Origin of the sequence: Kouleothrix sp. (genome assembly GCF_046328425.1) — a bacterium.
GTDB lineage: Bacteria > Chloroflexota > Chloroflexia > Chloroflexales > Roseiflexaceae > Kouleothrix.
Genome location: NZ_JAXLWP010000007.1, coordinates 1 through 57671 on the forward strand (window position 1 = coordinate 1; position 57671 = coordinate 57671).

General features: G+C 67.4%; 49 protein-coding genes and 1 other RNA gene (1 of these 50 running past the window's edge). 27 read left to right on the plus strand and 23 right to left on the minus strand.

The annotated features are described in order from the left end of the window. Positions 1-175 precede the first annotated feature (175 nt). Both U0177_RS07370 and U0177_RS07375 read right to left on the minus strand, forming a co-directional pair. The gene (locus U0177_RS07370) at positions 176-1105 is read right to left on the minus strand and encodes a glycosyltransferase family 2 protein (protein ID WP_409569959.1); all 930 of its coding nucleotides are present in this window, start codon (positions 1103-1105) and stop codon (positions 176-178) included. A 192-nt stretch (positions 1106-1297) separates the two neighbouring features. Continuing rightward, positions 1298-1918 carry a YdcF family protein gene (locus U0177_RS07375; RefSeq protein WP_409569960.1) on the minus strand — a complete coding sequence of 207 codons (621 nt, stop codon included), beginning with the start codon at positions 1916-1918 and terminating at the stop codon, positions 1298-1300. A 204-nt stretch (positions 1919-2122) separates the two neighbouring features. On the opposite strand from U0177_RS07375, the gene U0177_RS07380 reads away from it, so the two are divergent. Both U0177_RS07380 and U0177_RS07385 read left to right on the plus strand, forming a co-directional pair. Then, positions 2123-2305: a hypothetical protein gene (locus U0177_RS07380; protein ID WP_409569961.1), complete on the plus strand. Its 183-nt coding sequence runs from the start codon at positions 2123-2125 to the stop codon at positions 2303-2305. Continuing rightward, a complete protein-coding gene (locus U0177_RS07385; RefSeq protein ID WP_409569962.1) occupies positions 2302-2460 on the plus strand; it encodes a hypothetical protein in 159 nt (52 codons plus the stop codon). The genes U0177_RS07380 and U0177_RS07385 overlap by 4 nt, the downstream gene beginning before the upstream one ends. 275 nt (positions 2461-2735) lie before the next feature. On the opposite strand, the gene U0177_RS07390 is transcribed toward U0177_RS07385, so the two are convergent. Further along, positions 2736-3968 carry a hypothetical protein gene (locus U0177_RS07390; RefSeq protein WP_409569963.1) on the minus strand — a complete coding sequence of 411 codons (1233 nt, stop codon included), beginning with the start codon at positions 3966-3968 and terminating at the stop codon, positions 2736-2738. 371 nt (positions 3969-4339) lie between these two features. On the opposite strand from U0177_RS07390, the gene U0177_RS07395 reads away from it, so the two are divergent. The 3 genes from U0177_RS07395 to U0177_RS07405 all read left to right on the plus strand — a co-directional run bounded on the left by U0177_RS07395 (position 4340) and on the right by U0177_RS07405 (position 7273). Then, positions 4340-5221, plus strand: coding sequence for a peptidoglycan DD-metalloendopeptidase family protein (locus U0177_RS07395; RefSeq protein ID WP_409569964.1), 882 nt, complete (start codon positions 4340-4342; stop codon positions 5219-5221). A gap of 224 nt (positions 5222-5445) precedes the next feature. Further along, entirely contained in the window at positions 5446-5868 is a 423-nt protein-coding gene (locus tag U0177_RS07400) for a GlcG/HbpS family heme-binding protein (protein ID WP_409569965.1), read from the plus strand. 55 nt (positions 5869-5923) lie between these two features. Beyond that, positions 5924-7273 carry an HD domain-containing phosphohydrolase gene (locus tag U0177_RS07405; protein ID WP_409569966.1) on the plus strand — a complete coding sequence of 450 codons (1350 nt, stop codon included), beginning with the start codon at positions 5924-5926 and terminating at the stop codon, positions 7271-7273. Here the strand turns inward: U0177_RS07405 and U0177_RS07410 are convergent. The 8 genes from U0177_RS07410 to U0177_RS07445 all read right to left on the minus strand — a co-directional run bounded on the left by U0177_RS07410 (position 7270) and on the right by U0177_RS07445 (position 18545). Further along, complete coding sequence (locus tag U0177_RS07410) at positions 7270-8214, minus strand: ABC transporter ATP-binding protein (protein WP_409569967.1); 945 nt, start codon at positions 8212-8214, stop codon at positions 7270-7272. The genes U0177_RS07405 and U0177_RS07410 overlap by 4 nt on opposite strands. A 38-nt stretch (positions 8215-8252) precedes the next feature. Further along, positions 8253-9338 (minus strand): glycoside hydrolase family 172 protein, encoded by a 1086-nt coding sequence (locus tag U0177_RS07415; RefSeq protein ID WP_409569968.1) that lies wholly within the window; start codon positions 9336-9338, stop codon positions 8253-8255. Positions 9339-9406: 68 nt separating this feature from the next. Beyond that, complete coding sequence (locus U0177_RS07420; RefSeq protein ID WP_409569969.1) at positions 9407-10342, minus strand: ATP-binding cassette domain-containing protein; 936 nt, start codon at positions 10340-10342, stop codon at positions 9407-9409. A gap of 146 nt (positions 10343-10488) precedes the next feature. Continuing rightward, on the minus strand, positions 10489-12108 hold the full coding sequence (locus tag U0177_RS07425; protein ID WP_409569970.1) for an efflux RND transporter periplasmic adaptor subunit: 1620 nt from the start codon (positions 12106-12108) through the stop codon (positions 10489-10491). A gap of 102 nt (positions 12109-12210) precedes the next feature. Then, entirely contained in the window at positions 12211-13341 is a 1131-nt protein-coding gene (locus U0177_RS07430) for an ABC transporter permease (protein ID WP_409569971.1), read from the minus strand. A 59-nt stretch (positions 13342-13400) separates the two neighbouring features. Further along, positions 13401-16082: a PEP/pyruvate-binding domain-containing protein gene (locus U0177_RS07435; RefSeq protein WP_409569972.1), complete on the minus strand. Its 2682-nt coding sequence runs from the start codon at positions 16080-16082 to the stop codon at positions 13401-13403. Then, the gene (locus U0177_RS07440; RefSeq protein ID WP_409569973.1) at positions 16075-16710 is read right to left on the minus strand and encodes a TetR/AcrR family transcriptional regulator; all 636 of its coding nucleotides are present in this window, start codon (positions 16708-16710) and stop codon (positions 16075-16077) included. The genes U0177_RS07435 and U0177_RS07440 overlap by 8 nt, the downstream gene beginning before the upstream one ends. Before the next feature lie 353 nt (positions 16711-17063). Next, positions 17064-18545 carry an ATP-binding protein gene (locus U0177_RS07445; protein WP_409569974.1) on the minus strand — a complete coding sequence of 494 codons (1482 nt, stop codon included), beginning with the start codon at positions 18543-18545 and terminating at the stop codon, positions 17064-17066. A 144-nt stretch (positions 18546-18689) separates the two neighbouring features. Between U0177_RS07445 and U0177_RS07450 the strand changes: the two genes are divergently transcribed. The 5 genes from U0177_RS07450 (at position 18690) to U0177_RS07470 (ending at position 25124) form a co-directional block, all read left to right on the plus strand. Continuing rightward, positions 18690-19301, plus strand: coding sequence for a metal-binding protein (locus U0177_RS07450; RefSeq protein WP_409569975.1), 612 nt, complete (start codon positions 18690-18692; stop codon positions 19299-19301). A 177-nt stretch (positions 19302-19478) separates the two neighbouring features. Next, positions 19479-20720 carry a Glu/Leu/Phe/Val family dehydrogenase gene (locus U0177_RS07455; RefSeq protein WP_409569976.1) on the plus strand — a complete coding sequence of 414 codons (1242 nt, stop codon included), beginning with the start codon at positions 19479-19481 and terminating at the stop codon, positions 20718-20720. A gap of 150 nt (positions 20721-20870) precedes the next feature. Beyond that, positions 20871-21158 (plus strand): helix-turn-helix transcriptional regulator, encoded by a 288-nt coding sequence (locus U0177_RS07460; protein ID WP_409569977.1) that lies wholly within the window; start codon positions 20871-20873, stop codon positions 21156-21158. Positions 21159-21307: 149 nt separating this feature from the next. After that, the gene (locus U0177_RS07465) at positions 21308-22789 is read left to right on the plus strand and encodes a proton-conducting transporter membrane subunit (RefSeq protein ID WP_409569978.1); all 1482 of its coding nucleotides are present in this window, start codon (positions 21308-21310) and stop codon (positions 22787-22789) included. Beyond that, the gene (locus tag U0177_RS07470) at positions 22782-25124 is read left to right on the plus strand and encodes a DUF2309 domain-containing protein (protein ID WP_409569979.1); all 2343 of its coding nucleotides are present in this window, start codon (positions 22782-22784) and stop codon (positions 25122-25124) included. The genes U0177_RS07465 and U0177_RS07470 overlap by 8 nt, the downstream gene beginning before the upstream one ends. On the opposite strand, the gene U0177_RS07475 is transcribed toward U0177_RS07470, so the two are convergent. The 7 genes from U0177_RS07475 to U0177_RS07505 form a co-directional block, all read right to left on the minus strand. Continuing rightward, on the minus strand, positions 25114-27711 hold the full coding sequence (locus U0177_RS07475; protein ID WP_409569980.1) for a heavy metal translocating P-type ATPase: 2598 nt from the start codon (positions 27709-27711) through the stop codon (positions 25114-25116). The genes U0177_RS07470 and U0177_RS07475 overlap by 11 nt on opposite strands. Positions 27712-28218: 507 nt before the next feature. Continuing rightward, a complete protein-coding gene (locus U0177_RS07480) occupies positions 28219-28473 on the minus strand; it encodes a hypothetical protein (protein WP_409569981.1) in 255 nt (84 codons plus the stop codon). 58 nt (positions 28474-28531) lie between these two features. After that, the gene (locus U0177_RS07485) at positions 28532-29401 is read right to left on the minus strand and encodes an FHA domain-containing protein (protein ID WP_409569982.1); all 870 of its coding nucleotides are present in this window, start codon (positions 29399-29401) and stop codon (positions 28532-28534) included. 28 nt (positions 29402-29429) lie between these two features. Continuing rightward, positions 29430-30740 (minus strand): VWA domain-containing protein, encoded by a 1311-nt coding sequence (locus tag U0177_RS07490; protein ID WP_409569983.1) that lies wholly within the window; start codon positions 30738-30740, stop codon positions 29430-29432. 69 nt (positions 30741-30809) lie between these two features. Continuing rightward, positions 30810-31469, minus strand: coding sequence for a DedA family protein (locus U0177_RS07495; RefSeq protein ID WP_409569984.1), 660 nt, complete (start codon positions 31467-31469; stop codon positions 30810-30812). Next, positions 31466-32095: a hypothetical protein gene (locus U0177_RS07500; RefSeq protein WP_409569985.1), complete on the minus strand. Its 630-nt coding sequence runs from the start codon at positions 32093-32095 to the stop codon at positions 31466-31468. Before U0177_RS07500 ends, U0177_RS07495 begins: the two co-directional genes overlap by 4 nt. A gap of 197 nt (positions 32096-32292) precedes the next feature. Further along, a complete protein-coding gene (locus U0177_RS07505; RefSeq protein WP_409569986.1) occupies positions 32293-34671 on the minus strand; it encodes a PAS domain S-box protein in 2379 nt (792 codons plus the stop codon). Between the two features lie 142 nt (positions 34672-34813). Between U0177_RS07505 and ssrS the strand changes: the two genes are divergently transcribed. Together ssrS and holA are read left to right on the plus strand one after the other, a co-directional pair. Then, positions 34814-34980: non-coding RNA, 6S RNA (gene ssrS, locus U0177_RS07510), on the plus strand. Positions 34981-35171: 191 nt separating this feature from the next. After that, a complete protein-coding gene (gene holA / locus U0177_RS07515; protein ID WP_409569987.1) occupies positions 35172-36119 on the plus strand; it encodes a DNA polymerase III subunit delta in 948 nt (315 codons plus the stop codon). 217 nt (positions 36120-36336) lie between these two features. On the opposite strand, the gene rpsT is transcribed toward holA, so the two are convergent. Continuing rightward, on the minus strand, positions 36337-36663 hold the full coding sequence (gene rpsT, locus U0177_RS07520) for a 30S ribosomal protein S20 (RefSeq protein ID WP_409569988.1): 327 nt from the start codon (positions 36661-36663) through the stop codon (positions 36337-36339). A gap of 92 nt (positions 36664-36755) precedes the next feature. Here rpsT and murJ point away from each other — a divergent pair, with 92 nt between their 5' ends. The 7 genes from murJ to U0177_RS07555 all read left to right on the plus strand — a co-directional run bounded on the left by murJ (position 36756) and on the right by U0177_RS07555 (position 45064). Further along, positions 36756-38384 (plus strand): murein biosynthesis integral membrane protein MurJ, encoded by a 1629-nt coding sequence (gene murJ, locus U0177_RS07525; RefSeq protein ID WP_409569989.1) that lies wholly within the window; start codon positions 36756-36758, stop codon positions 38382-38384. A gap of 371 nt (positions 38385-38755) precedes the next feature. Further along, a complete protein-coding gene (locus U0177_RS07530) occupies positions 38756-39895 on the plus strand; it encodes an SBBP repeat-containing protein (protein ID WP_409569990.1) in 1140 nt (379 codons plus the stop codon). Beyond that, positions 39879-41222, plus strand: a complete 1344-nt coding sequence (locus U0177_RS07535) for a DNRLRE domain-containing protein (protein WP_409569991.1) — start codon at positions 39879-39881, stop codon at positions 41220-41222. The genes U0177_RS07530 and U0177_RS07535 overlap by 17 nt, the downstream gene beginning before the upstream one ends. A gap of 67 nt (positions 41223-41289) precedes the next feature. Further along, positions 41290-41769 (plus strand): hypothetical protein, encoded by a 480-nt coding sequence (locus U0177_RS07540; RefSeq protein WP_409569992.1) that lies wholly within the window; start codon positions 41290-41292, stop codon positions 41767-41769. Between the two features lie 929 nt (positions 41770-42698). Next, a complete protein-coding gene (locus U0177_RS07545) occupies positions 42699-43370 on the plus strand; it encodes a histidine phosphatase family protein (RefSeq protein ID WP_409569993.1) in 672 nt (223 codons plus the stop codon). A gap of 46 nt (positions 43371-43416) precedes the next feature. Next, positions 43417-44214 carry an RDD family protein gene (locus U0177_RS07550; RefSeq protein ID WP_409569994.1) on the plus strand — a complete coding sequence of 266 codons (798 nt, stop codon included), beginning with the start codon at positions 43417-43419 and terminating at the stop codon, positions 44212-44214. A gap of 1 nt (position 44215) precedes the next feature. Further along, entirely contained in the window at positions 44216-45064 is an 849-nt protein-coding gene (locus U0177_RS07555) for a polysaccharide deacetylase family protein (protein ID WP_409569995.1), read from the plus strand. Here the strand turns inward: U0177_RS07555 and miaA are convergent. Then, positions 45061-45987 (minus strand): tRNA (adenosine(37)-N6)-dimethylallyltransferase MiaA, encoded by a 927-nt coding sequence (gene miaA / locus U0177_RS07560; protein WP_409569996.1) that lies wholly within the window; start codon positions 45985-45987, stop codon positions 45061-45063. The genes U0177_RS07555 and miaA overlap by 4 nt on opposite strands. 157 nt (positions 45988-46144) lie before the next feature. Then, on the minus strand, positions 46145-46450 hold the full coding sequence (locus U0177_RS07565) for a Rieske (2Fe-2S) protein (protein ID WP_409569997.1): 306 nt from the start codon (positions 46448-46450) through the stop codon (positions 46145-46147). Between the two features lie 161 nt (positions 46451-46611). Here U0177_RS07565 and U0177_RS07570 point away from each other — a divergent pair, with 161 nt between their 5' ends. The 6 genes from U0177_RS07570 to U0177_RS07595 all read left to right on the plus strand — a co-directional run bounded on the left by U0177_RS07570 (position 46612) and on the right by U0177_RS07595 (position 52703). After that, positions 46612-47067, plus strand: coding sequence for a MarR family winged helix-turn-helix transcriptional regulator (locus U0177_RS07570; protein ID WP_409569998.1), 456 nt, complete (start codon positions 46612-46614; stop codon positions 47065-47067). Between the two features lie 154 nt (positions 47068-47221). Beyond that, complete coding sequence (locus U0177_RS07575) at positions 47222-49384, plus strand: peptidoglycan DD-metalloendopeptidase family protein (protein ID WP_409569999.1); 2163 nt, start codon at positions 47222-47224, stop codon at positions 49382-49384. A 242-nt stretch (positions 49385-49626) separates the two neighbouring features. Then, complete coding sequence (locus U0177_RS07580) at positions 49627-50235, plus strand: TetR/AcrR family transcriptional regulator (protein WP_409570000.1); 609 nt, start codon at positions 49627-49629, stop codon at positions 50233-50235. Continuing rightward, on the plus strand, positions 50232-51086 hold the full coding sequence (locus U0177_RS07585; RefSeq protein ID WP_409570001.1) for an ATP-binding cassette domain-containing protein: 855 nt from the start codon (positions 50232-50234) through the stop codon (positions 51084-51086). Before U0177_RS07580 ends, U0177_RS07585 begins: the two co-directional genes overlap by 4 nt. 32 nt (positions 51087-51118) lie before the next feature. Beyond that, positions 51119-51811: an ABC transporter permease gene (locus U0177_RS07590; RefSeq protein WP_409570002.1), complete on the plus strand. Its 693-nt coding sequence runs from the start codon at positions 51119-51121 to the stop codon at positions 51809-51811. Positions 51812-51962: 151 nt separating this feature from the next. After that, positions 51963-52703, plus strand: coding sequence for a hypothetical protein (locus U0177_RS07595; RefSeq protein ID WP_409570003.1), 741 nt, complete (start codon positions 51963-51965; stop codon positions 52701-52703). Positions 52704-52706: 3 nt separating this feature from the next. Here U0177_RS07595 and U0177_RS07600 read toward each other — a convergent pair whose 3' ends face one another. Continuing rightward, positions 52707-54293 (minus strand): DUF4129 domain-containing protein, encoded by a 1587-nt coding sequence (locus U0177_RS07600; RefSeq protein WP_409570004.1) that lies wholly within the window; start codon positions 54291-54293, stop codon positions 52707-52709. Between the two features lie 3 nt (positions 54294-54296). Next, positions 54297-55052: a polyprenol monophosphomannose synthase gene (locus U0177_RS07605; RefSeq protein ID WP_409570005.1), complete on the minus strand. Its 756-nt coding sequence runs from the start codon at positions 55050-55052 to the stop codon at positions 54297-54299. Between the two features lie 417 nt (positions 55053-55469). Between U0177_RS07605 and U0177_RS07610 the strand changes: the two genes are divergently transcribed. Then, positions 55470-57008, plus strand: a complete 1539-nt coding sequence (locus tag U0177_RS07610; RefSeq protein ID WP_409570006.1) for a hypothetical protein — start codon at positions 55470-55472, stop codon at positions 57006-57008. A 203-nt stretch (positions 57009-57211) separates the two neighbouring features. Beyond that, on the plus strand, positions 57212-57671 hold the 5' portion of the coding sequence (locus U0177_RS07615) for a trans-sulfuration enzyme family protein (protein ID WP_409570007.1). 788 nt of this gene lie beyond the right edge of the window; the window shows 460 of its 1248 coding nt (coding positions 1-460); the start codon lies at positions 57212-57214; its stop codon lies beyond the right edge, outside the window.

Genomic DNA, 57671 nt, shown 5'->3' on the forward strand with positions numbered 1-57671 from the left:
GCGCGTAAAATGGACACGATACAGAGAAATAGTACCGCTCTGCCGAAGGCTGAACGCGCCAACTGCGTAAGTCCTAAATAGTAAGATTTTGGGGGCCTGCGGCCCCCAAAATCTTCTCTTGGTGGGGCATAGTATGGTAGCTTTGCTGCCATATATGCCCCACCAGACTAGCAGCTTACAAAAACTGCAGCCCGATGATCAGAATGAGCCCGGCGTGCTGCCGCAGATCCGATAGGCCCGGAAAGCCATCGCGCGGCGGCAGCCTGAAGCCGTGCCAGAAACCGCGCATGCGCAGCTGCCAGCGCGTATTTGGCCGAGCGCCGCGCCAGGGGCCAGCCACAGCTTGGAGCAAGCGACCAAGCTCGCGCAGTAAGAACCAGCCGCCCGCCAGATAATCGCCACGCCGCAGCGCGCGCCCGTACACGCCGCCATTGCCGTACTCATAATCGTCCAGCAGGCGCTCGGCAGCCGAGTGTGGCCGAAACCCGTGGACATGCACGACCTCGATCTCCGGGCACGCCTTCCACTTTGCACCCGAGCGAACCACCCGCAGCGTGATATCGCCGTCGTCGGAGCTTTTGAGCAGCCCGCCAGGGCCGCACAGCTCGTCGTAGCCGCCGATCTGATCAAACAGGCGTCGCCGCATACTCAGGTTTGCATTCGACACAGCCAGCGGCAGCCGCCACGATGTGATGGTCGGGCAAGGGCGGAATTCCGGCACAAACCCCTGCTCCCGATCATACGCCGGCGCGGCCAGTGTCGCGGTGATGAACTGAAGCTTAGGATCGGCGCTAAACTCGCGCGCAATCAGCTCCAGCCAGTCCGGCCGCGCCTCGACATCGTCGTCGGTAAACACGATCACGTCGGCGCTGCTGGCGGCAACCCCCAGGTTACGCGCCGCAGACGCCCCTGGCCGCGGCGTCGAAATGTAGCGCACGCGCGCATCGCGCATCAGGCTAACAAGCGCGTCGCGCGTCGAGGAATCGCAGGTCTGATCAACAACAATGATCTCGAACTGCTGATGTGTGCCGCACAGAATGCTGCGCACTGCATCGACAATAAACGTTGGTCGATTGAGCGTAGGGATGATCACTGAGATGAACATGAAACCTCGGCTCCTTGCTACAGTGCCGTCATAAACGCGCGAAGTCAAGCGAATCTGCACTTATAGCATAAAAGGGGCCAGGCTCAATGTCAATTTAAGAATAGTGGTATGAAAAAATTGTCAAGCGCGTGCTACTACCGCAATGTATATCCATGCCTAGGTCGTACGCACTTTGCCGTGGGGATGCGGCGCCTAGCGCCTGGCAAACAGGTACACTAGGTACTTCAGCGCCTCGCTGAGCGTATCACGAACCTGCTGGGCCGTGTCGCCGCCCGCCGGCGCCGGCGAGGCATATGCTGCCAGCCCGAGATCGCGCGCCATCTTGAGCGCGCGCAGCATATGCGTGGTATCGCTCACCAGCACCACCGCGCCGAAGTCGTTGGCGCGCACGAGCGGCAAGCTATGCTGCAAGTTTTCGAGCGTGGTGGTGCTGGTGTCCTCGAGCAGCAGCGCCTCGGCGGCCATGCCACGCCCAAGCAAGTAGCGGCGCCCGGCGTCGGCCTCGGACACACTCGCGCCGCGCGTCGCGCCGCCGGTGAGAATGATCCGGCGCACCTGCCCGCGGCGATACAGATCGAGCGCGTGGTCGAGCCGCGCCTGGAGCGTAGGCGAAACCGCGCTGTTCTCGAGCGCGGCGCCGAGCACAATCGCCGCGCCCACGCGCGCGGCCGCCGGCTGGCGCAGGTCGTCGTGGCGGCCCTGCAGCGCCACCAGCACACACAGAAACAGCAGCAGCAGCACGCTGCCAAGCGCAACGATCAGCAGCTGGCGCGCGACGCGGCGCCACACCCGGCCAGAGATGAGAGTTTGCATAGAGCGCATTATCGGCGAGGGCGCGCGAACGCGCAAGTGCTATAATTTTACGCGGTGCCCTCTCGCGAGGGAGGCTTGGAGGGCGCAAGCCCTCCAAAATCACTTGTGGCTGGTCGCGGCCAGCCAAAAAGGAAGTTTTCGGGGGCGGCTTTGCCGCCCCGAACCCCCACCACGCAACTGGTGTAATGTAGGGAGGGTTCGCCGGTGAGAAATATTCGCTTCGACTGGCGCTGGGTTGGCGTGATCGCGGTGCTGGTAGTGCTGACGAACTCGGGCCGGCTGCCCTGGCCTGTGACGGCGCTGGCGGTGGGCGCAGGCGGCGCGTGGCTGCTGTATATGGGCTGGCGCGTGTGGATGCGCGAGGCGGCCGCCCGAGCGCGCGCGTGACATACTGGCGCGGCCAGCGCGTCGAGCTTCGCCACCCCGGCGCGGCCGGCGCTGCCGCGCATGCGCGACATTGGGCCGGCCGCGCTGTACTTCATTATCGGCGGGTGCTGCTGCTTGCGGCGATCACGATCGGCCTGCGCAACCTCGGCCTGTGATACGCTGTTCGCTTGATCGCGTATAGATTATGTTGCACGACGTGCAAGCTTGCCGTCGTGCAGCATAATAAGAAATGGGTGCTGGGTGCCACATGCTGCACACGGTGCGCGAGCTTCGCCGCGCCGCACCATTACCAAGATTTAGCGGGCGGCTTCGCCGCCCCCAAACCCCCACCGTGCAGGTGTATTTGCCCAATACAACACAAGAAATCGGGGCTTCGCCGCCCCCAAACCCCCACGAGGGTGGTTTGGCGGAACTTCGACCCGCCAAGCCACTACTTCCCGCCCGCCCACATCCCCAGCGCGCCATCGCCCTTCCTGGCGCTGCCGCCGCCGGCCACGTCGATCACGTACACGCCGTCGTCGGCGCCATACGCCAGGCGCCGCGCGTCGGGCGACCACGGGCTAAACGAGAAGGTATACGCGTCGAAGAAGATCTGCAGGCCCACAAACGCCGCGCTGGGCTGGAAGCTGGCGAGGTCGCGCACCGCGCCGCTGGCGGCATCGACGATATGCCATGTGCGCTCGCCGTCGGGCGCGAACGTGCCGCTGTACGTCAGGTAGGCGATCTGCCTGCCGTCGGGCGACCAGAAGAACGCGGTGACGCGCTCGCCCTCGTGCGAGAGCGTGCGCGCGTCGCCGCCGCTCGTGCCCTCGATCAGCTTCAGCGGGCCGTAGCCATCGACACCCACAACCGTATACGCGATCTGGTCGCTGGTTGGCGAACGAATAATCCGCAGGTCGGATTTCTCCTCGCGCACAAGCCGCACCGGATCTTTGCCGTCGGCCGAGACGCGCACAATGTCGCTCTTGAGGTCGTCGATCGACGGCTGGGCGCTGGCGATTGGCGGCTGGGAAACATAGAAAAAGTGCTGCCCGTCGAGCGACCACGCCGGCGCCTGAAACAGGCCGGGGTCGCCGGCGATCGGCTGGGCCAGATCCTGGCCGGGCCGGAACAGCGCCACGTGGCCGCCCTGCGCGGTATGGCCGCCCAGGTGCAGCAGCAGCCGGGCGCTGTCGGGGCTCCAGGCGAAAAACGAAGGCGAGCCGGCGGCGATCAGCTGAGCCGGCTTTGAGCCGTCGGCCGGCACAATCTGCGCGGTGAGCTGCGTGCCGAGCAGAAACACCACGTAGCGGCCGTCGGGCGACCACGCCAGGTCGATCGGCACATTCTGCTGGCTGCGATACAGCTCGCCGCGCTGGCCGCTGGCGAGGTCGAGCCGCACCAGCACGGACGCCTGGCCCTCGCGCGTCACAAACGCCACCTGGCGGCCATCGGGCGAAACCGCGGGGAAGCTATAGCCGTCGGTGAGCGCATTGTCGGCCAGCAGCTGCTCGGCGCCGCTGTCGTCGAGCACGCGCACCTTCTGGCCGCCGCCCATGATCACCAGCCGCGCCGGCCCGGCCGCCGGGGCGCGCAGCAGCAGCCAGGCCAGCGCGCCGCCGCCAAGCACCACCACCACCACCAGCAGCGGAATGACGATCCAGAGCAGCCGTCGGGCATTCATGGCAGCCTCCTCGGTTCGAGCACGTTTGCGTGCCAGCGCACACTTTGGCGCTCGCCTCAATCGCAGAGCTTACGCGGTGGCCCGCGTCGCGGGCTGATCCTACCTGCGGCGGCAGCATTCACCAAAAGGCGCCGCCAGGCGGGTGGTTTGGCGGGCGCAGCTCTCCAAACTTCTTTGCTTGTTGGCCGGCTGCGGCGACGACGAGCCCTGCCAATTATAGCCGAGCGCCCGGTGTTCCTGCTGAGCATACGTATCATATGCAGGCTACGTACGCCCTGCGCACACGGGTTGGAACTGTAAACACGCTGTCATCCACAAACGCCGGCTCCTGGCATATGCTCAGTATGCATATAGGCGTACGAGGAGCTGGCGTGATCGACATCCGCGCACTACGTCGCAGCCGAGGCCTCACCCTCACCGATATGGCACTGCTCACCGGGATGCCCGCGCGCACGCTGGCCGAGATCGAGCAGGGCGCGCGCCGGCTCGAGCCCGAGCCGCGCCTGATCCTCGCGCGCGTGCTGAACGTGCCGGCAGCGCAGCTTTGCGCGCGCCCCCTCGCCGCGCCGATCGCGCCAATCGGCCGGGGGCGGCGACTGCTCGCCACGCTGCTGGCGCTGGCGAGCGTGATACTGGCGCTGGCGATTCCGCTGCTGAGCCAGCCGCCGGCCGCGGCGCGCGGCCGGCCCGCGCCGCCCCACGCGGCGCCAATCGCCCGGCGCGCGCTGGCCGCTGCGCACGCCAGCCCCACCAGCGCACCCACACCGACACCGCTGCCAACGCCCTCGCCTACCCCGCGCTTTCGCCTTGCCGCCGATGGGCCACACGGCTGCCCGCTCGCAAGCGCCAGCGGGCGCGTGGTGCTCACGCAGGGCTATGGCGAAGGCTCGCACGCGCCCGCCGACGTGTGGGGCGCCGTCGACCTGGCGATCGACGGCGATGGCGACGGCGAGGCCGACCCGGCGGCAACGCAGGGCCAGCCGATCGCCGCCACGCTCGGCGGGGTCGCGCGCGTGTACCTCGGCAGCTGGCCGGCCGGCAACTACGTGCGCGTGGTGAACGAGCAGGCCGGCTGGAGCACCGCCTACGCCCACCTCGACAGCGTCGCCGTGGCCGACGGGCAGGCGGTGGCGACCGGCACGACGCTCGGCAGCGTCGGCAGCACTGGCATGGCCACCGGCCCGCACCTCCACTACGAGATCTGGCATCACGAGATCAACGTCGACCCAACCGGCCTGATCGGCTGCCGCTAGCGCGCGGCCAGGCCGATCGCGAGTGTTGCCTGATTCGCTCCGCAAGCGTATCATTGCGCCAAATGGCCCACCACGGTGGTTTCGATGGTGAGGTTCCGAGGAGCGAAGCACCCCACCCATCGTAGCCATTGCGGCGAGCCACCAGCAAACACCAGCCCCAAATTCCGCTATACTACTATAGTACGACAACGACGCTTCGCCACGTACAAGACGAGGAGCAACCCATGTTCCAACGAAACAGCCTGGGCCATATCGAGGCGCAGCGCGCGATCCAGGCGATCCAGGCCGAGCTGCTTGGCCGAGGCAAAGCTGCGGTAGTGGCTGTGGCCGACGCGCACGGCGAGCTGATCGGGCTGCTGCGCCTCGACGGCGCGCCGCTGCCGTCGATCGTGATCGCCAGCAACAAAGCGTGGACGGCCGCGCGCGAGCGCAAGCCGAGCCGCGAGCTCGGCCAGGCGGCGCGCGACGCCGCAACGGGCTTCGACATGGCCTACTTCGGCGACGCACGCTATATCGGCTGGGGCGGCGGTCTGCCCGTGCTGATCGACGGCGTGGTCGTGGGCGCGGTCGCCGTCAGCGGGCTGCCCGAGATGGAAGATATCGAGCTGGCGCAGATCGGGCTATCGGCGATCGTCGACGGCATGTGACCGCCGGCACGGCGCCATACGCAGCCGGTTCAGGCAAAAGCAAAGGAACCGAGGCATGCCATCCACCGCTACTATTCTGATCGTCGACGACCTGCCAATCAGCCAGCAGACCATGGGCGAGCTGCTGCGTTCGGCCGACTACCAGCTTGTGTTCGCCTCCGATGGCTACGAGGCGCTGGCAAAGGCCAAACAGCTGACGCCCGACCTGGTGCTGCTTGATGTCATGATGCCGGGCATGGACGGCTACGAGGTATGCCGCCAGCTGCGCGCCGACCCGCTGCTCGCCGAGATCGTGATCATCATGGTCACCGCGCTCGACGACCGCCAGTCGCGCATGCTGGGCATCGAGGCCGGCGCCGACGATTTCATCTCGAAGCCATTCGACCGGGGCGAGCTGCGCGCACGCGTGCGCACGATCACGCGGCTGAACCGCTACCGGCGCCTGCACGCCGAGCGGATCAAGTTCGAGCGGCTGATCGAGCTGTCGCCCGACGGCGTGCTGATCATCGACGCCGAGAGCCGCGTGCAGCTGGCCAACCCAGCGCTGCGGCGCTTGCTCTGCGAGAACCAGATCGACGACCTGATCGGCCGGTCGTTTCTGTCGTTCGTCGCGCCCGAGTTCGCCGAGCACTGCGTCGGCTGCCTGAGGGCGCTGTTCGACGGCAGCGGCCAGGCTGTGCGAGTGGAGACCGTGCTGAAGCGCTGCAACGGCGGCAGAGTGCCAGTCGAGATCAACGCCGGCTTCTGCACCTTCGACGGCCAGCCGGCCGCGCAGGTGCTGCTGCGCGATATCACCGAGCGCAAGCAGGCCGAGGCGCAGATCCGGCTGCTACACGGCGAGCTGCTGCAAGCCTACGACGCCACGCTGGAAGGCTGGTCGCACGTGCTCGACCTGCGCGACCGCGAGACCGAAGGCCACAGCCGGCGCGTCACGACCATGACCGTGCGGCTGGCCGAGGCGCTGGGGATCGAGGGCGACGAGCTGATACACATCCGCCGCGGCGCGCTGCTGCACGACATCGGCAAGATGGGCATCCCCGACCGGATCTTGCTCAAGCCCGGCGCGCTCACCCCCGAAGAGTGGACAATTATGCGGCTGCACCCGGTGTATGCCTACGAGTGGCTTTCGGACATTGCATTTCTGCGGCCGGCGCTGGATATCCCGCACTGCCACCACGAGCGCTGGGATGGCAGCGGCTACCCGCGCGGCCTGCGCGGCGAAGAGATCCCGCTGGCGGCGCGGCTGTTTGCCGTGGCCGACACCTGGGACGCGATCTGCTCGGATCGGCCATACCGCGCCGGCCGCGCGCCCGAGCAGGCGCGCCAGATCATTGCGTCGCTTGCAGGCAACCAGCTCGACCCGCGGGTGGTGCAGCTGTTCCTCGAGATCTTCAAAGATCTCTAGGCCGCCCCGGCGCTCAGCCCCCGCACCAGCGCCACAAACACGTCTTCCAGCGACGGGTCGATCGGCTCGACGCGCACGTCTTCGACGCCGGCGGCGCGCAGCGCGGCGGCCAGCGGCGCAGCACGCTGCCCGGCCGAGTCGGCGATGGCGTGCAGCCGCGCGCCGTGCGGCGCAACCTCGCCTATGCCGGGGTGGCCCTCGGCGATGGCGCGCGCGCGATCTTGCGGCGTGCCCTCGATCTCCAGCACCTCGCCTTTGATCGTAGAGTGCTTGAGCGCAGCGGGCGTATCGAGCGCCACCAGCCGGCCGCCGTACATCAGCCCGATCCGATTGCAGTGCTCGGCCTCGTCCATGTAGTGCGTAGTGACAAACACCGTCACACCCTGGCTGGCCAGCTCGTAGATCAGATCCCAGAACGCGCGGCGCGCCTCCGGGTCGACGCCGCCGGTTGGCTCGTCGAGAAACAGCATGCGCGGCTGGTGCACGATCGCGCAGGCCAGCGCCAGGCGCTGCTTCCACCCACCCGAGAGGTTAGCCGTCAGCTCGCGCTCGCGGCCGCGCAGGCCGGCCATATCGACAAGCGCGGCGATGCGCGCGGCGCGCGCGCTGCGCGCGATCCCGTAGACATCGGCGTAGAACTCAAGGTTCTCGCGCACCGTCAGGTCGGGGTACAGGCTAAATTTCTGCGACATATAGCCGATCCGCGCCTTGATCGCCTCGCTCTCGCGGCCGATATCGAAGCCGAGCACCCGGCCAGCGCCCGCGCTAGGCGCGATCAGGCCGCAGAGCATGCGGATGGTTGTGGTCTTGCCCGAGCCGTTCGGCCCCAGAAAGCCAAATACCTCGCCGGGCTCCACCAGCAGCGTCACGCGATCGACCGCGACAAACTCGCCGAAGTTGCGCGTCAGATTTTCGGTTTCGACGGCGTAGGCAGTACTCATGTGCTTCCTCGACATGGCCGGGGCGCGGGCGCGCCAGGCTAGATAATCTCGAGCGCGTCGCGATCCGGCAGCGGCGGGAATGGCGCCGTGGGCAGCGCCTGGTACCAGTACGCCACCGAGGCGATATCGTCTTGCAGCGGCAGGTAGCGGCCGCCGCTGCGCCAGCCAAGCGCCTGGATGGTGACGCGCAGGTCGCGCTCGAAGCGGATCGGGTCGGCGATATGCCAGCGGTACATGCCAAAGCGCGTCTGCGAGGCGTACAGGCCGTCGGGCCGGATCACCTGCGCCAGGCCGGCGTAGGGAGTGGTGAACTCGCGATAGCCGCCCTGTTCCTTGCCGACATCAAAGTTGTATGAGCCGCAGAAGTAATCTTCGGTGCCGGTGCCACAGATTGTCGGAAACTCGTCGTCGCCGTCGAGAAAGAACTTGATCTCGCCCTCGCCCCACCAGCCCGCGCTGTTGACGCCCCAGGCCATATAGGTGCCGACGTAGTGGCCGCGCCCCTGCACGCCGTCGAGGATGGTATACACGCCCTGGTAGGGCAGCGGGTTCACGCGCCGGAACTGGGCGTGGAAGTAGGCTGCGTCGGCCGGCACGCTTGTCTCGGCGTAGGTGATCTGGTAGTACAGCGTCATCGGCTCGTCGGCGCGGTTTGTCAGCGTCACGCGGGCGCCGTGGCGGAAGGGCATCTCCCAGTAGCAGTTGAACGCGCTGCCGGGGTTGACGCACACCGCCAGCGAGCTCACCTGGGCGTAGCGGCCCCAGCCGCAGGCGAAGAAATCGCCGACCGGGCACTCGACCGCCGGTGTATCGGCGCCGTCCCAGTAGATCCGCAGGATGCTCGATCGCCAGCTGCCGGTGGGCGTCAGCCAGATATGCTGGATGGCGCCGGAGCCCTCGATCACGGCGAGATCGCGCGTCTCGCCGGGCGCGATGCGGATCGACGGCGAGATCTTCCAGCCCACGCCCAGGTCGCGCGCGGCCATGGCGCCAGTGCCCTCAGTGGCGCGGCCGCCGCCGCCCTTCGCGCCGTCGAAGTTCTCGGGGCTGATCGAGCGCGTCTTCGCCGGCGACAGCCGCGACAGGTTGCCGAGGTGCATGCCAAGCCCGTTGAATGGTGCCATACGATGCTCCATTGGTATGAATGGCGCGCCAGCGGCGCACCTGCGCGAAAGCCGGCATCGGGCAGCGGCTACGCGGCCGGCGCCTTTCTGCCCTGCAAGAACATAAACACATCTTCCATGGTCGGCTGGATCGGCCGCACGGCCGCGAGCACCACGCCGCTCCCCTCAAGCTGATGCTCAAGCGCGCCGGCGGGCAGCGCCGCGTCGGCAAACAGGTGCAGCCGGTCGCCGAACACCTGCACCTCGCGCACGCCCGGCATAGCGCGCAGCCGTTCCTGAGCAGCGTGCAGCGGCCGGGCCTGCACCTCGAGCACCAGGCCCGGAACCAGCCGCTGTAGCTCGCGCGGGCTACCCGAGGCCATCAGCGCGCCCCCGCGCATAAAGCCGACCACATGGCAGCGGTCGGCCTCGTCCATGTATGGCGTCGACACCAGCACGGTCATGCCGTCCTGGCTCACGGCGTCGCGCAGAATATCCCAAAACTCGCGGCGCGACACCGGATCGACGCCGGTAGTCGGCTCGTCGAGCAGCAGCACGGCGGGCTTGTGGATCAGCGTGCAGGCGAGCGCCAGCTTCTGCTTCATGCCGCCGGAAAGCGCGTCGGCGCGGCGGCCCTGGAACGGGCCGAGCTGGCTGAAGCCCAGCAAGCGCTCGAACAGCGCGGGCTGCTGGGCGCGCGGCACACCGTAGGCATCGGCGAAGAAGCGCAAATTCTCGCGCACCGTCAGGTCGCCGTACAGGCTGAAGCGCTGTGGCATATAGCCCAGCCGCCGCCGCACTGCCTCGGGATCGCGGGCGACATCGATGCCCAGCACGGTGGCCTGGCCGCCGCCCAGGCGCAGCGCGCCGCAGAGCATGCGCAGCGTGGTGGTCTTGCCGGCGCCGTCGGGGCCAACCAGCCCGTAGATCCGGCCCGCAGGCACCTGCAGGTTCAGGCCGGCCACGGCGTGGATGGCGCCGAAGGTACGCGACAGGTTGATCGTTTCTACCGCAAAAGGCTGCATAGCGCCCACCTTAACCAAAGCGATCGAGAGATCCGTCATGCTGGACGGAAGACGAGAGATCGCGCTATTCGTCCTTGGTCTTCTGTTTTCCGTCCCTGCTGCGTGGCGGATAGTCAAGTCGTGTTGGTATTAAAGCCTGGTGTATGTCACTCGATAATCACGGCGTCGGCGGGCATGCCCGGCTTGAGCGCGTGGTCGGTGTTGGGCAGCTCGACGCGCACGGCGAACACGGTTGTGGCGCGCTCGTCTTTGGTCTGCACATTGCGCGGCGTGAACTGCGCCTCCTGGGCAATAAACGTGACGCTGCCCTTGAACACGCGGCTGGGGAAGCTATCGACCGTCACGTCGACCGGCTGGCCCTGGCGCACGCGGCCGATGTCGGCCTCGCCGACGTACAGTGTGAGGCGCACGGTGTCGAGCGAGCCGATCGTCATCAGCGCCGCGCCGGGCAGCGCCTGCTCGCCCTCGTGGATGGCGCGGCTGAGCACCAGCCCGCCGCGCGGCGCGCTGAGCGCGGCTTTGGCGAGCTGCACCTCGATCTGGCGCTGGTTGGCGCGGGCCTGGGCCAGCTGCGCCTCGGCCGCCTGGATCTGCTCGGAGCGCGCGCCGGCGCGGGCCAGCTCGAGCCGGGCCTGGGCCTGCGCCAGCTGCGCCTCGCTGCTGGCCAGCTGCGCCTGGGCCGCGTCGGCGGCGGCCTGCAGCTGGAGCGGGTCGCTGCGCATCGCCACGGCCTGATCGAGCGCGCGCTGCGCGCTGGCCAGGGCCGTCTCAGCCGACGCGAGGGTTTCTTTGGTGGCGCCGTTGCGCAGCTTGGTAAGCGCAGCGTCGGCCGCGCTCAGCTGGCTCTCGGCCGACTGCACGCCGGCGACCTCGGCCTGGCGCGCGGCGTCGGCGGCAACCTGGGCCTGCTGCACCTGCGCCTCGGCGGCATGCAGCGCGGCCTCGGCCTGCACGAACTGGGCGTAATAGTTCGCGCGCGCATCGTCGCTCAGCGTATTATCGCGCAGCTTCTTGCCGGTCTGCTGGCTGTAGATGATCGGGTTAATCGGATCGTTGCCGGTCTCTTGCGCGTAGTCCCAGTTGGTTTTCGCCTGGGCATAGCGCGCCTGCGCCTGGGTCAGCGACAGCGCCGCCTGCTGCACCTGCGTCTCGGCCTGGGTTTTGGCGGCCGAGAGGCGATCGCGGGTAGCCTGCACGCCAGTGCTAGCCTGGGCCTGGGCCGCCGCAGCCGCCGCGATATCTTCGGGCCGGGTGCCGGCGCGCACCTGGTCGAGCGCGCGCTGGGCGGCGTCGCGCGCGGCGCGGGCCTGCACCACCTGGGCGTCGAGCTGCTGCGGGTTCTTCAGCGCCTTCTGGGCATTGGCGTACGCCTGGGCCGCGCCGTCGCGGGCGGCCTGCGCCTGAGTGGCCTGCGCCTGAGCCGCCGCGAGATCCTCGGGCCGGGTGCCGGCCTTGAGCAGCGCCAGGTTCGCCTCGGCCACCGCCACCGCAGCGGCGGCCTGGTCGTGCTGAGCTTGGAGCAGCGCTGGGTCGAGCTTGACCAGCGCCTGGCCGGCCTGCACCTCCTGGCCCTCATCGACGAGCAGCGCCTGCACGCGGCCAGCGACCTCGCTGGTGATCAGCACATCTTCGGCCTCGATCGTTCCCGAGCCGCTGAGCGCGCTTGCGCTCGCAGCGGTGGCGCGGCCGAGCCACCACCAGTAGCCCGCCGCCGCCAGCAGCGCCAGTATCACAATCGGCGCAACAATCCGTGCTTGCCTGGGCATAGCACACCCCCATCGTTATGACTTTGGATGAACAACTGGCGACACCGGCCAATCCCAAATCCAAAATCCGCAATCAACAATCAACAATCAACAATCCGCAACCTAGTCGAGCCGCTTTCGGAAGCGCGTCGACGCCAGCACGATCAGCACGGCGCCGAACAGCAGCAGCGCGCCGATCTGGGTGGTGAGCGAGGGCACGCCGACCCCTTTGATCACAATGCCGCGCACCACCACCAGGAAGTAGCTGAGCGGCACCACGCCGCTGAGAAACTGCAGCACTTTGGGCAGCGCGGCGATCGGGTAGATAAAGCCCGAGAGAAAGATCGACGGCAGCAGCGTCAGGAACGTCAGCAGAAATGCCTCTTGCTGCGTCTGCGCCACCGTCGAGATCAGCAGGCCGATGCTGAGCGACGAAAGCAGGAACAGGCACGAGATGCCCAGCAGCAGCAGCAGATTGCCCTTGATCGGCACGCCAAACCACAGCGTGCCAATGATCAGGATCTCGATCGTGATCAGCAGCGCCACCAGCGCGTAGGGTAAAATCTTGCCGAGGATCAGCTCGAGCGGCCGGATGGGCGTGACGATCAGCTGCTCGATCGTGCCGCGCTCGCGCTCGCGCACGATCGCCGAGGCGGTGAGCAGCGTAGCCTGCAGCTGCAAGATCAGCCCGATCAGCGCTGGCACCATAAACACCGCGCTGGCCATGTCGGGGTTGTACCACACGCGCGTGCGCACCTCCATGGGCGGCGCCAGCGCCACCACCGCGCCGCGCCGCGCCAGCGCCTGCTGCTGGATGTTGGTGGCCTCGACCTGGCCGATCAGCCGCGCCGACGACAGCGCCGACGCGGCCACCGAGGGGTCGGAGCCGTCGAGCACGAACGCCACCTGCGCCCCGCGCCCGCCAATCAGATCAGCGGCGTACGTAGGCGGGATGATCAGCCCGGCACGCACGCTGCCGTTATCGACGAGCCCGGCCAGCTCTTGCTCGCTGCCGGCAAGCCGCACCACCGTGAACTGGCCCGACTGCACGAAGGCCTCGACCAGGCGGCGGCTCTCGGGGGTGCGGCTCTGGTCGTGCACCGCGAGCGGCACGTTGCGCACGTCCGAGGTGGCGGCATAGCCGAGCAGGATCAGCTGCATCAGCGGCATGACGAACATCACCACCAGCGTGCGTGGGTCGCGGATGATGTGGATGAACTCTTTGCGGATGATTGGAATGATTCGCCATCCCATGCGCTTCTCACTTTCAAAGGAAAGTACAGCCAGGCTCAGCGTGTGTAGGGCCGAAACTGCTACGCGGCCGGGCGCACCTCGCCGGGCGCCGCGTCAAGGATGGTGACGCGCCCGGCCATGCCATCGACACGGATGCGCTGGCCGGTGGCCAGGCGCGTGGTGGCGTTGTGCACGCCCACCACCGCCGGAATGCCGTACTCGCGCGCCACCACCGAGCCGTGCGTCACCATCCCGCCAACCTCCATCACCAGCGCGCCGGCCGTGAGGAACAGCGGCGTCCAGCCTGGGTCGGTGGCCGGGCACACCAGGATCTCGCCGGGCGCCAGCCGCACGCCGCGCGGGTCGGTCACCACGCGCGCGGGGCCTTCGGCCACGCCGGGCGACACCGGGTCGCCCACAAGGTCGTTCGCGCCGGGCGCGGCCATGCCGTCGTAGAAGGTTTCGCCGGTGCCAAGCAGCAGCCGCGGCATGCGCCGGCCGGCGCGATCGTGCTCGTACTCGGCGCGCGCGGCAGCCACCAGCGCAGCCAGGTCGGCAGCCTCGCCACGCGCGTAGCGGCGCAGCTGGTCGATCGACAGAAAGAAAATATCGGCGGGCTGAGGCAGCACGCCGCGCGCTGCCAGATCGCGCCCGTGCGCCAGCAGCGCGTCGCGGTACAGCCCGAGCACATTCACCAGGTAGAACTTGGGCGCCTCGCGCGTGCCGGCCAGCCGGCGCATGCGATCGACGCAGAAGCGCAGCAGCCGGGCGCGCGGCCCGCCCAAGGGCCTGCGCGCGAGGCGCGTGGCCCACTCGTCGGTCAGGCGCGCGGCCTCGGCGGCGCCGCGCTCGAACTGGCGGTCGGGCGCAAGATCGGCGTCCTCGAGCTGAAGATAGCCATGGATGGTCTGCAAGATCGGCGTCGGGTCGTCGCGCCAGCGCGGCCGGCCAATATCGATCTCGGCGACGCCGCGCATGCCATATTGCGCCAGAAATTCGCCAATCGCCCGCTGCGCGACCGGCGGCAGCGCGCCGCGCGTATACGCCGACGCCTGCGCCTCAACCGGCATGCGCAGCAGCGCCTCGCGGGCGGGTGCGTCGGCGCGGATGGCCTGGGCCGTGGCCCAAAGCTTCAGATCCATCTCGGTGGTGCCATTATGCGGCAGGCCGCGCAGCAGCTGGAACACCGCGCCGCGAGGCTGGCCAAGCCAGCGTTCAAGCATGCGCCCGGCCAAACCCATCAGCAGCAGGCTGGGCGCGAACACCGGCCCGAGCGCCGGCAGCACTGTCGGCACAGCTCGGGCGACATCCTGCTCGGCCGCGTCGAGCAGCGCCGAAAGCGTACGCGCGGCGGCGACATGCGCGCGCGCCGAGTCGAGAAATGCCACGGCCTCGGCCAGGCCGCGCGCGCGGCCAAACTCGGGCGCGCGCAGCGACTCAATCGCGCGGGGCACAATTGTGCGCAGCAGCGGCGCCAGGTGGCGCAGGATTGTCCCTATGCTGGGAGCACGGGCCTCAACCTGGCCTTCGGCGATCAGCCGCGCCAGCGTCTGGCGCGCGCCGGGATCGACGCGCTGAAATACTGCAACCGCCAGCCGGGTGAGGTTAGTTACGTCGATGAATAGGCGACCGCCGGCGGCCGGGATCACCTCGCGCGGCGCACGCCCAACGCGCGCCACGGAAAGAAAGCCGCCCGCCAGCAGCTGCAGCAGGTCGCACCCGAGCGGCGTAAACGGGTCGACCACGCCCTGCACCGAGTTGAAGCTGTAGTACACCCGCGCCGCCCCAGGCGCGGCCGGCACCTGCGGCAGCGGGTAGAGCGAGGTTATCGGGCGCGACTGCAGGATGTACAGCTGGCCGCCAGCCCAGGCCCACTCGATATCTTGCGGGCTGCCGAAGTGCGCTGCCACCCGCGCGGCAGTGCGCGCCAGATCGAGGATCTGGGCATCGGCGAGCGCCTGGCCCGCGCCGGTGCGGGCAACCTGGTCGGTGCCGCCGCCGGCGCGCGGCAGGATCGCCAGCGCCTTGGCGCCAAGCTTGCGGCCGATCACGCGCCAGGTCTGCGGGTCGACGACATAGTGATCGGGCTCGACCTGGCCCGACACAATCGCCTCGCCCAGGCCATAGCTGGCGTCGATCACGATCTCGGCGCGGCGCCCGGTGAGCGGGTTAGCGGTGAACAGCACGCCGGAAACCTCGGAAGGCACCAGCTCTTGCACCACCACCGCCAGCGCTACATCGCCTGGCGCAATGCCATTGCGCGCGCGATACCCCATGGCGCGGGCAGTCCAGAGGCTGGCCCAGCAGCGCCGTACCGCGTCGAGCAGCGCATCGTCGCCGACGATGTTGAGGTAGGTGTCTTGCTGGCCCGCAAACGACAGCCCCGGCAGATCCTCGGCGGTGGCCGACGAGCGCACCGCTACGGCCAGGCCGGGGCGCGCTGCCGCCAGCGAATGGTAGGCCGCCAGGATCGGCTCGGCCAGCTCGGCGGGCATATCGGCGCGCGCGAACAGCCCGCGGATCTGATCGGAAGCTGCGTCGAGCGCGGGCGGGTCGTCGGCTGGGGCCGCGCTCGCCAGATCCACGATCTGGCGGGCGATGCCATTCGCCGCCACAAACACGCGGTACGCCGCCGTGCCCACCAGAAAGCCGGGCGGCACCGCAAAGCCGGCGCGCGCCAGCTCGGCCAGGTTCGCACCTTTGCCGCCAACCTCGGCCAGCGTAGCGCTGGGTGCAGCCAGCGGCAGAACATATTCAGGCATCTTTCGCTCCTTGCGCCGGCTCAAGGCCCGACACAAAAATATCGACCGCCGTAGCGACAATCTGCTCGTCGCTGGTTTGCAGCGCCTCGGGCTGGCGCAGGATCTCGCGCGCAATCACGTTCACCACAAACATGCCCAGAAAGCTGCGCGCCGCGATCATGGTATCGTGCGGCCTGAGGCGGCCCAGATCGACCTGGTGCTGGAGGTATTGGCTCAAAAAGCCAAGAAACCGGCGGCCGACCAGCTTGAAAAACATCTCGCCGATCTGTGGAAAGCGCACCGCCTCGCCCACTAGCATGCGCAGAAGTGCGACATTGCCCGGCACGCGAAACGCCGACAGGTAGGTGCGGCCGACTAGCGCCAGGCCCTCGCGCGGCGGCAGGCCGAGCAGCTGCTCGGCGTGATCGGCCAGCTGGAAGATCGCCGCGCGCTCGCGAATGATCGAGAGAAATAGGTCCTCTTTGTCTTTGAAGTACCAGTAGATCAGCCCGGGCGAGATCCCGCCGGCCGCCTCGGCAATATCTTTGTTGGTGGCCTTGTGAAAGCCCTTGGTGCTGAATACCTTCAGCGCGGCTTCGATGATCTGCTGCCGGCGATCGGCATTTTCTGGCTCTTCGATCTTTGGCATGGCTGCCTCGGTAGCTCGGTTACAGCGGTTGACTGACTCATCAGTCAAGTTCTTCATGCAGAGTATACTGCAACTTGATTGATGAGTCAATCAGGGAAATGCGACGACGCGCTGTGTTTTACCAACGCCGTTATCTTGCGCTGCCCGGCGAAGCCGGGCAGCGCAAGACGAAAGCCCGCGCGCGGCTTTGCCGCGCGCGAACCCATATGGGTCAAGCGATCAGCCGGAGGGAGAGCGGCGAAGAAAGCTCGCGCGGCAAAGCCGCCCCGAAGCCATATGGGGCAAGCGATTAGCCGGAGGGAGAGCGGCGCGGGTTTCGTTGGGGTGTGGCGCAGCGGCGCCGGCAATACGGTCTATTTCAGAATATAGTACGCGCCGCGCTTCTCGCCGATCTTGAGCAGCATCCCGCGCTCAACCAGGTCGGCCAGGTCGCGCCGCAGTGTCTCGGCCGAGACATCCGGCGCCATGTCTTGCATATCGCTATTGCTGATGCGGCGATGTTCGGCCAGGTGTACCAGCGCGGCGATCTGGCGATCGTTCAGGCCCATGCGGCGCCACTCGCGCGTATCGACCCCAGCATCGGCGCGGTCGTCGGCGCCTTGGCCGCGCAGCAGCACCAGAAAGCCGGCCGCCGTCTCGCGGAACTCGGGCGGCGGCAGGCCGGCGTCGGCCATCTGGCGCAGCATGCGGTCGATGCCATAGCCAAGCCGCTCGATCAGCCCGAAGTCGGCCAGCACCTGCACCAGCGTCTCGTTGCGCGAGAAGCGCTCTTCGACGATATTCTGGACAGTCATATGGCCGGGCAGGCGGCCGGGCGAGTAGCACTCCATCCGGTCGCCGAACAGCGCGATGCGGATGCCCTCACCGCGGACGGTATAGTCCCGGTGCGCCACCGCGTTAACCAGCGCCTCGCGCACGGCGCCCTGCGGGAACTGGGCCCAATCCTGGCGCTCGAGGCCGACCATACGGCTGCCACGGCGCATATGTTCCGAAAGCCAGATCTCGGCGCGGCGCACCGCCTCGGGCAGCGTATCGCGAATATCTTCGCGCAAAAATTCGTCGCTCATCTCGCGGCCGCGGTAGCGCACCAGCGTCAGCTCGCACTGCGGGAAAAAGCGCTCGACATCGCGGCCGAACAGCAGCAGGCCGGCGTTTGTCGGAACAAACTGATCGGCCGCGCCAAAGCCCGATTGAGCGCCAAGCACCGAGAGCCGGGCCGCAGGATCGGGCTCAGCCGAGGCGGCGCTTGGCCCCTGGCTTCTGGCTCGCCTTACGATCGCGCCGCGCCGCAGCAGAAAGCCCAGCGGGTCGCCTTCGGCGGCCGGGCCGACGCGGCGCACATACGCAGCGAGCTTGGCGTGGTCGAGGTCGTCGAGCGCCGCGCCATCGGGCGCCAGCCGCTCCCAGCTGGTTTCGCCACGCTCGATCAGCAGCTTGCGCAGCGCGTCGGGCGGCAGCGGCTGGTTGGTGGCGCCCTCGCGGCGCAGGTACTTGCCGTGCACGCTGTAGACGTGCGGCAGGCCGGCGGGCACGTTCACCAGCAGCAGCGTGATGCCGGCGTGTTCGGCGGGCGTGGGCAGAGGCAGCACCAGCGGCGGCGTACAGGCCAGCGCCGCGTCGAGCGCGGCTAGGCGCGCGGCCTCGGGGTCGGCCAGGCCCTCGAGCTTCTTGCCGCGCGCGCCAACGCCCACCAGCGCCACGCCGCCCTGGGCATTCGCCAGCGCCGCCAACGTCTCGGCCAGCTCGTCGGTGCGAAACGCGCGGCGCACAAACGCCAGACGCGCGCCCTCGGGCTGGGCCAGCAGCTCGGCCAGTTCGGTGGGGAAAGCGGACATAGGCGCACCTCGGTACACTGCGACAGCGGCCATTGTAGCACAGACAAGCGCATTGGGCGCGGGGCGGCGAAGCGCGCTTGCCCAACCAGCATGTTTGTGCTATGCTTGGCGAGAGTACCGCCTAGCCCACAGGAGCACATATCGATGCCCGGCGCGCACACCCACGATGCCATCACCGTCGCCACCGGCGTGGCGCTGGCGCCACTCGCCTACACCACCAACCTGGCGCTTGGCGAAAGCGCCGACTCGGCGCTGCGCCTGACGGCGCTGTTCGTCGGGGCGCACCTGCTCTCGGGGATCATGTTCTCGCCCGACCTCGACCTCGACAGCGCGATCGACAACCGCTGGGGCGTGTTCTACTGGATCTGGCGGCCGTACATGTGGGCGGTGCCGCACCGCAGCCGCTGGCTCAGCCACGGCCTGGTGATCCCGCCGCTGCTGCGCCTGCTGTACTTCTACTGGGTGCTGATCGGCTTGCTGATCGGCGGCGCCTGGCTGCTTGGGCACGCAGGCATCGCCGTGCCCGACCTGGCCTCGCGCGTGGGCGACGTGGTGCTGGGCACGGTGGTGCGCTACCCGCGCGCCACCTGGGCGTTCCTCCTCGGCTTCATCACCGGCAGCGCGGCGCACTCGATCGCCGACTGGACGGTGACCGGCGGCAAGCACTACCTGCGCCAGCTGGGCTTCCGCATCACCCGCGACTACGGCGACCACGACCACTACCGGCCATACGGCCGGCGCCGCGCGCGCTTCTGATCCGGCGCGACGCCGGCGACAAGAGGCGATCGTTAACCTGTAGTTTCGATCCTTTTCCACCACGGCCGTTTTCCAGGCATATGATAGTGGCGCACAAGATCAGCCGGCGCGCCACTGTGGGCCGCCGCGCGCTCGCGAAGCGAAGCCGCTTCATCATGCTTCATTGAGGAGGCAACTATGGAAAACCCGTGGACAATCGCCCAACACCAGTTCGACATCGCGGCCGATGAGCTCGACCTCAGCCCCGGCATCCGCCAAACCTTGCGCGTGCCGCAGCGCGAGCTGACGGTGAACTTTCCGGTGAAGCTCGACGACGGCAGCATCCGGGTGTTCAGCGGCTACCGCGTACACCACAACTCGTCGCGCGGCCCGACCAAGGGCGGCATTCGCTACCATCCCGACACCAACATCGACGAGGTGCGCGCGCTGGCGATGTGGATGACCTGGAAGTGCGCGGTTGTCAACATCCCGTACGGCGGCGCAAAGGGCGGCGTCGTCTGCGACCCCAAGGCCATGTCGATGGCCGAGCTTGAGCGGCTGACCCGGCGCTACACCAGCGAGATCTCGATCCTGCTTGGCCCCGAGCGCGACATCCCCGCGCCCGACGTGAACACCACGCCACAGGTGATGGCCTGGATCATGGATACCTTCTCGATGCACAAGGGCTACACCGTGCCGGCGGTGGTCACTGGCAAGCCGATCAACATTGGCGGCTCGCTCGGGCGCAACGAGGCCACCGCACGCGGCACGGCAATCGTCGTGCGCGAGGCTGCGGCGCAGCTTGGGCTGAAGCTCGACGCCGCGCGAGTGGTGGTGCAGGGCTACGGCAACGCCGGCGCGATCGCGGCGCGGCTGCTGCACGAGCAGGGCGCCACGATTGTCGGCGTCAGCGACAGCCAGGGCGGCATCTACCACAAGGGCGGCCTCGACCCACAGGCGGTGCGGCGCTACAAAGACGCAAATGGCACAGTCGTCGGCTTCCCCGAGGCCGATCGCGTCAGCAATGCCGAGCTGCTCGAGCTACCCTGCGACATCCTAGTGCCGGCCGCGCTCGAAAACCAGATCACCGGCGCGAATGCCGCGCGCGTCAAGGCGCGCATCGTGGCCGAGGCCGCCAATGGCCCGACCACGCCCGAGGCCGACGCGATCCTGTACGACCGCGGCGTGCTGGTGCTGCCCGACATCCTAGCCAACGCCGGCGGCGTCACCGTGAGCTATTTCGAGTGGGTGCAGGATCTGCAGGATTTCTTCTGGAGCGAGAGCGAGGTCAACGCCAAGCTTGAGCGGATCATGGTGGCCAGCTTCGAGCAGGTGCGCGCGATCGCGCTTCATCGCAAGGTGCATATGCGCACCGCCGCCTACCTGCTGGCGGTGCAGCGCGTGGCCGAGGCCACCACGACGCGCGGCATCTACCCGTAGGCGTGGCCCTGCTGCGCGAGCTTCGTGGCGATGTGGCAGGCCCGGCTGCGGGCCTGCCACATCGGCATATGCGCCTACCACCCGGCGAGCAAAGCCCCACAGCCCATGTGCTATACTGAGAGCCGGATTCGTTACGCTGCGGGGCACACTATGTCGACGTGGACATTCCTCACCAATCACGCCCAGGTGCTGCTGTGCATTGCGCGTAACCAGCGCATCACCGCACGCGAGATCGCCGGAACTGTCGGCATCACCGAGCGCGCCGTGCAGCGCATCCTCGACGACCTCGAAGAGGCCGGGTATATCTCGCGCACGCGCGACGGCCGCACCAATAGCTACGCCGTTCACCGCGACCGGCCGATGCGCCACCCCGCCCAGCAAGGCCACGCCGTCCACGAGCTGCTTGGCCTGCTCGGCACGCCCGAGGCCGAGCAGTAGCCAGGCGCCCGCCACTTCCCCAGCTGATTTCGCCGCTGCCCCAAACCCCGCCGCGTGTGTCCTGAAATACGAATTACAATTCGTGATATAATAGTCGTATATCCGAACTTCAAGCATCGCCGGCTGGCGACAAGCGGAGGAATACGACGATGGATCACGAACAAGCTGGCTGGGCCGAGCGTGGCCTGCTGGCGCTGCTGGCCGGGCTAGCCGGCCTGGCAGCGCTGCTGCTGCTGAGCCAGGCGCTTGCACCGCAGCCTATCCGCTTAGCAGGCACCACAATCGACCGGCTGAACGCGACGCTGCTGCTGCTGGTGGCGGGCATTGGCGCCGTGACCTACCGCTTCGCGCTGCGCTACCTCGCAGGCGAGCCGGGGCAGCGCCGCTTTCTGCACTGGCTCGCGTTCACCACCGCCGCCGCATTCGTGCTCATGATCGCAACGCACATGGCCCTGCTCTTCGCGGCGTGGTCGCTGACGAGCCTGGGGCTACACCAGCTGCTGACGTTCTACCGCGAGCGGGCCGAGGCGCGGCGGACGGCGCGCAAAAAGTTTCTGATCAGCCGGATCGGCGACGTCGCGCTGCTGGCCGCCGCCGCGCTGATCTGGCTGGCCTGGGGCACGCTCGACATCCCCACCGCGCTCGGGCGGGCCGCGGCCGAGCCAGGCGCGAGCACCAGCGTGGCGCTGCTCATTGCGCTGGCGGCGCTGGCCAAATCGGCCCAGTTTCCATTCCACAGCTGGCTGCCCGAGACCATGGAGGCGCCTACGCCGGTGTCGGCGCTGATGCACGCCGGGATCATCAACGCCGGCGGCGTGCTGCTGCTGCGCTTCGCGCCCCTGCTCGCGCAGACCCCTGGCGTGCTGCTCGCGCTCGTGCTGGTTGGCGCCGTCACCGCTGCGCTGGGCATGCTGGTGATGTGGGCGCAGCCCGACGTAAAACGTACGCTGGCGTGGTCTACGGTGAGCCAGATGGGCTTCATGTTCGTGCAGTGCGGGCTGGCGGCGTTTCCCGCGGCGGTGCTACATATTGTCGGGCACGGCTGCTACAAAGCCTGGGCGTTCCTGCGCACCGGCGGGCTGCCGCAGGCCCGGCCCGCGCCAGCCGCCACGCCGCAGCGCATGCTTGTGCTGAGCCTGGCAGGCACGCTGGCGGCGCTGCCGGCGCTGGCGCTCGCAGCCCAGATCACCGGTTTCAACCCGGCGCACTCGCCGGGCGAGCTGGCGCTCAGCGCGATTGTCGCGCTGTCAATCGGCCAGCTGTGGGCGGCGCTGCTCGCCCAGCCTTTGGCGGTAGTACGCTACCGCATCGCGCTCGCGATCGCCGCTAGCGCCGGGGCTGCGCTGCTGGCGCTTGGGCTTTACCGCGCCGCAGCAGCCTTTTACGCGCCAGTGTTTGGCGCCTTCGCCACGCCGCGCGGGCCAGTGGCTTGGGCCGCCGCGCTGCTGGCCGTGCTTGCGTGCGCCGGGCTGACTATTGCCCGCGCATTGTGGCCAGCCGCCGGCCGTAGCCCCGCCGGCCGCGCGCTGGTGGTGCACGCCACCCACGGCTTCTACCTTGGCCAGATCGCGAATCAAGTGGTGGATCGATTGTGGAACGACAGCGCGCGCAGGAGGCTTCCCAATGCTTGAGCTTGCCGAAACAACCACCCGGCCGGTCGCGGGTATGCGCCACGACCCAGCCGCTGATCTGTGGAATGACGTCGTCGCGGTGTGCCGGCGCATCCCGCCGCTCTGGCCGCTGGGCGAGTATGTCGCCGTCAACCCTTTTCTGGGCTTCGCCGGGCGCCCGCTGGCCGAGGCGGCGCGCATCGTGCGCGACGGCTTGGGCGGCCAGGTGCTGCCGGGCATTGAGTTCTACCGGGCGCGCTGGCGCGACGGCGCGTTTGGCGCCGCCGACATTGCGGCGGCAGCGGTGCGCGCCGGCCACGATCCAACCGCGCTCCAGGCGATCCTCGCGGGCGCGCAGCCCATGCCGATGCGCGAAGCCGCCGCCGTCGAGACATTCGCCGAGCAGCACGACCGGCGCTACGGCGGCGAGTGGAGCGACACCCTGGCACGCCACACGGCGCTGTGGTGCGCCGCGCACGCAGCCCAGCCGGCCACCTGCGACGGCGGCCTGTTTGCGACGTGGCGCGCCGCCGCGCCAATCGACCGCTCGCTCGAGATCGCGGGGCTGGAAGGCTGGCGGTCGTGGGCGCGCGAGCTGCCCAGCCAGCCGCTCGATGCGCTCGCAGAGGTACTCGCGCGGCGAAAGGTGCCTGGCTCGCAGCGCACCGAGTACCTGTACCGGCTGCTGGCCGGCGTCTACGGCTGGGCCGCGTACCTGCGCCGCGAAGCGTGGCAGCACGAAGACCAGCCGGGCGCGGTGCTCGATCTGCTGGCAATCCGCGCCTGCGCCGACGCGGCAGTGGCCGAGCTGGCCCCGCGGCGCGGCGGCCTACGCCCGAGCGCCGCGCCGCCGGCGCTCGAAGACGAAGCCACGCTCGAGGTGTTTCAAGATGCACTCGAGCAGGGCTACGCTCGCCGGCTGCTTGGCGCGCTGAACCCACCGGCGCCGGAAGCGCACGGCGAGCGGCCGGCCGCCCAGGCGATCTTCTGCATCGACGTGCGCTCGGAGCCACTGCGGCGGCACCTCGAAGCCCAGGCGCCTACAGTCGAGACGCGCGGCTTCGCCGGCTTCTTTGGCGTGAGCATCGACTGGGCGAGCGGTGGCAGCAGCAGTGCGCGCTGCCCGGTGCTCCTGTCGCCTGCGGTACGCCTCGAAGCGCCAGCAGCCAACAGCGCCGGCCCAACGCTGCTGAAACACCTGCTGGCCACCCCAGCCGCGTTCTCAGTGGTCGAGACGCTGGGCGCGGCCTATGGGCTCGCGCTGGCGGGGGATGCCCTGCGGCTGCTGCGCGCGCGCCGCGTCGACGAGGGCCAGCTGCCGATCGCGCTCGAGCCGGGCGCGCGCGGCGGCATCGCGCTGGGCCAGCGGCTCGATCTGGCAGCCGGCATGCTGAAAAACATGGGGATGCGCGGCCCGTACGCGCGGCTGGTGCTGCTATGCGGGCACGCCGGCCAGAGCGAAAACAACCCGCACGCCGCCGGGCTCGATTGTGGCGCGTGCGGCGGCCATGGCGGCCAGCTGAATGCGCGCGTAGCCGCCGCGCTGCTGAACGACCCCGCCGTGCGCGCGGGGCTGCCGGAACGCGGCTTCACGCTGCCCGACGACACCTGGTTCGTACCGGCAGTGCACGATACCACCACCGACGCAGTGCGCCTGCTCGATCGCCAGCGCATACCCGCAAGCCACCAGCCCGACATCGCGCAGCTCGAGGTCTGGCTCGAGCGCGCTGGTGCGGCCACCCGCGCCGAGCGCGCCCCGGCGCTCGGGGTAGCGCCGCGCGCCGGGCTGGGCCGGCTGCTGCGCCAGCGCGCGCGCGACTGGTCGGAGACGCGGCCCGAGTGGGGGCTGGCGCGCAACGCAGCGTTTATCGCGGCGCCGCGCGCGCGCACCCGCGGCGTCGACCTGCAAGGGCGCGCTTTTCTGCACGAATACGACTGGAGCAGCGACCACGACGGCTCGATCCTCACGCTGATCCTGAGCGCGCCGATGGTGGTGGCCTCGTGGATCAACTGGCAGTACTTCGCCTCGACCGTCGACAACCGGGTATTCGGCTGTGGCAGCAAGGCGCTGCACAACCGCATCGGCGAGCTAGGCGTGGTGCTGGGGAATGGCGGCGACCTGCGCACCGGCCTGGCGGCTCAGTCGGTCTACGCGCCCGACGGCAGCTGGTATCACGAGCCGCTGCGGCTGCACGTGATCGTCGAGGCGCCGTGCGCGCGGATCGAGCGCGTGCTCGAGGAGCAGCCGCGCGTACGCGCGCTGTTCGAAAACGGCTGGGTGCGCTTGTTCGCGCTCGACCCCGCGCGGCCGGGCGCGCGGCGCTGGATGCCGTGGGGCGGCTGGGCTACTGCGTAGAATCGGGCCGGTAGCGCAGCAGCCGCATGCCATTCGCGATCACAATCAGCGCCGCGCCGGTGTCGGCGAACACCGCCATCCACAGCGTCGCGGCGCCGAGGAGCGTAGCTCCCAGAAACACGGCCTTCACCGCCAGCGCGAACACCACATTTTGCATAATCACACGCCGCGCCGCGCGGCTCAGGCCGATCGCGAATGGCAGCTTGCCAAGGTCATCCGACATAAGCGTCACGTCGGCTGTTTCGAGCGCGGCATCGCTGCCGGCCGCGCCCATCGCGATGCCCACAGTAGCGCGCGCCAGCGCCGGCGCGTCGTTCACGCCGTCGCCGACCATCGCGACGCTGCCGTAGCGCGCGGCCAGCTCGCCGATCGCCGCCAGCTTCTGCTCGGGCAGCAGCCCGGCGCGCGCCTCGTCAACCACAACCTCATCCGCGACACGCGCGGCGACTGCGGCGGCGTCGCCGGTGAGCATGCCAATGTGCGCGATGCCCTGGCGCCTGAGCGCCGCAACCGCCGCCCGGCTCTCGGGCCGGGCCTGGTCGGCAGCGGCCAGCACCCCCAGAAACGCGCCGTCGTAGCACACCAGCATGGCGGTGCGGCCGGAGCGCTCCAGCTCGGCGTAGCGCGCGTCGAGCTCGGCCGGGATCAGCTGGCCGCCAAACAGCGCCCGGTTGCCGACAAGCGCGGCCCGCCCTTCCACCAGCGCGCTCGCGCCGCGCCCACCAGACATCTGGTGGCCAGAAGCGGCCGGGATCGCCAGGCCACGCGCCTCGGCCGCAGCGACGATCGCCCGTGCCAGCGGGTGCGTCGAGCGGCGCTCGACGGCCGCGGCAAGTGATAGCATTGCCGATTGCAGGTTGTAGATCGCCGATTCGTCGCGGTGCTCCACGAGCCGCAGGCTGCCACCCTCGATTGGGTCAACATCCGTCACCACCGGCTTGCCCGCCGTCAGCGTGCCGGTCTTATCGAACGCGATCGCGCGCAACCTGCCGGCTGCCTCGAGCGACGCGCCGCCCTTGAACAGCACGCCGGCGCGCGCCGCAGCGCTGATTGCACTGACAATGCTCACCGGCGTCGAGATCACCAGCGCGCACGGGCAGGCGATCACCAGCAGCACCAGCGCGCGGTAGAACCACAGCGCCCACGCGCCGCCGGCCAGCAGCGGCGGCAGCAGCGCCACCAGCACCGCCAGCACAATCACCGCCGGGGTGTAGCGGCGCGCGAACACGTCGACAAAGCGCTGCGCGCGCGATTTCTGCGACTGCGCCTCTTCGACCAGGTGGATGATCCGCGCCAGCGTCGAGTCGTTCGCCACGCGCGTCACGCGGGCCTCAAGCGCGCCGGCGCCGTTGATGCTGCCGGCGTACAGCTCGGCGCCGGCACTCTTCTCCACCGGCATGCTCTCGCCGGTGATCGGCGCCTGGTTCACGGCGCTCGTGCCGGCCAGCACCACTGCGTCGAGCGGCACCCGGTCGCCCGGGCGGATCGCAATCGTCTCGCCGACGCGAACCTGGCCGATCGGCACGCGCACCTCGTCGAAAGAGCCGCGAAGCTCGGCTTGCGAGCCTGGCGTAGGATGCTGGTGATCTTGAGCATCGGCGGGCCTGGCGCTCGGCCGCAGCACCAGCGCGGTAGCCGGCGCAAGCTGCATGAGCTGGCGTATCGAGCGGCGCGCTCGATCCATGGTGTAGCCTTCGAGCGCGTTACCAAGCGCAAACAGAAACACCACCGTCGCGCCCTCGGCGTACTCGCCAATCGCCAGCGCCCCCAGCGCCGCAATCGTCATCAGCAGGTTGATGTCGAAGCTGCGAGTGGCGATCAGCGCGGCCCAGCCGGCGCGCGCCACCAGCGCCCCGCCGGCCAGCGTCGCGGCAACGTAAAGCCCGGCAGAAACACCGGCCGGCATACCCAGCAGCCCGCCAAGCCAGGCCGCCGCGATCAGCGCACCGCTGGCCATCGTCAGCACGTCGCGCGGGCGCTGCTGCACAAACGCGCGCAGGCCCGGCAGCATGCGGCGCGCGCGATCCTCGGCGGCCGGCGCCTGAGCGTGATCGTGCACGTGGCCGTCGTGATCCGCATCGTCGTGCGCACAGTCGCACGCGCCAGGCGCGCATGTTTCGCCCACCAGCGCGGGCGCAGCAGCGAGCGCATCGGGGGCCTGCAGGCGGTAGCCCAGTCGCTGCGCCAGCGCGCGCACTGCCTCGACCGACGTCATCTCGCGGTCGTACTCCAGCCGCAGCCGCGCCGCGGCGAAGTTCACGCTCGCATAGTGAACGCCGGCAAGCCGCTCGACCGCGCGCTCAAATGTGCGCGCGCAGTCGGCGCAGTCCATCCCTTCAACCGCGAACACTGGGTGATCGTAGCGCGCGGCGATGCGCTGGCCTTCGGCCAGTGCCAGCCGCTCGGCCGCGCCCGCACCGGCCAGGCCCGGCTCGACTTCGAGCACCAGCTGCGCGCCATCGAGCCGCGCCACCGCCACGCCGGCGCAGGCACGCAGCGCCGCCGCCAGATGCTCGGCGCAGCAATCGCAATCGGCGCTCTGCGGCAAAATGCTCGGTCGCGCCAGTGTCACTGTTTGAAGAGTCATGCGCGCTCCTTTGATCTGCTCGCCATTCGCTTGATTACGTACACTTTGCTAGGGGTTTCGAGGCAGCTTCGCCGCCCCCAAATTTCTTATTATGTTGCACTACCTGGCTTCGCCACGTAGTGCAACATAATCTATACGTGATCAAGCGAACAGCGTATTTTTCATCTTCCGTGTGCGGTTTTCCGTGCTCCGCGCGGAAGAATCGCACACGATACGGAGCATAGTACTGCTCTGCCGAAGGCAAATGCGCCAACTGCGTAAGTCATAATACTGATTTCAAACAGCTTCTCAATATATCAATTGAGCAAGTGTTCAAGTGTATTATACGCCAGAGCCAGCGGCGCGTCAACGCAACCATCCTTTCGCCCACAAACACGCGGCAAAAGAAATTCGGGGGCAGCATTGCTACCCCCGAGCTCAGGTAAGTATGAGTTGATGCCAAAAGGATTTACGCAGTTGCGCTCTTCGGCTTCCTCAAGCGACGAGATTGAGCCTGCGGCAGCCAGGCTAGCCAGGCGTCAGCTCGTCGGCCGGGTCGATCTCGTCCTCGGCGTCGCTCACATAGCGCTTGCGCGGAAGCATCGGCTGGCGCTCGGGCGTATCGGCTGGCGGCGGTGTGAGTGGCTGAACATCCTGCTCGGTGGCGCCAAGCTGATCGGCAGGGCTGGCACCACCAGCCTGGCCGCGCTTGGAGCGCTCATCCGCCAAGCCAGCGTCCTTCGGCGGCTTACCCGAGAGCTTCTGTTTCCGCTTCTGCTTCACAAGCTCCTCCGTTCTACAAATCGCATTCTGGCGAAGCAGAGCAACTTTGATGCCGCGCTCAGCCGCGCTCAAGAAACTCGAGCCGGGTTTCGCCAAGCTGGATCTGCTCGCCGCCGTGGAGCGGCAGCGCCGCGCCTGGCGCCACTACCTGCCCGCCGATCAGCGCGCCTTGCTCGGCGCCAGGCAGCACTTCAAGAGCGAAGCCAGCGCCACTGCGCCGCACCAGCGCGTGGCGCCAGGCCAGCGAGCGGTCGGGCAGGTACACATCACAGCCATCGTCGCGGCCAATCGTGGCGGTGTCGGTCACCTCGCGCACCAGCCCAGCCTGCTCGCCGCTGAGCACGCGCAGCTCGCCGCGGGCGAGCACCTGGCGCGCCAGCGGGATGAGCGCGCCAATGCAGGCGCCCAGCACGATCAGGCCAACCGCGCCAACGACGATTTGGGCGCGATCGCTGCGCGCCAGAAACGCCTGCGTCAGCAGCTCGTACAGCGCGCCGCCGGTAAGGCCGCCGACCAGCCCGCCCAGCCCGCCATAGAGCGCGCGGTTGAGCCGCCGGCGCACCAGCAGATCGCTCAGCCCGATCAGCCCGCCCAGCGCCATCCAGCCCAGCGTGCGCCCCAGCAGCCCGCCGCCGATCGCCAGAAACCCGGCCTCGGCCAGCAGCAGCCCGGCCAGCCCTGCCAGCCCACCCGTCAGCGCGCCGGCGAGCCCGTCGCGTAGCGCCCGTCCGGCGCTGCGCTTGACAATCGCGCCGTCGGTGGCGGCCAGGCAGCCGCCAATGCACGCGCCCAGCCCCAGGCCCACCAGCGGGTACGCCAGCCACACATTCCACGCGCCAGTCGGCAGGCTACCCATGAGCCACCAGCCCGCCAGGCCGCCCAGCGCGCCCAACACGGCGGTATAGTAGATCTGCATGGTTTTGTTCATGGCTGCTCCGAATAATACAGGTGGCCAGTTACAAGTTGGCGGGATGCAAGCTGGTAGGTTTGGTGGCGCCGCAGCCCGCGCAGAAATTCGCGCCGGCGCGCATCGGGCGGCCGCATTGGTCGCAGAAGCTGCGCGTCGCCACAGCCGGCTCAGGCATTTGCGCCGCGCCGCACTCGGCGCAGAAGCGCGCCCCCACGCGCAGCAGCGGCGCGTCGCAGCTGCTGCAGTGCGGCAGATCTGGCGGCAGCACCACGATCGACGGAAGCGCTGCGCCCGCACGCACAGGCGCGGCGCGGCGGCGCAGCACGCCCGGCAGCCACAGCGCGCCAAGCAGCGGCAGCAGCAGCAGCACCCCCACGAGCGGGTCGGAGCGCACGTTGATCAGGTGGCGCTCGACATAGCCGCCGCTGGCCACAGGCGCGCCGGCCACGCCAACGCGAATATCGCGGCGCGTGCCGTCGTAGAACGGCCGCGGGCTGCGGTACGTCAGCGCGTACTCCTGCTGAATATCGGATGACAGCTTGCGGTACAGCGCTGCCAGCTGGGCAGCGTCGGGGGTATAGAAATACTCGCCGCCGGTCTCGCGAGCGATCCGCGCCAGCACAGCCTCGTCGATCCCATCGCGCATGTCGCTGCCGCGCTCGCCCACGCCAATCACGTACACCGGCTGGGCATGCTGGTTGGCGTAGGCTATCGCCTGGTCGAGCGTGTGGCGGCTGCCATAGCTGGCGGCGCAGGTGTCCGACTCGCGGCAATCCTGGCCGTCGGTCAGCAAGAGCAGCGCGCGGCGGCCGTGCGCGTCGCTCAGCGCGTCGACGCCGGCGATCAGGCTATCGTAGAGGGCAGTGCCGCCGTCGGGCCGGATGCGCCCGATGGCTCGGTCAAGCGCCTGCTGGTCGGCGGTGAAGGGCGTGAGGGTTTCGGCGTCGGAATTGAAGGCGATCAGCGCGGTGCGATCGTCGGGGCGCATCTGATCGACAAACGCCTGGGCCGCGTCGCGGGCGCCGCCGATCTTGTCGCGCTCGGCCATGCTGCCCGAGTGGTCGATCACCAGCGCGGCGGCCACCGCGCCCGCGCCACCGGCAAAGCGGTCGATTGTCACCGGCGCGCCATCTTCGCTCACCTGGAAGTCGGCCGCGCGCAAGCCGCCCACCGGCTGGCCGGCGGCGTCGGCAACGCCGACAAACAGCGTCACATCGGGGTAGCTCGAGCTATCGACCTGCGTCACCCGCGCGCCGGGGCTGGGCAGTGCCGCGCCGGGTGCGGGTGCGCGCGGCAGCGCGAGCAGAATTGCGGCGCACAGTGCCAGCGCCAGCGCGAAGAACAGAATTCGCCGCATATGCACCCTCCAGGCTCACATTTCGTGACACTTGTATGCATATGACGATCGATTTTCAGAATTGTTCCACTACTCTTCCGGCAGCCGCGCCGCCAGGCCAGGCTCGGGCATCGGCACCGGCGAGGGCGCGCTTGCCGCAGCCCCGCGCTGCCAGCGCAGCAGCGCAAAGCCGCCGACGCCGGCGATCAGCAGGCCTACCAGTACGCCGCTGGCATTGCTCACCACGTCGCTCACATACTCCCACTGGCTACCGAAGACATAGCCGAGGGTGCCATAGCCCGCCAGCCAGGCCAGCTCCCCTGCCGCATCGTACAGCGCGAAGCGGCCCACCGAGTAGCCGCTGCCGCCGGCCACCAGGTTGATCGGCAGCGCGATCGGCGTCAGCACGCAGCGCGTCAGAAACACCGCAATCGCCGCGCGGCGCGCGAAGTACGCCTCGGCGCGCAGCCACGCCGCCGATTGGCCGTAGCGCCGCTGGATCGGGCGATGCAGCACCCAGCCGATCCCGTAGCTCAGCATATCGCCGATCACCGCGCCCACCAGCGCGAGCACGAACGTACTGTACGGGTCGAGCACGCCCTGCTGCACAAACGCGCCTCCGGCCAGCACGCACAGCGTGCTCGGCAGCGGCAGCCCGACCGCCGCAAGCAGCAGCACCAGACCAAGCGCGGTGGCGCCATACGTCACCACCGCGCTCAGCAGCAGATCGTTGAGATCGCTCAGATTCATTGCGTGCTCCCCGGCTGCACCAGCGCCTGCTTCACCGCGTCGACCAGCGCGCGCGGGCCGCCGGGGTAGTGCAGATCGTTGCTCAGCATATCGAGCGGCTTGTTCTCGTTGCCCGCGCTGGCGATGTTCAGCGCCGCGAAGATCCGCGCCTCGGGCACACCCATGCTGTTCGCGATGTAGCGCACACTCATCCACGGCCGCACATCGCGCAGGCCGGTGGCCACCGGGTTGGCGCGGTAGGCGGTAACCGCGTTGCGCACGGTGTCGATGATCGCTGGGTAGCGGCCGTTGGGCGAATCGCCAAGCTTGAAGTCTTTATTCAGGTCCATCAGCGAGCGCTCGGCACTTCGCTGATCGAAGGGGATGTTCAGCTGCGAGTACAAGTACTCTTCCGGCACGGCGTAGGCCACCGCAATAAAGCGGATGTTCATCCAGCCGCGGATCGCGTCCACGCTGGCGGTACCACGGTCGAGGCCCTGCTCGCGGATGTAGTTCAGCTGCCGCACCGAGCTGATCGAGCGCAGGCCAAAGAACACCGCGATTGCCAAGCCAAGCGCGATCACCGCGACCGAGATCAACGTGCGCGAGCGCGGCCGGCTAAAAACTGAGGTTCGTTGCGCGCGCATTGTAGCTTCCTTATGCTGAAATGCAATTCCAGGCGTATGAGACCTTATCGGAAATAGGGGAGCCGGAGGGGCAAAGCCCTCCGAACCTCCCTGGTGGGGCGTCTATGGTAGCAAAGCTACCATAGACGCCCCACCAAAAGGAGATTTGGGGGCCTGCGGCCCCCAAACCCCCACGTCCAATACAGTCTATTGTAGCATCACGGCAATGCCTGGCCGGCCGGCGGCCGGTACGGCAAGATCAATCTGAAGCAGCTGCCCTGGCCGGGCGTACTTTCCACTGTGACGGTGCCGCCGTGCAGCTCGGCCAGGCGCCGCACCAGCACCAGGCCCAGCCCGGTGCCCTCGTGCTGGCGGCTCAGGCTCGAGTCGAGCTGGCTGAACGGCTGAAACAGCCGCGGCAGATCGGCCGAAGCAATGCCGATGCCGGTATCCTGCACGGCAAAGCGCACGGCCCCGGCTACGGCGTCGGCCTCGACCTCGAGGCTCACCCGGCCGCCCGGCGGTGTGAACTTCACGGCATTGCTCAGCAGGTTCACCAGCATCTGCTTCAGGCGGCGCGGGTCGGCCTCGATCATCGCAGTATGATCATTCAGCGCGAACGCCATTGTCAGCGCCTTTTTATCGGCCAGCGCTCGGACAAACAGCATGCTGGCCTGGCAGGCGTCGGCGATCCACACAGGCTCGATGTGCAGATCGAGCTGCCCGGCCTCGACCTTGGAAAGATCGAGAATGCCATTGATCAGCGCGAGCAAGTGGCGGCCGCTGGCCTCGATGCTGGCGAGCGCGGCCTGCTGGCGCTGGTTCAGCCGCCCGCGGGTTTGCTCGATCAGGCCCTCGCTGAAGGCCAGAATGGCGTTGAGCGGCGTGCGCAGCTCGTGGCTCATGTTCGCCAGGAACTCGTCTTTCAGGCGAATCGCCTGCTGCATCTGGGCATTGGCGCGCCGCAGCGTCTCTTCCGTGCGCTTGCGCTCGGTGTTGTCGAACACGGTGGTGCGGCTCATGACATAGCCGCCTGCGGCATCGTAGAGCGCGGTGGCGTTGAGCAGCGCCGGAAAGGTGCTGCCGTCTTTGCGCACGTGCTCGTACTCGACATCGCGCGCATAGCCGCAGCGTATGAACTCGGCGTACTGCTCGGGGAAGCGCGCGGCCCCCACAGGCGTCACAAAATCGGTAAACGGCCGCCCGATCACCTCGTCGCGCGCGTACCCCAGCCAGCTGAGCTCGGTCTGGTTGATCCGGATGATCCTGCCGCTCGCATCCAGCGAGTGGTAGCCACACGGCGCGTTGTCGTACAGATCTTGGACCTCGGCGGTGCGCTCGCGCACGCGCTGCTCAAGCGAGCCATTGAGCTGTTCCAGCTCGTGCTGCGCGGTTTTCAGATCGTGAATGTCGGTTGAGTTGATCAGCGCGTATATCGCGCGGTGCTGCTCGTCGTGGATGGGCTGGATGGTAGTGCGATACCAGCGCGGCCGGTTCTGTACGATGCTTTGTGCTTCGTTCACCAGCTTGCAGTCCTCGCGGATCGCGCGCTGCACATTGCCCAGCTGGTAGTCGGCAGCCGGCTTGGGGAACAGCTCGTGCATGGTGCGGCCGATCATCGCCTCGGGCACGGCGCCCAGCTGGCGCGCCGCGACGTCGTTCACATATAGAAAGCGCCCGGCATAGTCCACGGTGGCGATCACATTGTCGAGGCTCTCCATCAGGCCGCGGTACTGTTCTTCGCTGGAGTGCAGGGCGCGCTCGGCGCGTTTGCGCTCGGTGATATCGCGCGTAATGCCCACAAACCCGGCAATGCGCCCATCCGCGCCATACACCAACGACGATACCACCTCGACATCGACCCAGTGGCCGGCTTTGTGGCGCATTTTATACTCGACCGGCCGGTTCGCGCCGAACTCCGAGTCGCGCCGTGATTGGATCACGGCGTGCATGCGGGCGATGCCCTCGGCATCCAGCAGGCTAGCAACCGCCATGCCGCGCACCTCGTGCTCGGCGTAGCCCAGCACGCGCTCGGTGGCCGAGCTGGCATATACGAACCGCAGGCTCGCGTCGAGCTGCCAGACGATATCGTTCACATAGTCGGTGAGCAGCTGGTAGCGCCGCTCGCTGGCCTGCAGCAGCTGTTCGACCTGCCGGCGCTCGGTGATGTCGAGCACAGTGCCGGCGAAGCGCACGATCTGGTCGTCGGCGTTTGTTTCGGCACGGTACTCGGGGCTGAGCACGCGCGGCTGGGCACACGCAGGGTTGGTACGAAACTCGCGCTCCTCGGGCTGCTCGCCGCGCGCCATCTGCTCGAGCACCGCGAGCATGCTCGCGCGATCGTCGGGGTGCAGCAGCTCGAGGTACTCGGCGCTGCCTGGCACGCCGGCGGCAGGGTCACGGCCGAAGATCCGGTACATATGCCGCGACCACCAGCCAGCGCCGGTGCGGACATCGAAAGACCAGCTGCCAAGGTTGCCCCGGCGCTCGGCTGCCTCCAGGTTCAGCAGCGCCTCGCGCAGCTCGCGCTCGGCTTGCTGAGGCGCCGCGACATCCGCCCGCAGCGCGACATTGTTGTTGGATGCATTGTCGATCATGGCAGGTGCGAGTCTCTGTATCGAGCGGCCTGGCACAGCGGCCAACGCGCGGATCACCCTGCAGTATACCACGCTGGCGCGCGCCTCTCTGCTGCACTGCCTGCGCCGGTTTGCCGAATTCCAGCCAACGTGCTATCATCCACTCACCCTACGCTGAGCGTGGGCGGGTGTTGTTTCGAGCCAACACAGTTTCGAAGGGAGCCATGCTCCAATGTGGGATATGCGGCGGGCCGCAGACGACCACGGGCGGGCACCCACCTGCTTTTGCAGGTTCGAAACTAGCCCGTTCGCGCCAGTTGTAGGGCTTTGTATTTGCGGTACTATCCGATGTATTCGCTGTTGGCTTGATCACGTATCGATTGTGTTGCACGACGTCGCCACGTCGTGCAACACAATACGAATGCGGGGCGGCGAACCGCCCCCAAACCCCCGCCAAAGTGTACGTAATCAAGCGAATGAGGAAGCCGAAAAGCGCGAGTGCGTAACTCCTAAAGCCGATTATGCTCTACTTACTCTACGGGCCCGACGAACTCGCGCGCAGCGAGGCGCTGGCCGCGCTCAAGGCCGCCATGCCGCCCGACCTGGCCGACCTGAACATGGCCACGCTCGACGGGCGCAAGCTCAAGCTCGACACGCTGATCGCCGCGTGCGAGGCCTTCCCGTTCCTCGCCGACCGGCGCTTGGTCGTCGTAACCGACCTGCTGAAGCACCAGAAGGCTGGCAAAGAGCGCGACGAGCTACGCGCGTACCTCGAGCGCGTGCCGGCAACCTGCGACCTGGTATTCGTCGAGAGCGAGGATTTCGACAAGCGCGGCGCGGTGTTCACCTACCTGAAGAAGGCCGCCGACGCGCGCGAGTTCCTGCCGCGCGAGGGCGCCGAGCTGCTGCGCTGGCTGAACGAGCGCGCCCGTACGCTGGGCGTGGCCCTCGACGGCGCGGCGGCGCAGCGGCTGGTGAGCTTTGTCGGCAACGAGAGCCGCGCGCTGCTCAACGAGCTCGACAAGCTCGCCAGCTACGTCGGGCGCGGCGGGCGGATCGGCGCGGCCACGGTGGATCTGCTGGTGCAGGACGGCCAGGAGCAAAACCTGTTCGCGTTCATCGACGAGCTCAGCGCGCGTAGGCGCGGCGCGGCGCTGCAGAGCCTGCGGCGCCTGCTCGACGACGGCCAGGCAGCCACCTACCTGCTGTTCATGATCGCCAGGCAGGTGCGCGTCTTGCTGAGCGTGAAGGACCTCGCCGACCAGCGCATGCGCCCCGACGATATCGCCGCGCGGCTTGGCCAGAAGCCCTTCGTCGTGCGCAAGGCGATCGACCAGGCCCGCGGCTTCGCGCCCGCCGAGCTAGCCGATTTGCACGACCGCGTGCTCGATCTCGACCACGCCAGCAAGACCGGCCGGATCGACGCCGAGACCGGGCTCGAGCTGCTTGTGGTGGAGCTGTGCCGGTAGCGGCCAGAGCTAGAAACCAAAGTGCCGCGCAGCAGAACCAAAAGAACCAAGAACCATTATCGGTTCTCGGCTCTCTGTTCCTGGTTCGCTGGCGCTGATCGGGGCGAGGCTCAATACTTTTCAAATAGCCACGAAGACTCGAAGACTCGAAGAATATGGAGCCTCCGAGTCTTTGTGGTAGGCTTCCGCTGGCCTTGGTACTTGAAAGGTATTGGGGCTAAGCTTTGGCCGAGCGCTTGGTGCTGCGCGGGGCTTTGGCCGGCGTAGCGGCCGCGGCGCTGGCCAGCGCCTGGTACTTCACCAGCTTCTTGGCCAGGCGCGACTTGCGGCGCGCGGCGTTGTTCTTATGAATAATGCCCTTCACCGCAGCCTTGTCGAGCGTGCTCATGGCTGCGCGAATAGCCTCGTCGCTCGACTCACCCGAGAAGATCAGCTCCTCGGCCTTGCGGATCATGGTCTTCACGCGCGAGCGATACATCTGGTTGCGCAGGCGGCGGCGCTCGTTGGAGCGAATACGCTTCTCGGATGACTTGGTGTTCGCCAAAGTGACGATCCTCCCCTATAATGGGCGCTAGCATTCACGTAATTTCAATCACACCGGCGTGTGATTATAGCAGAAAGCACCCTACCGCGCAAATGGCTCCTCGGCTTGATTCCGCGCCGGCGCGCGCGCGCCTTGGCCCGCTGTTGAACACGCTGATCGTCGCCGCCGGCTACCTCGCAAGCCGCGTGCTTGGCCTGATCCGCGACGTGATTATCTCGGCGCAGTTTGGCACACTGCCCGCATATGGCGCCTACCGCGCCACGTTCAATGTGCTGGATCTGATCTATGTTGTCGTGGCCGGCGGCGCGCTTGGCTCGGCGTTCATCCCGGTGTTTTCGGGCATGCTCGAAGAGCAGCGCGGCGACGCGGCCTGGCGCCTGGCGAGCGGCCTGCTGAACCTGGCGCTGATCGGCCTGGTGGCGGCCTGCCTGCTGATCGGGCTGCTGGCCGAGCCGATCGTGGCCTACAGCATCGGCAGCGGCTTCGACGCGCCGCAGCGCGCGCTGACGGTGCAGCTGCTACGGCTGATGCTGGTGCAGCCGCTGCTGCTCGGCATTGGCGGGCTGGCCAAAGCCACGCTCGAATCATTCGACCGCTTCTCGCTGCCGGCGATCGGCGCGAACTTGTACAACCTGGGCATCATCGGCGGCGCACTAGTGTTAGCGCCGTGGCTGGGGATCTATGGGCTGGTGTGCGGCGTGATCGCCGGCGCGGCACTGTTTCTGCTGGTGCAGCTGCCTGGCCTGCGCCGCGTTGGCGCGCGCTACTCGCCGGGCCTGGGCCTGCGCACCCCCGAGCTGCGCCGCGTCGGCCGGCTGCTGGCGCCGCGCTTGTTTGGCCAGGCCGCGTGGCAAATCAACCTGATTGCGGTCGGCAGCTTCGCCTCGCTGTTCGGCGCCGCCGCAGTGGCGGCCAATGGCTACGCGCTCACATTGATGCTGCTGCCGCACGGCCTGATCGCGCTGAGCCTCGGCACGGTGATCTTTCCACAGCTGGCGCGCCTTCACGCCGCCGGCGACACGGCGGCGTTCCGCGATACCGCCGTCGGCGCGCTGCGCAGCGTGCTGTTTCTGGCGCTGCCGGCCGCCGCGATGCTTGCGGTGCTGGCCGCGCCAGCTGTGCGCGTGCTGTTCGAGCGCGGGCGCTTTGGCGCCGACGCCACCGCCCTCACCGCGCAGGCGCTGATGTTCTACGCGCTTGGCCTGGCGGCCTTTGCCGCCGCCGAGATCATTGTGCGCAGCTTCTACGCCATGCACGACACCCGCACCCCCGTGGTTGTCGGCAGCGCGATGGTGCTGCTGAACATCGCGCTCGGCGCCGGCTTCACGCGCGTTGGCGCCGGGCTGCCGGGGCTGGCGCTGGCCTTCAGCATCGCGAATACGGCCGAGGCGGCCACGCTGCTGCTGCTGCTCGAGCGCCGCCTGGGCCGGCTCGGCGGCGCGTTCTGGCGTGCGCTTGGCGCCATGCTGCTGGCCACGCTGGCAGCGGCCGCCGCGCTGTGGCTGGCGCGCGACCTTTCGGCGCGCTGGCTGCCGGCGATCCTGCCAAACCCCGGCTACCGCCCGCTGGCCGACTTCGTGCCGCTGGCGCTGTGGCTGGCGCTGGCTGGTATGCTTGGCGGCCTGGTGTACGGAGGTTGCGCGTGGCTGCTGGGCCTGGGCGAGGTGCGCGCACTGCGCGGCCGGCTGGCGGCCGTGCTGCGGCGCGGCCGGGGCGCGTAGTCAGGTGCTAGGCAGCATCACTATGAAATCAATGCTATCTACCTTTTGCCTTCTGCTTGCTTCTACCGGCCGTCTGCGCCCGACTACCTGAATGATGAACCATTAGCGCGCCTCAGGACTTGACAGAATCACACTAATAGTCTATTCTAGCCGCATACGACCTAACGATTTATCCGCAATCATAGGCAGTTTTGCCTACGCATGGAACCACAGGAAGGATCGTATGCAAACTCAACATACTGGTATGCCGGCGCGAGTTGCGCGCACGAGTTTAGTTTTCATTCTACTTCTACTATCTATTACCCCCCCCGCGCATTTTCCGCAGCGCAGCCACAGGTAACGGCACAAAACGTCATATCACCAGCTTCTAAGTGTTCTCAAGCAGTACGCCCAACGTTCAACAGCAAACCGCAGCACAACGCCGCAAGCTAGAATTCGCCCCGCCGCCAATTGCGTTTGTACCCAACCAGGGCCAGACCGACAAGAAAGTGCGGGTGATGGCGCGTAGCCTGGGCGGTATGCTATTCTTCACCGACGATGAGATCGTTCTGGCAATCGCCAAGACTCGTAAGAGCAAAGACCCGGCTAACGAGACCGTGCCAGATCCCAAGCCGCACCCTCGCACCGTGCTGCGCATCCGCTATGAGGGTGCGAATAAGGCGCCGCAGATAGAACCGATTGATGCCTTGCCCACACGCACCAGCTACTATATCGGCAACGATTCCAAACAATGGCAGCACAACCTGGCGAGCTATGCCGCCACGGTATACCGGCAGCTTTACCCTGGTATCGACCTACGTTTCGACGGCCCGAATGGCCAGCTCAAAAGTACTTACACCGTGGCCCCCGGCGCCGACCCGGCCGCGATTCGCTGGCGCTACCAGAGCGCCGAACCGCGTTTAGACGATGCTGGCAACCTGCTGGTTGATCTCCCCAAGACCAGTGCAGAAGTTACGTCAACCGAAAGCTTGACAGGCACGCTAACGGAGCATGCGCCGGTAGCTTGGCAGATCATTGACGGGCAGCGCCGCACTGTGCCAGTACACTTTGTGATCGAAACAAACAAGCGCGTCGGTTTCGCGGTTGGCACATACGATACAACCCAGCCGTTAGTGATCGACCCGACCTTCAGCACCTATCTGGGCGGCAGCGCCAGCGATCAGGGCAATGACATTGCGGTTGATTTACTGGGGAATGTGTTTGTTGTTGGCACCACGAGCTCGACGCAATTCCCACAATCGGGCGTCATACCGGGCAGTGGAGACCAAGGCGGCACCGATATTTTTGTGGCCAAATTCACGCCAGCCGGAACAAATTACAATGCCACCTATCTTGGTGAGAATGGAGATGATGTAGGCAACGGCATTGCGATTGATAACACTTTTGTCTTGGATGGTGGGGTCGATATCTTGGTAGTTGGTAGCACCTACTCGACCAATTTCCCAACGCAAAATGCACGCCATACAGGGCCACTAGGCGCACAAGATGCCGTGTATGACCGGCCAGGCTGAGACGATGGTGCTCGACAAAGATAGTACCGGTAAGCTATGGGTAGCCTATACCAATGCCTATAATGTCAAATACCAGATCAGCACCGATGATGGCCTCACCTGGCCCGCTGCGGCGACACTGCCATTTGCCCAGGCTGGCGGACTCAGCTATGACGATATTGCGACCGTAGTGGCCTTCGACGGCAAGATCGGCGTGCTCTGGTCAAAGCATGATCCAGATGCACCATCTCCCGGTGATAATAATGCGGCCTTCTACTTTGCCTACCATACTGATGGCGCTGCACCAGGTACCTGGTCGGCGATCGAGCAAGTGGCAGCAGGAACTTGTATCTCCGACGACCACCTGACACTCAAGGCGCCGGGCGACGGCAGCGGCAAACTGTTCGCGGCGCTCAAGTCTTCGTATGAAGATGATAACTGTGGGAATACTAATCACGCACGGAATAATGACACACAGCTCTGGCTGGCGGTACGCGCGGCCAATGGTACCTGGTCGCGGATTGAATATGGCAAGGTTGCCGACGATCATACCCGCCCCGCGCTGCTGCTCGACCCGGTCAACCGCCAGGTCCACATGTTCGCAGCTTCACCAGAGGTCACCGGCGGCACGATCTACCGCAAAACCACGAGTATGGACAATCCAAGCTTTGCCACTCAACCGGGCTTGGGGCAGCCATTCATTAGTAGCGCAACGTTTGCAGCTTTAAACAATCCTACAACCACTAAACAGACAGTCAATGGCACGACCGATTTGGTGGTGCTCGCAACCGATCAAAGTAATAGTTCGCATTTTTATATGCACAACGTTATCGACCTGCCGGGCCAGGCGCCGCCAGCGGGGGGCACAACCTACACGTTTGGCCCGGCCGCCGACACCTATGTCAGCCAGGCTAGCCCAACCAGCAATTACGCCGCCAGTACATCGTTCTCAGCGGTTGGCGGCACCAGCAGCGCCAAGCAAGCCTTCCTGCGCTTCACAATCAGCGGCCTGCCGGCCGGCGTAGTGGTGCAGAACGCCAAGCTGCGACTATATGTCACGAACGACTCGACCAGCGGCGGCAGCTTCAACACAATCACCAACACCAGCTGGGCCGAGACCATCACCTGGAACAGCAAGCCGGCGATCGACGGGCCGCTGCTGGCCACGCTTGGAGCTGTCACCATCAACCTCAGCTACGAGGTGGATGTGACCTCGGCAATTTCCGGCAACGGCAGCTATAGCTTCGCAATCACGCTGCCGAGCGCGAACACCAACACGCTGGGCTATGCCTCGCGCGAGGCGAGCGCCAGCGCCAACCGCCCACAGCTGATTGTGACCACCCAATAACACGCCGTCGCAGACGCGCCCGGTGTCCACGCGGCACCGGGCGCATCCACATCTGAAAGGGTGCATCATGCAACACTTCATCCGCAAGCATCCGGTGCGCAGTATTCTGCTCACGCTCCTGGTGGCCTATGGCCTGTGGTGGCTTTACACCGATTATGAGTTAACCGCCTATCCTCGCCGTATTGCTGCGAATCTTCCAGTTGTACCTAGTTCTATAATTATTCGACAGCGAGAGGTATCGAATACACTATGTCGTACAGGATCTGTTCTCAATTATTACGCTACAAATTTATCATGGGAAGAGGTAATTGCATTTTATCAAAACAATCTAAACAATTCTTCTTGGGAACCACGAGGAAATCTGAGCTATAAATGGAATCAGAGTGCCAATAACCAAAGACTGAATCTCTATTTCCATCATATAGATACACCTCAGGATACGATGGAGCAGGAAGCCTTGAGCAGTGGAGCAACCGGATATATACTAACTGTTGCGTATACGCAAAGCGAGATAACGGCGCGTAAAAATTGTACACCTGAAGATTAGGCGAATTCCTGTGCTGCCGAGCGCGAACACCAACACGCTGGGCTACGCCTCGCGCGAGGCGAGTGCCAGCGCCAACCGCCCACAGCTGATTGTGACCACCCAATAACACCCCGTCGCAGACGCGCCCGGTGTTCACGCGGCACCGGGCGCATCCACACCAGAAAGGGTGCATCATGCAACACGCCATTCGCAAGCATCCGGTGCGGAGTATTCTGCTCACGCTCCTGGCAGCCTATGGACTGTGGTGGCTGGGCACGGATCTAGCGCTGCGCACCTACCCACAACGTGTGGCGAATGCAATTCCACCACCACCTGGCGTGGAGCTGGTTGCTACAGATACTGGATATGTCAGAAAGTGTAGGTCTTCCGGCATGGTTCAGTATTTTACGACAAATGAACCCTGGGATAAGATAGTTGCATATTATACAGAGTATCTTCGAAAAGATTGGCAACCGCGTGGAGATGGTCTAAGCTTCTATCAGTATCGGGGGGAGTTTGAATAATTACAATTAACGATTCATCGTATCGAGATAAATTTAGATGGAAGGCCAAAAGATTCTTTCCTAAAACAAGTTGTATTTAGAGGCCCCACAGCGTATTTAGTACAAATTTCCTACGGACAAGATCTTAGAATAAGCCGAACTGTATGCAAACCAGAAGATTGACAGCACAAACAACGATGCGTAGAAGTGCGAACACCAACACGCTGGGTACGCAACTTAACCACCTTTGTGTGTAGATTTTCCGTGCGGAGCGTGGAAAATCTACACAGATACACCATCAAAGAGCGCTCTGCCAAAGGCTAAATGTACCACCTGCGTAAGTCTTAAAGATATAGAACAGGCTACGCCCGGTGTTGGCTTGCACGCTTGTCTTGCCCTGGCATGGATGCTATACTCAACCACGGTCGGCTTGAGCAAAAGAAGATCGTGAAAACAACGTTTTACCTGATTCGCCACGGCGAAACCGATTGGAACGTCACTGGCCGCTGGCAGGGCCACGCCGATGTGCCGCTGAACGAGATCGGCCGCACGCAGGCCCGCCGGCTTGCCGAGCGCATCCGCCGCGACGGCCCGCGCTTCGACGCGCTCTACAGCAGCGATCTGCAGCGCGCATGGGAGACGGCCAGCATGATTGCGGCGCCTGCGGGGCTGGCGCCGCAGCCGCTGCCGCAGCTGCGCGAGATCGACGTCGGCAGCTGGAGCGGGCTGACCGGCGCCGAGGTGCGCGCCAGCGACAGCGACGCCTACGAGCGCATTCAGTCGGGCGAAGACCTGCCGCGCGGCGGCGGTGAGCGCTTTCTCGATCTCTACGCCCGCGTAGTTGCGGCGGTGGAGCGCCTGGCCGAGGTTCACGCCGGCCAGCGCGTGGCCCTGGTGACCCACGGCGGCGCCGTGCGCGCGGTGCTGCTGCACGCCGCGCGCGACAAGCAGGGCATCAACCCTCACCGCCTGCACATCGGCAATACGGCGATCACGATCGTGTTTTGCGGCCACGCCGGCTGGGGCTTCGGCGCAATCAACGACATGGCCCACCTCGAAGCCAGCCCGCACGCCCACGACATGACCTCGGCCCCGCCCGACGACACCGAGCGGCCCTGAGCCAGCTGCGATTGGTTTGGGGTAAACCGCCTACGTACATCGAGCCATGGACGATCGCTACTTCATCGACACGCCCGAGAATATTGAGTTCGCCTACGATATCGCCGGCATCGGCTCGCGCTTTCTGGCGGCAATCGCCGATACCCTGCTGATTGGCATCGCGCAGGTTGCGATCTTTCTGCTGATCGGCCTGGTCAGCTCGGCCAGCGGCATCGCTTCCTCGCTGGGCGGGGGCGTGCTGCTGGCATTCGGCACACTGCTGGCGTTTGTGGTGCTGTGGGGCTACTACATCGTGTTTGAGCTGGTGTGGAACGGCCAAAGCCCCGGCAAGCGCCTGGTGGGCCTGCGCGTGGTGCGCGAGGGCGGCCGGCCGATCACATTTGCCGGCTCGGCGATTCGCAACCTCATCCGCATCGTCGATTTTCTGCCGGCGCTGTACGGCCTCGGCGTGGTGGTCATGTTTATCGACCGGCGTGCCCGGCGCTTAGGCGACCTGGCCGGCGGCACGCTGGTGGTGAAAGAGCGCCGCAACGTCACGCTGGCGAGCCTGACGGCGCCCAGCGCGGGGGTGCTGCCCGCGCCACGGCCAGGCGAGCCGCTGCCCGAGCCAAGCATGCCGAATATCGAGCTGCTGAACGACCGTGATTACACGCTGATCCAGGAGTTTCTGCAGCGCCGTAGCGAGCTTGGTGGCGACGCGCGCAAGCGCCTGGGCGCGCAGCTGGCCGCCGGCATGCAGGCCCGCCTGGGGCTCGAGGCAGCCGGCGACCCCGAGCGCTTCCTTCAAGACATCGCCGGCAACTACCAGCTGCTCAAGCGCCGGCAGCAGAGCCAGGAAGTGTAGCATGATCAACTTCGCGCACGTGGTTGCGATGCTCATGCTGGCGTGTTTCGCCCGGCCCACCAGCCCGCCGGCAGCCAGCCCACGGCAGCTGCACGTGCCGATCTTGATGTACCACTATATTTCGGCCAACCCCGCCTGGCCAAACGACACCGTGCGCACCAACCTGTCGGTGCCGCCGCCCGCCTTCGCCGCGCAGCTCGAATACCTGCAGCACGCCGGCTACACCACCATCTCGCTCGGCGATATGGTGAGCGCGCTGAACGGCGGCGCCACGCTGCCCGACAAACCAATTGTGCTGACGTTCGACGACGGCTACCAGGATTTCTACGATAACGCCTACCCGCTGCTAAAGCACTACGGCGACCACGCCACCATCTACATCATCAGCCACGACGTCGACCGGCCAGGCTACATGACCTGGGACGAGCTGCGCGAGCTTGCGACCTCGCCGCTGATCACGATCGGCGCGCATACGCGCACCCACCCCGACCTGAGCCGCCTCAAGGTCGTCGATAGCTGGGACGAGATGGCCGGCAGCAAGACCGACCTGGAAAATCAGCTCGGCATTGTGGTGCGCGATATCGCCTACCCGTCCGGCCGCTACAGCCCGACGGTGCTCGACCAAGCCGGCGAGATCGGCTTTGCCACCGGCGTCACCACGCGCGAGGGCCAGGACGAGACGCCCGGCGTGCTGCTGGCGCTGCCACGCATACGCGTGAACGGCTACACCTCAATCGACGACCTCATCGCCGGGCTGCAAGGCCGCCGCAGCCTGCACGCGCGCCGCTACCGGCGGCCGGCGCCGCCGCTGCTTGGCGGGATGCGCGCGCGCCTGGCGCTGGGCAACTAGCCCCCAGCCCGCCACCAGGCCAGCGCATCCGCCAGCAGTGTGGGGCTATCGGCTGGTAGCTGCGCGCCCCCCGGCAGCCGCCGAAACCAGGCGGGCTGGCGCCGCGCGAATGCGTGGGTGTCGAACTTCAGCCGCTCGATCGCCTGCTCGAGCGTGGCCTCGCCCGCCAGGTAGGCCTCGAACTCGCGGTAGCCCAGGCCCGACATCGCCGGCAGATCCCAGCCGTAGCCGCGCGCCACCAGCCCGCGTACCTCGTCTACCAGCCCCTCCTCGATCATTATGTCCACTCTATGGTCGATCCGCGCGTACAAGCTGGCTGACGGCAGGGTAAGCCAGAGCGTGCGGATATGGTAGGACGGCGGATGCTTAGCCTGCTGCTCCGAGATCGGGCGGCCGGTGACGTGGTAAACCTCCAGCGCGCGGATCACGCGCCGCACATTGCCGGGCAGGATGCCTGCCGCAGCCGCCGGATCGACCTGCGCCAGCCGGGCGTGCAGCGCCGCCGCGCCAGCTTGTTCGGCCGCGCGCTCTAGCTCGGCGCGCAGCTCGGGACGCGGCGGCACGCGCGGGATCTGCCAGCCTTCGAGCACCGCCGCGAGGTACTGGCCGGTGCCGCCCACCAGCAGCGGCAGCCGGCCGCGCGCCACAATATCGCCGATCGCCGCGTAGGCCAGCTCCTGGTACAGCGCAAGCGAAAAATCCTCATCTGGATCGACGATGTCGACCAGGTGGTGCGGCGCAGCCGCGCGCTCGGCCGCAGTCGGCTTGGCCGTGCCGATGTCCATGCCACGGTACACCTGGCGTGAGTCGGCCGACACGATCTCGCCGCCGAGCGCGCGCGCCAGCGCGATCGACAGCGCGGTTTTGCCCACTGCGGTTGGGCCGACGATCGCCAGCAGCGGCTGTGTGTCAGGTGTGCTCATAGCGTAATGATACACGATCGCCGCGCGGCCGGTGTCAACCAGAGTAAGGGCCCAGGGCTCGTGCAAAGTCGGCCCTCACCCCCCTGTGTGCGGTCTTCTGCCTGGCACACCGGAAGACCGCACACCGAGCTATGTCGGAGCAGCCGCGCCGACGCGGCTACTCGCCGTACACGTAGTTCAGTACCCCATCCTCGACGCGCGTCGGCAGCGTCATCAGGCGAGCGTCGGTGCGGGCCGGCCCTTTCAATCGCTCGCCATGCGCGCAGCCAAACTCGGCGCCGTGCCAGGCGCACACCAGCCGGTCGCCATTGCGCTGGAGCGGCCCGCCCAGATGCATGCAGACATTCGCGATCGCTTTGGGCGCACCTTCGACCTTCATCACCAGCACCTCGCGGCCAAAGAAATCAACTGTCTTGGCCCCTTCCTCGGGGATCTCGTCGACGCGGCAGAGTGGAGCTTTCATAGATGTTCCCTCGCTTGCTATGTGTATCGCATACCAATGGCCTGGTGCGCAACGCTTCAGCGCCAAGCCTTTTAGTTCAAAATTCAATAGTTGAAAATTGAACTACAATAATATAGCATAAGGTAGTTGAAATTTCAAGTACTCTCTTATATACTGCCAGCATGCAAAATATCCTAGACAACAGCGCGCTTGCGGCCTGGCGAAACTTCATCACCGCCCACGCCGCGCTGATCGAGCGGATCGACGGCGATCTGGTGGCAGCCGAGTGCGTGCCGCTGAGCTGGTATGATGTGCTCATCGAGCTGCAAGAGGCGCCCGAGCGGCGCTTGCGCATGAGTGACCTCGCGAGCCGAGTGGTGCTGAGCCGCAGCACACTGACCCACCTCGTCGAGCGGCTAGAAGACCAGGGGCTGGTGCGCCGCGAGCGCAGCGCCCACGATCGACGCGGCGCCTACGCAGTGCTGACCGACCAAGGCCACGCGGCGCTACGCCGGGCCTGGCCGATCTACGCCCAGGGGATCGCCGATCATTTTTCGCGCCATCTCAGCGCCGGCGAGGTTGCTACCATGACAGCAGCCCTTGAGCGCATCTTGGGCGCGCTGCGCGGCACGCCGTAGTGCGGTGCAGCCGTCCGGCTCGGCCTCATCGCATATGCGTGTACAAAAGGTGAACTCAATGTAATCCGATCGGCTCTATTCCCGGATTGACGCGCACTCATGCGGCGTGCTAGGATTCCTAGCAGGCTTGCACTCTATTTCCTTCGGAGCGATCGTGATCTTCCGTCCATCTCGGCTGATGCTTGGCACACTGCTGGCGCTGGTGCTGGCGCTGCCGGCTGGCGCGCGCGCCGCGCCACCGGTGGAAGACGATATCCAGGGCTTTCTCGCGGCCCAGGCTGGCCCGCTTGCGCAATACCACGACATTGGCCACAGCGCCGCCGAGATCGTCGGAGCCACCAGCGCGTACTATGGCGTCAGCCCGCGCATTCTGCTAGCGCTGCTTGAAGCCACCGGCGCGCTGCTGAGCGACCCGACCGCCCCGGCGGCGACGCTGGCGCGGCCGTTTGGCGCCGACGGCCCGGCTGGTCTGGCGGCCCAGCTCGACTGGGCCGGGCGCGAGCTGCGCGCCGGGCTCGGCCCGTACCAGCGCCCGCCGACCGTGCGCTTCACCGACGGCACCACGCTGACGCTGACGCTCGCGCAGGCGCCCGAGGGCGTGTCGGTGCAGCGCTTCCTGGCCAAAGGCCGCTCGCAAGCCGAGTGGCGCGCAGCCTTCGAGCGCTTCAAGCAGGCATTCCAGCATTTCTTCAACAACGAGCTGCCCGAGCAGCGCCAGCCGCAACCCGCCGCCACCAGCGGCTTTCTGAAGCTGCCGTGGGCGCCCGGCACGCGCGTGGTGCACCTGGCATACTTCGACCACATGTACCCAACCGTGGACACCGACCGGCCCGACAACGGGTTTGTGGTGAACTACCTCGGGCATGGCAGCGTGCAGTACGACGGCCACGACGGCAACGATTTCTACTTCCCCGACCAGCCGATCGGCACCTACATCTACGCTGCGGCCGCCGGCACGGCGCACGCCAGCACCCACCGCGGCAACGGCGTGTGGATCGAGCACCCCGGTGGCTACGTGACGGTATACTGGCACCTCGACAAATTCGCCAAAAAGTTTCGCGGCCTGGTCGACACTGGCAAGGGCGTGCCGGTGCGCGCCGGCGACCTGATCGGCAGCAGCGGCAAGACCGGATTTGTGGCCGGGACGCCGCACCTGCACTTCGAGGTACGCCACAACGGCAAGCAGGTCGACCCATACGGCTGGTACGGCGCAGGCGCCGACCCGTGCCCGCAGTACGCCGCCTGCGAGGCCAGCACCTGGCTGTGGGACGCGAGCCTGGCCGGCGAGTTCGACCTCGCGCCGCCCGATGCTGCAGCGCCGCCCGACCGCGCCCCGCCGCAGGCGCTGCTGTCAATCAGCCCGCCGGCCGACCTGCTGCTGCTGAGCCATTTCGACGGCGACCCGCTCGCGCAGATCGGCGCTGGCGGCGCGACTGTCGCCGGCGCGCCGGAGTACGTTGGCGCGAAGTTTGGCAAAGGCGTGCGCGTAGCCGGCAACGACCGGCTGGCCTTTCCCACCGCCGGCAACCTGAGCATGGCCGCAGGCACGATCGCCTTCTGGGCGCAGCTGCCCGAGCGCTACCCGAGTACCGCCAGCGCGCGCCAGTACCTGCTGGCCGCCAGCGCCCACGCCGACGAAGGGCCGGTGTACACCGGCACGCTGGCGCTACGGCGCGACCTGCTGGGGCCGGGCGGGGCGGCGCGCTGGGATTTCTGGACGACAGCCGAAAGCGGCGCGCGCGACGACCTCAGCGTGCCCGACACGCTCGCGCCGGGGCTGCACCACTTCGCGATCAGCTGGGACCGCGCGCGCCAGCTGAAGGTGCTATACCTCGACGGGCAGCGCGCCAGCGCGAGCAGCGGCGCCGAGCTGCCCGCAGATGTCGGCGCGACGCTCGACCTTGGCCGCTGGGCGCCTGGCTCGGGCGCTAGCGACGTGATATTCGACGAGCTGGCGATCTACGGCCGGGCGCTGGCCCCAGCCGAGGTCGCCAGCCTGGCGGCGCGCAGCGCACCGATCGCCGCCAGCGCCAGCACGACGAGCGAGCGCGAGCTGCGTCTGGCGATCGCCGCCAGCGACGACGGCGGCGCGATCATGGCCATGCAGCTCGGCGTCGACGGCGAGTTCGGCGACCCCGAGCCCTACGCCGGGCAGGCAGCACTACGCCTGCCAGCCGCCCCAGGCAGCTACACCGTGGCCGCGCGCCTGTTCGACCGCGCCGGCAACAGCACGGTGGTGAGCGCAACCGTGGCGCTCGCGCCACCAACCCCGCCCGCCGCCAGCGCGCACCAGATCTGGCTGCCAATCCTGCGCTAATAGAGCGCTCCTCCGCAGCTTGCGCAGATCTGGTGGCGGCGGCAAAGCCACACCCAAATTCCTTTTTGCTATGCCCCGCCCGGCTTCGGCGTGCAGAGCGTTGCAAAACGAAAGAGATCAAACGGAGCTGCCATAGCATCGCAGGATCTCCGCCTTGCGACCGATGAAAGCGCGTGTAGAGAAGCGTATAGTATATGTGACCGAAAAAATAAAATGGTCATATGGATACAAGTGAGATGCCCATGCCTCGTGGTTTCAGCGAAGCCGAGAAGCGCGCGATTGGCGCAAACCTGCTGGCAAAGGGGCGCGAGCTATTCGGCGCGCACGGCCTGCGCCGCACCAATGTAGAAGATCTGACACGCGCCGTTGGCATTTCGAAAGGCGCATTCTACCTCTTTTACGATTCGAAAGAGGCGCTGTTCTTGGCGATCCTCGGGCAGATCGAGGCCGAGTATCGCGCCCAACTGCTAGCGGCGATCGGCCAGCCCGACAAGCCACCGCGCGAGCGGCTGATCGCCGCGCTGAGCCAGGCGATGATGCTGCGCAAAGATCAGCCGCTGTTTGCCCAGCTGAACAGTGACGAGTTCGCCTACCTCACGCGCGCGCTGACGCCCGAGCAGCAGCGCGCGCAGCTCGACGACGACATCGCGTTCACGCGCGAGCTGATCGCCGCCGGTCGCGCGAGCGGCGTGCCGATCGGCGCCGACCCCGCGCTGGCGACGGGGCTGCTGCGCGCGATTGTGATGCTGAACTTTCACGAAGACACGATTGGCCGCGATGTGTTTGCCGACGTCGCAGCCGTGCTGATCGCGCAGGTCGCCGACTACCTGCTGAAAGAGCCACAGCCATGATCACGGTGCAAGACTTGAGCTTCAGCTACCCTGGCGCGGCCAGGCCGGCGCTCAGCGGCCTGAGCTTTGCAATCGCGCGCGGCGAGGTGTTCGGCTTTCTTGGCCCCAGCGGCGCAGGCAAATCGACGACGCAGAAGCTGCTGATCGGCCTGCTGCGCGGCTACCAGGGGCGCATCGAGGTGTTCGGGCGCGCGCTGGCGGCCTGGGGCAGCGACTACTACGAGCGCATCGGCGTATCGTTCGAGCTGCCCAATCACTTCCAGAAGCTTACCGCCCGCGAAAACCTGGCCTACTTCGCCGCGCTCTACCGCCGGCCAACCCAATCGCCCGCCGCTGTGCTCGAGGCGGTGGGGCTGGCCGACGCGGCCGACATGCCGGTGGCGCAGTTCTCGAAGGGCATGAAAAACCGCCTGAGCCTGGCGCGCGCGCTGCAGCACCGCCCCGAGCTGCTGTTCCTCGACGAGCCCACCTCGGGGCTCGACCCAGCCAGCGCCCAGCGTATCAAACAGCTGATCCGCGCGCGCCAGGCTGCCGGCGACACGGTCGTGCTCACCACGCACGCGATGAGCCTGGCCGAAGAGCTGTGCGACCGCGTGGCATTCATCGTCGACGGCCAGATCGCGCTGATCGACACGCCGCGCGCGCTCAGGCTGCGCTACGGCAGCGCGAGTGTGCGCGTCGAATACCAGGCCGGCGAGCAGCTGGCCCGCGCCGAGTTCGCGCTGCCCGGCCTGGGCGAGAACCACGCGTTCCTGAGCCTGCTGCGCGAGCGGCCGGTGCAGACAATCCACACGCTCGAAGCCAGCCTCGACGAGATCTTTATTCGCGTCACCGGGCGCAGCCTAAGCTAGCGGCAGCTTCCACACAATAGCGAGAACAGCATATGCACCGCATGATCGCGACATTGCGCACCGACGCGCGCCTGCAGCTGCGCAACGGCTTCTACTATGCCTGCGCGTTTGTGCTGGCGATCTACGCGCTGGCGCTGAGCCAGCTGCCCGGCCTGGGCGCACGGCTGGCCTGGCTTGTGCCCGCGCTGGTGCTGAACAACCTAGCAATCACCACATTCTACTTCGTCGGCGGCCAGGTGCTGCTCGAAAAGGCCGAGGGCAGCCTGAGCGCCCAGGTGGTAACGCCACTGCGCGCCCGCGAGTACCTGGCCTCGAAAACAATCACGCTGACGCTGCTGGCGCTGGCCTATAACCTGGCGGTTGTGGCGCTCTTCACCGGCTGGCGCATCAGCCCCGCGCTGGCGCTGGGCCTGGCCGCCGCTGCAGCGATCTACACGCTGTTCGGTGTGGTGGCGGTGGCGCGCTACAGCGCCCTGAACGAATATCTCATCCCCTCGGCCGGCTACGTCGGCGCGCTGATGCTGCCGGTACCGGCGTACGCGCTGGGCTGGCGGCACCCGCTGCTATACCTTCACCCGATCGAGGCGCCGCTGACGCTGATGCGCGGCGCGCTGGAGCCACTCGGGGCCGGCGAGTGGGCGTACGGCCTGCTGTACTCGCTGCTGTGGATTGGCCTGGCCGCCTGGCTGGCCCGGCGCGCGCTTGAGCGCTCTGCCACGTGGTAACACCGCCCGATCAAAATCAGCAGGAACTGATGCAATCCGCCAATATGCCGAACCTGCGGCTCAGCCAGCCCAGCGCCGAGCTGCGCTGGAACAAAGGCGTATTCGTGCGCGGCCTGGCGCAGCTGCCGCTAGCCTACTAGTCGAGGAAACTATGCTCAAGCTCTTCGCCGGGCTCGGCCCGCTCGACGCGCGCACCATCGGCCGCGACGCGCTGTTGCGCTGGGTGCTGGCCCTGCCGCTGCTGATCATCCTGCCGATGCGCCTGGTGCTGCCTGCTGTGCTCGCGCGCATCGGCGCGGCGCTTGGCGCCGACCTGCTGCCACTGTATACGCCGATCGCCAGCGCCGCGCTGCTGCTGCTCACGCCGGTGCTGTACGGCATGATCATCGGCTTTCTGCTGCTCGACCAGCGCGACGACCAGACGCTTGTGGCGCTACAGGTGACGCCGCTGCCGGCTGCGCGCTACCTGGCCTACCGGCTTGCCACGCCCACCGTCGCGAGCGCGGCCGCCGCGCTTGTGGCGCTACCGCTGGCCGGGCTGGCCAACCCAAGGCCCGAGGCGCTGCCGCTGGCAGCGCTAGCCGCAGCGCCGCTCGCGCCGCTCACGGCGCTGGCGCTGGCGTGCTTCGCAGCCAACAAGGTGCAGGGGTTGGCACTGATGAAAGCCGGTAGTGTGCTGCTGATGGCGCCGCTGGGCGGGCTGTTCGTTGGGGCGGGCTGGCGCCACATGCTGGGGGTGCTGCCTACATACTGGCCGGCGGCGATCTACTGGGCGTTCGCGGCCGGCGACCCGCAGGCCTGGCTGTTTGTGGCGCTGGCGCTGGCGTACCAGGCCGCGCTGGTGTGGCTGCTGGCGCGGCGCTTCGCGCAGGTGCTACGCCGGGGCATATGATCGCTAGAGCGGTTCCTCGCGCCGCCGGCCAAGCTCGCGCAGGCGCCGGCGCACGCGCTCCCACGGGCGGCGCGCCAGGCGCGCATCGTCGTCGCCGATCGGGCGCGCGCTATACTCGGCCAGCACAAACGACTCGGTGAGCGCGGCGATGTCGGGCTGGGCCTCGGGCAGCTGCTGGGCCAGCCGCTGGCTGTACTCGTAGGGCGTCTGGTCGGCGCGGCGCGGTATCCCGCCGGCGGCGGCGCGGCGCAGTGTCGAGCGGTAGAAGTAGCGCACCAGGTCGCGCGGCGCCAGGCGGCCCAGCCGCAGCGCCGGGATGCCCACGCGGCGCTGCGGCGCGCGCCGCTGCAGCAGCGCGCGCGCGCGCTCGGAGGCCTGCCCGGCCCACGCGCGCGTATCGCGCCACAGCCAGCCGAGCCGCCGCAGCAGCCAGAGCAGCGGCCCGCGCTGAGTGAGCGCGCGCTTCAGCCCTGGGTTGCGCTGAACGACGATCGCGGCGGCGTACACGGCAAGCAGCAGCATGCACAGCCAGAACAGCATCGCCGCCCATACTCGCGGCTCGTAGCTGGCCGGCGGCGGCGCCTCGGGCAGCGGCGGGATCTCGGGCAGCGGAGCGGGCTGGCCATTCGTGGTGCTGCTGCCGGTCAGCCAGGCCAGCAGGAGCAGCGGCACCATCGCCAGCAGGCCCAGCAGCGTGGTAAGCGCGTAGCCCACCAGCGCAATCGCGTAGCCGATCAGCCCGATCGCGCGCTGCAGCGTCGCCAGCAGGCCCAGGCCATACGCGCGCGGCAGCAGCGCGGCTCCGCCCGCCACCACCACGATGATCAGCCAGCTAATCCGCGCCCAGCGGCGCGGCACATCCTCCGCTACGCGCGCGCCGTCGAGCCGCCAGCGCGCGCGCAGCAGCGCCAGCCGGCCCTGGCTGTACAGCAAAAACCCGCTGGCAAAGTACACCAGCGCCGCTGTGCTACTCAGCCACGAGATCGGCAGCGCGGCGGCGGTGATGCGCTCGATGTTCACGGCCTCGACGCCGAGCGCCAGCAGCAGCACGACGCCGCCCAGAATAAAGCGGCCGCTGAGCCGGCCGAGCGCCGCCGCCCGGTCGTGCTTGGCCATAGCCACCACGTTCTGCATATCGTCGCGATCGGCCAGCGCCGCCTCGCTCTCGCGCGGCTCGAGCGTCAGCAGATCGGCCATGATCAGGTGCGCCAGCAGGCCGATCAGCAGCCCCAGCACGATCGACGCGACAAAGCCGGTGTCGAACACGCTCAGCGGATCGTACAGCCAGCCGCGCGCCGCCGCCAGCAAGCCCGGCAGGCCCTGGCCCAGCGCCGTAGCCGCGCGCATCAGCACCAGCATCACGAACAGCTCGGGCACCAGGTAGCGCAGCAGCTCGTCGGCCCACATTTTGTCGCGCCGGTAGCTGTGCTGGATCAAGCCGGACTCGAGCGCCACCAGCGCGCTGGCAACCACCACGTAGATCGGCTGCCAGCCCGGCAGAAAGCGATGCACCGGGCCGCAGACCGCCGCCACGAGCGCGCCGAGCATCAGCGCGCTGAGTACCAGCCCTTGTTGGTTGAGCCTGGGCATACGCTACAGTCGCCCGAACCGCAGCCGCCAAACCGTCAGCAGCGCTTCGAGCACAATCCGGCGCGACATTTTCGACTGGCCGACGCGCCGATCGGGGAAGATGATCGGCACTTCGCCGACGCTGAAGCCCGCGCGCATGGCGCGGTACACCAGCTCGATCTGAAACGAGTAGCCGTTGGAGTGGATGGCGTCGAGGTCGATCGCCGCGAGCACGCGCCGCCGGTAGCAGCGAAACCCGCCAGTCGCGTCCATCACCGGCAGGCCCAGGATCGCGCGCGCGTACAGGTTGCCGCCGCGGCTGATCAGCTGGCGCGCGAGGCCCCAGTTCACCGTGCCGCCGCCGCGCACGTAGCGCGAGCCGAGCACCAGGTCGTAGCGCGTCGCGGCGGCCGAGAGCAGCGCCGGCAGGTACGACGGGTCGTGCGAGAAGTCCGCGTCCATCTCGCAGATGAACTCGGCCCCCTCGGCAAGCGCACGCTTGAAGCCGGCAACATAGGCACGCCCCAGGCCTTGCTTGCCCGGCCGCGAGAGCAGGCTCACGCGCGGCTCGTCGCGCGCCAAATCGGCCACCAGCGCGCCAGTGCCATCGGGCGAGCTGTCATCCACCACCAGCACCCGCGCGCGCGTCAGCTCGAGCACGCGCGGGAGCAGCGCGCCGATATTCTCGCGCTCGTTATACGTAGGAATGACAACCGTGCAGTCGGCTACTTCAGCCAGCTGGCCGTGCGCGACGGCGCGGTCGATCTCCGGTACAATCATGGCACACCTGAATCTTCGCCTGGCGGCGTATCACTACAGCGTAGCGCGTATTATACCGCCTGCGGCAAGCTTCCTTCAATATGCACAGCGGGCGTGGCCAGGCTGCCGCAGGCAGCGGCGAAAGTCATATCATTGACACGAGTTACGTGGTGGGGGTTCGGGGCGGCAAAGCCGCCCCCGAGAACTTTTGGCAGGTCGCGACTACAGCGGTGGCCGCGACCTGCCAAAACGAGTGATGTTGGAGGGTCTGCGCCCTCCAAGCCTCCCACGCGCGAGGACACCGCGTAACTTGTGTCATTATACGCATCATAGCCCGCGCGGCGGCATTTGCAATCGGCGAATCGTCGGCGATGCGGTAGCGGTTGGATCCGTGGATGCGGGCTCGGGCCGGCGCCGCGCACTGTGTAAAGGACAACGATGAACAGCCCTCCAGCCAAACCTCCGGGCGGCCAGCCGCAGCGCCGCAGGCTGCCGCTACCTGGCATCGAGCAGCTCTGGGCGATCATGGCGCTGACGCTGATCGGCGCGTTTATCGCGCTGGTGCCTACGCCGCCGCACGATTTCTGGTGGCACCTCAAGGCCGGCCAGCTCGTCGCCACCAGCGGCATCCCCCGCAGCAACCTGTTCGCCTGGACATTGCCAGCCGACCAGCCGTACCTGTACGCCACCTGGCTTGGCGAGTGGCTGTTCTACGCGCTGTACCGCCTGGGCGGCCTGCCGGCCGCCGTGCTCGCGCGCAACCTGCTTGGCCTGGCCGGCTTCGCGCTGGTGGCGGCCGAGGCGCGCCGGCGCAGCGGCTCGTGGCGGCTGGCCGCGCTTGCCGCGCTGCTGGCCGCAGCTATGACGATCAACAACCTGCCGGCGCGCACTCAGAACTGGTCGTGGGTGCCGTTCGGGCTGTTCGCGCTGATCCTGGGGGCCTACGCCGCCGGCCAGGCGCGCCCGCGCGCCCTGCTGGCGCTGCCGCCGATCATGGCCTTCTGGGTGAATGTGCACGGCGCGTTCGCGCTTGGGTTGGGGATGCTGGCGATCGTGGCGGTGGGCGAGACGCTCCGCGCGCTGCTGCGGCAGCCTGGCGCGATGGACCGTGGCCGTCTGGCGCGGCTGTACGCCGCCGCGCTTGGCACGCTGGCGGCGGCGCTGCTGAACCCCAGCGGCGTGGCAATTTTCGGCTATGTGCGCAGCCTGCTCACCAACTCGTCGATCCAGTCGCTGGTGAGCGAGTGGCAGCCGCCCGCGCCGCGTGGCATCGCCAACAGCGTGTTCTTTCTCTCGGTTCTGGCGCTGCTGGCGGCCTTCGCGCTCGGCCGGCGCCGGCCCAGCATCACCGACACACTGCTGGCGTGCGCGTTCCTGTGGCTGGCCTGGGGCAGCGGGCGCAACGTGGTGTGGTATGGCATGCTGGCGATGCCGCTGCTGGCGCAGAGCCTGGCTGGCCTCGCCCGGCCGCGCCTGGCCAGCGCCGGCGGCCGGCTGCCGAGCACGGCGATCGCGCTGCTGCTGCTGGCGCTGCTGGTGGCGGTTCAGCCGCCATTCAAGCCCGCGCTGGGCCTGCCCGCGCCCTACAAGGCGCTGTTCGCGGCAGTGCCCGGCGCCCCCGAGCTGTTCAGCAGCGACACGCCGGTGGCGGCCGCCGAGTACCTGCGCGCGCATCCCGGCCAGGGGCGGCTGTTCAACGAAATGGGCTACGGATCGTACCTCGACTGGGCGCTCTACCCCAGCGAGCAGGTGTTCATCGACCCGCGGATCGAGCTGTACCCCAACGCGCTCTGGCAAGACTACCTGGCGATTCGAGACGCGCGCGACTACAACGCGCTGCTGATCGACAAGTACGACGTGCGGCGCGTGCTGCTCGACACGCCGGCCATGCCGCGCCTTGCCGCCGCGCTGGCGGCCGACCCGCACTGGCAGCAGGTGTATGCCGACGCGCGCGCCGCGATCTACCAGCGGCGCTAGCCCAAGCCGGGATCGAAAAGCAAACAAGCCCGGTGCCGTGTTCGCTCTGTACGCTCATGCCTCAGGGCATAGCCGAACGGAGTTACTTTCCACAGGCGCATACGCCGCCAGGCCGATACGCGCGACGGCATGCTTTCAAATGCCAAAGCTATGCTATACTCTCGCAAGCGCCAGCAACTCAGAAACAAGAGGAGCCCCCACCGATGCCCGAACGCTCAAACGCGGGCTGGAGTCTCGCGACGCGCCTGATCCACGAGGGCGAGCGCGCCCAGCCGCCGGCCGGTCGGCCGACCGCCACGCCAATCTACACCACGGCCACCTATGTGTACGGCAGCGCCGAGGCACTCGACGCGGCGTTCGCGGGCGGCGAAGATTACGTATACGCGCGCTATGGCAACCCCACCGTCGGCGCGCTCGAGCGCGTGCTTGCCGCCGCCGAGCAGGGCATCGGCGCGGTGGCGTTTAGCTCGGGCATGGCCGCGCTGCACGCCGCGCTGCTGGCCGCCGGCACGCCGCGCGGCAGCACCCACCCGCGCATCCGTGGCATCCTGGCCGCGCGCGACCTGTACGGCGCCACCACCAACCTGCTGGCCGAATTCTTCGCGCAGCAGGGCACGCCGGTGGCCTACTGCGACATGTGCGATCTCGCGGCCGTCGACGCGG

Bases quoted from the DNA above. Each gene is read 5' to 3' on its own strand.
- U0177_RS07370 (WP_409569959.1), bottom strand. From the start codon at position 1,105: ATGTTCATCTCAGTGATCATCCCTACGCTCAATCGACCAACGTTTATT.
- U0177_RS07375 (WP_409569960.1), bottom strand. From the start codon at position 1,918: ATGCAAACTCTCATCTCTGGCCGGGTGTGGCGCCGCGTCGCGCGCCAG.
- U0177_RS07390 (WP_409569963.1), bottom strand. From the start codon at position 3,968: ATGAATGCCCGACGGCTGCTCTGGATCGTCATTCCGCTGCTGGTGGTG.
- U0177_RS07400 (WP_409569965.1), top strand. From the start codon at position 5,446: ATGTTCCAACGAAACAGCCTGGGCCATATCGAGGCGCAGCGCGCGATC.
- U0177_RS07405 (WP_409569966.1), top strand. From the start codon at position 5,924: ATGCCATCCACCGCTACTATTCTGATCGTCGACGACCTGCCAATCAGC.
- U0177_RS07410 (WP_409569967.1), bottom strand. From the start codon at position 8,214: ATGAGTACTGCCTACGCCGTCGAAACCGAAAATCTGACGCGCAACTTC.
- U0177_RS07415 (WP_409569968.1), bottom strand. From the start codon at position 9,338: ATGGCACCATTCAACGGGCTTGGCATGCACCTCGGCAACCTGTCGCGG.
- U0177_RS07420 (WP_409569969.1), bottom strand. From the start codon at position 10,342: ATGCAGCCTTTTGCGGTAGAAACGATCAACCTGTCGCGTACCTTCGGC.
- U0177_RS07425 (WP_409569970.1), bottom strand. From the start codon at position 12,108: ATGCCCAGGCAAGCACGGATTGTTGCGCCGATTGTGATACTGGCGCTG.
- U0177_RS07430 (WP_409569971.1), bottom strand. From the start codon at position 13,341: ATGGGATGGCGAATCATTCCAATCATCCGCAAAGAGTTCATCCACATC.
- U0177_RS07435 (WP_409569972.1), bottom strand. From the start codon at position 16,082: ATGCCTGAATATGTTCTGCCGCTGGCTGCACCCAGCGCTACGCTGGCC.
- U0177_RS07440 (WP_409569973.1), bottom strand. From the start codon at position 16,710: ATGCCAAAGATCGAAGAGCCAGAAAATGCCGATCGCCGGCAGCAGATC.
- U0177_RS07445 (WP_409569974.1), bottom strand. From the start codon at position 18,545: ATGTCCGCTTTCCCCACCGAACTGGCCGAGCTGCTGGCCCAGCCCGAG.
- U0177_RS07450 (WP_409569975.1), top strand. From the start codon at position 18,690: ATGCCCGGCGCGCACACCCACGATGCCATCACCGTCGCCACCGGCGTG.
- U0177_RS07455 (WP_409569976.1), top strand. From the start codon at position 19,479: ATGGAAAACCCGTGGACAATCGCCCAACACCAGTTCGACATCGCGGCC.
- U0177_RS07460 (WP_409569977.1), top strand. From the start codon at position 20,871: ATGTCGACGTGGACATTCCTCACCAATCACGCCCAGGTGCTGCTGTGC.
- U0177_RS07465 (WP_409569978.1), top strand. From the start codon at position 21,308: ATGGATCACGAACAAGCTGGCTGGGCCGAGCGTGGCCTGCTGGCGCTG.
- U0177_RS07470 (WP_409569979.1), top strand. From the start codon at position 22,782: ATGCTTGAGCTTGCCGAAACAACCACCCGGCCGGTCGCGGGTATGCGC.
- U0177_RS07475 (WP_409569980.1), bottom strand. From the start codon at position 27,711: ATGACTCTTCAAACAGTGACACTGGCGCGACCGAGCATTTTGCCGCAG.
- U0177_RS07485 (WP_409569982.1), bottom strand. From the start codon at position 29,401: ATGAACAAAACCATGCAGATCTACTATACCGCCGTGTTGGGCGCGCTG.
- U0177_RS07490 (WP_409569983.1), bottom strand. From the start codon at position 30,740: ATGCGGCGAATTCTGTTCTTCGCGCTGGCGCTGGCACTGTGCGCCGCA.
- U0177_RS07495 (WP_409569984.1), bottom strand. From the start codon at position 31,469: ATGAATCTGAGCGATCTCAACGATCTGCTGCTGAGCGCGGTGGTGACG.
- U0177_RS07500 (WP_409569985.1), bottom strand. From the start codon at position 32,095: ATGCGCGCGCAACGAACCTCAGTTTTTAGCCGGCCGCGCTCGCGCACG.
- U0177_RS07505 (WP_409569986.1), bottom strand. From the start codon at position 34,671: ATGATCGACAATGCATCCAACAACAATGTCGCGCTGCGGGCGGATGTC.
- holA (WP_409569987.1), top strand. From the start codon at position 35,172: ATGCTCTACTTACTCTACGGGCCCGACGAACTCGCGCGCAGCGAGGCG.
- murJ (WP_409569989.1), top strand. From the start codon at position 36,756: ATGGCTCCTCGGCTTGATTCCGCGCCGGCGCGCGCGCGCCTTGGCCCG.
- U0177_RS07535 (WP_409569991.1), top strand. From the start codon at position 39,879: ATGACCGGCCAGGCTGAGACGATGGTGCTCGACAAAGATAGTACCGGT.
- U0177_RS07540 (WP_409569992.1), top strand. From the start codon at position 41,290: ATGCAACACTTCATCCGCAAGCATCCGGTGCGCAGTATTCTGCTCACG.
- U0177_RS07550 (WP_409569994.1), top strand. From the start codon at position 43,417: ATGGACGATCGCTACTTCATCGACACGCCCGAGAATATTGAGTTCGCC.
- U0177_RS07555 (WP_409569995.1), top strand. From the start codon at position 44,216: ATGATCAACTTCGCGCACGTGGTTGCGATGCTCATGCTGGCGTGTTTC.
- miaA (WP_409569996.1), bottom strand. From the start codon at position 45,987: ATGAGCACACCTGACACACAGCCGCTGCTGGCGATCGTCGGCCCAACC.
- U0177_RS07565 (WP_409569997.1), bottom strand. From the start codon at position 46,450: ATGAAAGCTCCACTCTGCCGCGTCGACGAGATCCCCGAGGAAGGGGCC.
- U0177_RS07570 (WP_409569998.1), top strand. From the start codon at position 46,612: ATGCAAAATATCCTAGACAACAGCGCGCTTGCGGCCTGGCGAAACTTC.
- U0177_RS07580 (WP_409570000.1), top strand. From the start codon at position 49,627: ATGCCTCGTGGTTTCAGCGAAGCCGAGAAGCGCGCGATTGGCGCAAAC.
- U0177_RS07585 (WP_409570001.1), top strand. From the start codon at position 50,232: ATGATCACGGTGCAAGACTTGAGCTTCAGCTACCCTGGCGCGGCCAGG.
- U0177_RS07590 (WP_409570002.1), top strand. From the start codon at position 51,119: ATGCACCGCATGATCGCGACATTGCGCACCGACGCGCGCCTGCAGCTG.
- U0177_RS07595 (WP_409570003.1), top strand. From the start codon at position 51,963: ATGCTCAAGCTCTTCGCCGGGCTCGGCCCGCTCGACGCGCGCACCATC.
- U0177_RS07600 (WP_409570004.1), bottom strand. From the start codon at position 54,293: ATGCCCAGGCTCAACCAACAAGGGCTGGTACTCAGCGCGCTGATGCTC.
- U0177_RS07605 (WP_409570005.1), bottom strand. From the start codon at position 55,052: ATGATTGTACCGGAGATCGACCGCGCCGTCGCGCACGGCCAGCTGGCT.
- U0177_RS07610 (WP_409570006.1), top strand. From the start codon at position 55,470: ATGAACAGCCCTCCAGCCAAACCTCCGGGCGGCCAGCCGCAGCGCCGC.